General features: G+C 59.3%; 58 protein-coding genes and 1 riboswitch (1 of these 59 cut by a window edge). Of the genes, 35 read left to right on the forward strand and 23 right to left on the reverse strand.

Annotation, left to right across the window (positions count from 1 at the left end; all coding sequences use genetic code 11):
• From dnaA to BI364_RS18160, 8 genes are all read left to right on the forward strand, one after another.
• A complete protein-coding gene (dnaA, locus tag BI364_RS00005; protein ID WP_070077013.1) occupies positions 1-1,332 on the forward strand; it encodes a chromosomal replication initiator protein DnaA in 1,332 nt (443 codons plus the stop codon).
• 249 nt (positions 1,333-1,581) lie between these two features.
• Positions 1,582-2,679, forward strand: a complete 1,098-nt coding sequence (gene dnaN / locus BI364_RS00010) for a DNA polymerase III subunit beta (RefSeq protein ID WP_070077014.1) — start codon at positions 1,582-1,584, stop codon at positions 2,677-2,679.
• 17 nt (positions 2,680-2,696) lie between these two features.
• On the forward strand, positions 2,697-3,776 hold the full coding sequence (gene recF, locus BI364_RS00015; protein ID WP_070077015.1) for a DNA replication/repair protein RecF: 1,080 nt from the start codon (positions 2,697-2,699) through the stop codon (positions 3,774-3,776).
• Between the two features lie 25 nt (positions 3,777-3,801).
• Entirely contained in the window at positions 3,802-6,201 is a 2,400-nt protein-coding gene (gene gyrB, locus BI364_RS00020; RefSeq protein WP_070077016.1) for a DNA topoisomerase (ATP-hydrolyzing) subunit B, read from the forward strand.
• 37 nt (positions 6,202-6,238) lie between these two features.
• Positions 6,239-8,278, forward strand: coding sequence for a M3 family metallopeptidase (locus BI364_RS00025; RefSeq protein WP_070077017.1), 2,040 nt, complete (start codon positions 6,239-6,241; stop codon positions 8,276-8,278).
• 5 nt (positions 8,279-8,283) lie between these two features.
• On the forward strand, positions 8,284-9,090 hold the full coding sequence (gene xth / locus BI364_RS00030) for an exodeoxyribonuclease III (protein ID WP_070079769.1): 807 nt from the start codon (positions 8,284-8,286) through the stop codon (positions 9,088-9,090).
• Positions 9,087-10,553: a 4-hydroxy-3-polyprenylbenzoate decarboxylase gene (gene ubiD / locus BI364_RS00035; RefSeq protein ID WP_070077018.1), complete on the forward strand. Its 1,467-nt coding sequence runs from the start codon at positions 9,087-9,089 to the stop codon at positions 10,551-10,553. Before xth ends, ubiD begins: the two co-directional genes overlap by 4 nt.
• 92 nt (positions 10,554-10,645) lie before the next feature.
• Positions 10,646-10,792, forward strand: coding sequence for a hypothetical protein (locus BI364_RS18160; protein ID WP_197495773.1), 147 nt, complete (start codon positions 10,646-10,648; stop codon positions 10,790-10,792).
• Positions 10,793-10,869: 77 nt separating this feature from the next.
• Positions 10,870-10,955, forward strand: a riboswitch (cyclic di-GMP riboswitch).
• A gap of 456 nt (positions 10,956-11,411) precedes the next feature.
• On the opposite strand, the gene BI364_RS00040 is transcribed toward BI364_RS18160, so the two are convergent.
• Entirely contained in the window at positions 11,412-12,314 is a 903-nt protein-coding gene (locus tag BI364_RS00040) for a DMT family transporter (RefSeq protein WP_083251053.1), read from the reverse strand.
• 33 nt (positions 12,315-12,347) lie between these two features.
• On the reverse strand, positions 12,348-13,211 hold the full coding sequence (locus BI364_RS00045; protein WP_197495774.1) for an SDR family oxidoreductase: 864 nt from the start codon (positions 13,209-13,211) through the stop codon (positions 12,348-12,350).
• A gap of 65 nt (positions 13,212-13,276) precedes the next feature.
• Between BI364_RS00045 and BI364_RS00050 the strand changes: the two genes are divergently transcribed.
• Entirely contained in the window at positions 13,277-14,329 is a 1,053-nt protein-coding gene (locus tag BI364_RS00050) for a CDP-6-deoxy-delta-3,4-glucoseen reductase (RefSeq protein ID WP_070077020.1), read from the forward strand.
• A gap of 30 nt (positions 14,330-14,359) precedes the next feature.
• Here BI364_RS00050 and BI364_RS00055 read toward each other — a convergent pair whose 3' ends face one another.
• From BI364_RS00055 to hemC, 4 genes are read right to left on the reverse strand one after another with little or no spacing between them, the layout of a single operon-like run.
• Positions 14,360-15,652, reverse strand: coding sequence for a heme biosynthesis HemY N-terminal domain-containing protein (locus BI364_RS00055; protein WP_070077021.1), 1,293 nt, complete (start codon positions 15,650-15,652; stop codon positions 14,360-14,362).
• The gene (locus BI364_RS00060; RefSeq protein WP_070077022.1) at positions 15,649-16,803 is read right to left on the reverse strand and encodes a uroporphyrinogen-III C-methyltransferase; all 1,155 of its coding nucleotides are present in this window, start codon (positions 16,801-16,803) and stop codon (positions 15,649-15,651) included. Before BI364_RS00060 ends, BI364_RS00055 begins: the two co-directional genes overlap by 4 nt.
• Positions 16,800-17,606 (reverse strand): uroporphyrinogen-III synthase, encoded by an 807-nt coding sequence (locus BI364_RS00065; protein WP_070077023.1) that lies wholly within the window; start codon positions 17,604-17,606, stop codon positions 16,800-16,802. The genes BI364_RS00060 and BI364_RS00065 overlap by 4 nt, the downstream gene beginning before the upstream one ends.
• A gap of 8 nt (positions 17,607-17,614) precedes the next feature.
• On the reverse strand, positions 17,615-18,559 hold the full coding sequence (gene hemC / locus BI364_RS00070; protein ID WP_070077024.1) for a hydroxymethylbilane synthase: 945 nt from the start codon (positions 18,557-18,559) through the stop codon (positions 17,615-17,617).
• Between the two features lie 114 nt (positions 18,560-18,673).
• On the opposite strand from hemC, the gene BI364_RS00075 reads away from it, so the two are divergent.
• On the forward strand, positions 18,674-19,159 hold the full coding sequence (locus BI364_RS00075; RefSeq protein WP_197495775.1) for a thioredoxin family protein: 486 nt from the start codon (positions 18,674-18,676) through the stop codon (positions 19,157-19,159).
• Here BI364_RS00075 and BI364_RS00080 read toward each other — a convergent pair.
• Together BI364_RS00080 and BI364_RS00085 are read right to left on the reverse strand one after the other, a co-directional pair.
• Positions 19,110-19,847: a LytR/AlgR family response regulator transcription factor gene (locus BI364_RS00080; RefSeq protein WP_070077025.1), complete on the reverse strand. Its 738-nt coding sequence runs from the start codon at positions 19,845-19,847 to the stop codon at positions 19,110-19,112. The genes BI364_RS00075 and BI364_RS00080 overlap by 50 nt on opposite strands.
• Positions 19,825-20,889, reverse strand: coding sequence for a sensor histidine kinase (locus BI364_RS00085; RefSeq protein ID WP_070079772.1), 1,065 nt, complete (start codon positions 20,887-20,889; stop codon positions 19,825-19,827). Before BI364_RS00085 ends, BI364_RS00080 begins: the two co-directional genes overlap by 23 nt.
• Positions 20,890-20,978: 89 nt before the next feature.
• Between BI364_RS00085 and argH the strand changes: the two genes are divergently transcribed.
• On the forward strand, positions 20,979-22,376 hold the full coding sequence (gene argH / locus BI364_RS00090; protein ID WP_083251057.1) for an argininosuccinate lyase: 1,398 nt from the start codon (positions 20,979-20,981) through the stop codon (positions 22,374-22,376).
• 137 nt (positions 22,377-22,513) lie between these two features.
• Here argH and BI364_RS00095 read toward each other — a convergent pair whose 3' ends face one another.
• On the reverse strand, positions 22,514-23,527 hold the full coding sequence (locus BI364_RS00095; protein WP_070077026.1) for an integron integrase: 1,014 nt from the start codon (positions 23,525-23,527) through the stop codon (positions 22,514-22,516).
• A 113-nt stretch (positions 23,528-23,640) separates the two neighbouring features.
• Between BI364_RS00095 and BI364_RS00100 the strand changes: the two genes are divergently transcribed.
• The 6 genes from BI364_RS00100 to BI364_RS00115 all read left to right on the forward strand — a co-directional run bounded on the left by BI364_RS00100 (position 23,641) and on the right by BI364_RS00115 (position 27,495).
• Entirely contained in the window at positions 23,641-24,276 is a 636-nt protein-coding gene (locus tag BI364_RS00100; protein WP_070077027.1) for a hypothetical protein, read from the forward strand.
• An 82-nt stretch (positions 24,277-24,358) separates the two neighbouring features.
• Positions 24,359-24,769, forward strand: coding sequence for a hypothetical protein (locus BI364_RS00105; protein ID WP_156782568.1), 411 nt, complete (start codon positions 24,359-24,361; stop codon positions 24,767-24,769).
• 88 nt (positions 24,770-24,857) lie between these two features.
• Complete coding sequence (locus BI364_RS17720; protein ID WP_156782569.1) at positions 24,858-25,559, forward strand: hypothetical protein; 702 nt, start codon at positions 24,858-24,860, stop codon at positions 25,557-25,559.
• A gap of 115 nt (positions 25,560-25,674) precedes the next feature.
• A complete protein-coding gene (locus BI364_RS17145) occupies positions 25,675-25,986 on the forward strand; it encodes a DUF5343 domain-containing protein (protein ID WP_197495776.1) in 312 nt (103 codons plus the stop codon).
• Positions 25,987-26,280: 294 nt separating this feature from the next.
• Complete coding sequence (locus tag BI364_RS00110; protein ID WP_070077029.1) at positions 26,281-26,535, forward strand: DUF4282 domain-containing protein; 255 nt, start codon at positions 26,281-26,283, stop codon at positions 26,533-26,535.
• Positions 26,536-26,643: 108 nt separating this feature from the next.
• A complete protein-coding gene (locus BI364_RS00115; protein ID WP_070077030.1) occupies positions 26,644-27,495 on the forward strand; it encodes an REP-associated tyrosine transposase in 852 nt (283 codons plus the stop codon).
• Between the two features lie 59 nt (positions 27,496-27,554).
• Here the strand turns inward: BI364_RS00115 and BI364_RS00120 are convergent, their stop codons facing one another.
• On the reverse strand, positions 27,555-29,156 hold the full coding sequence (locus tag BI364_RS00120; RefSeq protein WP_070077031.1) for a glucan biosynthesis protein: 1,602 nt from the start codon (positions 29,154-29,156) through the stop codon (positions 27,555-27,557).
• 373 nt (positions 29,157-29,529) lie between these two features.
• Between BI364_RS00120 and BI364_RS17725 the strand changes: the two genes are divergently transcribed.
• Both BI364_RS17725 and BI364_RS00130 read left to right on the forward strand, forming a co-directional pair.
• The gene (locus BI364_RS17725; RefSeq protein ID WP_156782570.1) at positions 29,530-29,793 is read left to right on the forward strand and encodes a hypothetical protein; all 264 of its coding nucleotides are present in this window, start codon (positions 29,530-29,532) and stop codon (positions 29,791-29,793) included.
• A 46-nt stretch (positions 29,794-29,839) separates the two neighbouring features.
• Positions 29,840-30,604, forward strand: coding sequence for a DUF6969 family protein (locus BI364_RS00130; RefSeq protein WP_197495777.1), 765 nt, complete (start codon positions 29,840-29,842; stop codon positions 30,602-30,604).
• A gap of 114 nt (positions 30,605-30,718) precedes the next feature.
• On the opposite strand, the gene BI364_RS00135 is transcribed toward BI364_RS00130, so the two are convergent.
• The 4 genes from BI364_RS00135 to BI364_RS00150 are packed head-to-tail and all read right to left on the reverse strand — an operon-like array spanning position 30,719 to position 32,640.
• Complete coding sequence (locus BI364_RS00135; RefSeq protein ID WP_070077033.1) at positions 30,719-30,919, reverse strand: DUF2905 domain-containing protein; 201 nt, start codon at positions 30,917-30,919, stop codon at positions 30,719-30,721.
• Positions 30,904-31,281: a hypothetical protein gene (locus BI364_RS00140; RefSeq protein WP_070077034.1), complete on the reverse strand. Its 378-nt coding sequence runs from the start codon at positions 31,279-31,281 to the stop codon at positions 30,904-30,906. The genes BI364_RS00135 and BI364_RS00140 overlap by 16 nt, the downstream gene beginning before the upstream one ends.
• Before the next feature lie 59 nt (positions 31,282-31,340).
• Positions 31,341-31,994: an alpha/beta hydrolase gene (locus BI364_RS00145; protein ID WP_070077035.1), complete on the reverse strand. Its 654-nt coding sequence runs from the start codon at positions 31,992-31,994 to the stop codon at positions 31,341-31,343.
• Positions 31,984-32,640: a hypothetical protein gene (locus BI364_RS00150; RefSeq protein ID WP_070077036.1), complete on the reverse strand. Its 657-nt coding sequence runs from the start codon at positions 32,638-32,640 to the stop codon at positions 31,984-31,986. The genes BI364_RS00145 and BI364_RS00150 overlap by 11 nt, the downstream gene beginning before the upstream one ends.
• Positions 32,641-32,704: 64 nt before the next feature.
• Between BI364_RS00150 and lptM the strand changes: the two genes are divergently transcribed.
• Genes lptM through BI364_RS00160 form a run of 3 tightly spaced genes read left to right on the forward strand, consistent with a single transcriptional unit; the run spans position 32,705 to position 34,780 of the window.
• Positions 32,705-32,845, forward strand: coding sequence for an LPS translocon maturation chaperone LptM (gene lptM, locus BI364_RS19025; protein WP_156782571.1), 141 nt, complete (start codon positions 32,705-32,707; stop codon positions 32,843-32,845).
• 2 nt (positions 32,846-32,847) lie between these two features.
• Complete coding sequence (gene lysA / locus BI364_RS00155; protein WP_070077037.1) at positions 32,848-34,104, forward strand: diaminopimelate decarboxylase; 1,257 nt, start codon at positions 32,848-32,850, stop codon at positions 34,102-34,104.
• A 4-nt stretch (positions 34,105-34,108) separates the two neighbouring features.
• Entirely contained in the window at positions 34,109-34,780 is a 672-nt protein-coding gene (locus BI364_RS00160; protein WP_070079775.1) for a class I SAM-dependent methyltransferase, read from the forward strand.
• 60 nt (positions 34,781-34,840) lie between these two features.
• On the opposite strand, the gene BI364_RS00165 is transcribed toward BI364_RS00160, so the two are convergent.
• Positions 34,841-35,071, reverse strand: coding sequence for a sulfurtransferase TusA family protein (locus BI364_RS00165; RefSeq protein WP_070077038.1), 231 nt, complete (start codon positions 35,069-35,071; stop codon positions 34,841-34,843).
• A 256-nt stretch (positions 35,072-35,327) separates the two neighbouring features.
• Between BI364_RS00165 and dapF the strand changes: the two genes are divergently transcribed.
• From dapF to ubiB, 9 genes are all read left to right on the forward strand, one after another.
• Positions 35,328-36,164 carry a diaminopimelate epimerase gene (dapF, locus tag BI364_RS00170; protein WP_070077039.1) on the forward strand — a complete coding sequence of 279 codons (837 nt, stop codon included), beginning with the start codon at positions 35,328-35,330 and terminating at the stop codon, positions 36,162-36,164.
• Positions 36,164-36,862, forward strand: coding sequence for a DUF484 family protein (locus tag BI364_RS00175; protein ID WP_070077040.1), 699 nt, complete (start codon positions 36,164-36,166; stop codon positions 36,860-36,862). The genes dapF and BI364_RS00175 overlap by 1 nt, the downstream gene beginning before the upstream one ends.
• Positions 36,859-37,761, forward strand: coding sequence for a tyrosine recombinase XerC (locus BI364_RS00180; RefSeq protein WP_070077041.1), 903 nt, complete (start codon positions 36,859-36,861; stop codon positions 37,759-37,761). The genes BI364_RS00175 and BI364_RS00180 overlap by 4 nt, the downstream gene beginning before the upstream one ends.
• Positions 37,762-37,832: 71 nt before the next feature.
• Entirely contained in the window at positions 37,833-38,372 is a 540-nt protein-coding gene (gene hslV, locus BI364_RS00185; RefSeq protein WP_070077042.1) for an ATP-dependent protease subunit HslV, read from the forward strand.
• Between the two features lie 31 nt (positions 38,373-38,403).
• Positions 38,404-39,741, forward strand: a complete 1,338-nt coding sequence (gene hslU, locus BI364_RS00190) for an ATP-dependent protease ATPase subunit HslU (protein WP_070077043.1) — start codon at positions 38,404-38,406, stop codon at positions 39,739-39,741.
• Between the two features lie 83 nt (positions 39,742-39,824).
• Entirely contained in the window at positions 39,825-40,196 is a 372-nt protein-coding gene (locus BI364_RS00195; RefSeq protein WP_070077044.1) for a gamma-butyrobetaine hydroxylase-like domain-containing protein, read from the forward strand.
• A gap of 3 nt (positions 40,197-40,199) precedes the next feature.
• Complete coding sequence (gene ubiE / locus BI364_RS00200) at positions 40,200-40,958, forward strand: bifunctional demethylmenaquinone methyltransferase/2-methoxy-6-polyprenyl-1,4-benzoquinol methylase UbiE (protein ID WP_070077045.1); 759 nt, start codon at positions 40,200-40,202, stop codon at positions 40,956-40,958.
• 55 nt (positions 40,959-41,013) lie between these two features.
• The gene (locus BI364_RS00205) at positions 41,014-41,634 is read left to right on the forward strand and encodes a ubiquinone biosynthesis accessory factor UbiJ (RefSeq protein ID WP_070077046.1); all 621 of its coding nucleotides are present in this window, start codon (positions 41,014-41,016) and stop codon (positions 41,632-41,634) included.
• Complete coding sequence (gene ubiB / locus BI364_RS00210) at positions 41,631-43,325, forward strand: ubiquinone biosynthesis regulatory protein kinase UbiB (protein WP_070077047.1); 1,695 nt, start codon at positions 41,631-41,633, stop codon at positions 43,323-43,325. The genes BI364_RS00205 and ubiB overlap by 4 nt, the downstream gene beginning before the upstream one ends.
• 4 nt (positions 43,326-43,329) lie before the next feature.
• Here ubiB and lpdA read toward each other — a convergent pair whose 3' ends face one another.
• The 3 genes from lpdA to BI364_RS00225 are packed head-to-tail and all read right to left on the reverse strand — an operon-like array spanning position 43,330 to position 48,902.
• Entirely contained in the window at positions 43,330-44,769 is a 1,440-nt protein-coding gene (lpdA, locus tag BI364_RS00215; RefSeq protein WP_070077048.1) for a dihydrolipoyl dehydrogenase, read from the reverse strand.
• Between the two features lie 13 nt (positions 44,770-44,782).
• Positions 44,783-46,024 (reverse strand): 2-oxoglutarate dehydrogenase complex dihydrolipoyllysine-residue succinyltransferase, encoded by a 1,242-nt coding sequence (gene odhB, locus BI364_RS00220; RefSeq protein WP_070077049.1) that lies wholly within the window; start codon positions 46,022-46,024, stop codon positions 44,783-44,785.
• A gap of 37 nt (positions 46,025-46,061) precedes the next feature.
• Positions 46,062-48,902, reverse strand: coding sequence for a 2-oxoglutarate dehydrogenase E1 component (locus tag BI364_RS00225; RefSeq protein WP_070077050.1), 2,841 nt, complete (start codon positions 48,900-48,902; stop codon positions 46,062-46,064).
• Positions 48,903-49,086: 184 nt separating this feature from the next.
• Here BI364_RS00225 and BI364_RS00230 point away from each other — a divergent pair, with 184 nt between their 5' ends.
• On the forward strand, positions 49,087-49,314 hold the full coding sequence (locus tag BI364_RS00230; protein WP_070077051.1) for a sulfurtransferase TusA family protein: 228 nt from the start codon (positions 49,087-49,089) through the stop codon (positions 49,312-49,314).
• A 61-nt stretch (positions 49,315-49,375) separates the two neighbouring features.
• A complete protein-coding gene (locus tag BI364_RS00235) occupies positions 49,376-49,993 on the forward strand; it encodes a TetR/AcrR family transcriptional regulator (protein WP_207644997.1) in 618 nt (205 codons plus the stop codon).
• Between the two features lie 104 nt (positions 49,994-50,097).
• On the opposite strand, the gene BI364_RS00240 is transcribed toward BI364_RS00235, so the two are convergent.
• The 4 genes from BI364_RS00240 to rpmE all read right to left on the reverse strand — a co-directional run bounded on the left by BI364_RS00240 (position 50,098) and on the right by rpmE (position 53,521).
• Positions 50,098-51,033 (reverse strand): 5'-3' exonuclease, encoded by a 936-nt coding sequence (locus BI364_RS00240; RefSeq protein ID WP_197495778.1) that lies wholly within the window; start codon positions 51,031-51,033, stop codon positions 50,098-50,100.
• A 70-nt stretch (positions 51,034-51,103) separates the two neighbouring features.
• Positions 51,104-52,342: a malic enzyme-like NAD(P)-binding protein gene (locus BI364_RS00245; protein WP_070077053.1), complete on the reverse strand. Its 1,239-nt coding sequence runs from the start codon at positions 52,340-52,342 to the stop codon at positions 51,104-51,106.
• Positions 52,343-52,476: 134 nt separating this feature from the next.
• A complete protein-coding gene (locus BI364_RS00250) occupies positions 52,477-53,235 on the reverse strand; it encodes a thermonuclease family protein (protein WP_070077054.1) in 759 nt (252 codons plus the stop codon).
• A gap of 82 nt (positions 53,236-53,317) precedes the next feature.
• Complete coding sequence (gene rpmE / locus BI364_RS00255; RefSeq protein WP_070079777.1) at positions 53,318-53,521, reverse strand: 50S ribosomal protein L31; 204 nt, start codon at positions 53,519-53,521, stop codon at positions 53,318-53,320.
• 413 nt (positions 53,522-53,934) lie between these two features.
• Here rpmE and rimO point away from each other — a divergent pair, with 413 nt between their 5' ends.
• Both rimO and BI364_RS00265 read left to right on the forward strand, forming a co-directional pair.
• Positions 53,935-55,260, forward strand: a complete 1,326-nt coding sequence (rimO, locus tag BI364_RS00260; RefSeq protein WP_070077055.1) for a 30S ribosomal protein S12 methylthiotransferase RimO — start codon at positions 53,935-53,937, stop codon at positions 55,258-55,260.
• A 54-nt stretch (positions 55,261-55,314) separates the two neighbouring features.
• On the forward strand, positions 55,315-55,605 hold the full coding sequence (locus BI364_RS00265) for a high-potential iron-sulfur protein (protein ID WP_070079778.1): 291 nt from the start codon (positions 55,315-55,317) through the stop codon (positions 55,603-55,605).
• Positions 55,606-55,627: 22 nt separating this feature from the next.
• On the opposite strand, the gene BI364_RS00270 is transcribed toward BI364_RS00265, so the two are convergent.
• Positions 55,628-56,077 carry the 3' portion of a DsrE family protein gene (locus tag BI364_RS00270; protein WP_197495779.1) on the reverse strand. The gene runs 75 nt beyond the window's last position, so the window shows 450 of its 525 coding nt (coding positions 76-525); its start codon lies beyond the right edge, outside the window — the gene reads right to left on this strand; it ends in the stop codon at positions 55,628-55,630.

The following is a 56,077-nucleotide window of genomic DNA, read 5'->3' on the forward strand; positions in this document are numbered from 1 at the left end:
TTGGCTGGCAGTCCACTCTGGCAATCCTGTATTGCTCAGCTCCAGAACGAACTATCCGAACAGCAGATCAATACCTGGCTGCGCCCGCTCCATGCGGACGAATCGGCCCATTCACTACGCCTTTTGGCGCCCAATCGCTTTGTGCTTGATTGGGTGCGTGAACACTTTCTCAGTCGCATCAACGAAATCGTGGCGGAAATCAGCCACCGTCATGACCTCCCGGTACTCATTGAGGTAGGTAGCGCCGAGGCCAAACCCAAGGCTGCCCCCGCACGTAAATCCGGCGCTGAAATCGAACGTAGGGCTAGCGCTCGGCACAACATCAACCCGAGTTACTGCTTCGACAACTTCGTCGAAGGTAAGTCCAACCAACTTGCGCGTGCAGCGTCCTTTCAGGTCGCGGAAAATGTAGGCAGGGCCTACAACCCCCTGTTTATCTATGGTGGCGTCGGTCTAGGCAAGACGCACCTGATGTATGCCGTTGGCAACGCCATCCTGGCGCAGCGTCCAAATGCGCGCGTCATTTACCTGCACTCTGAACGCTTCGTCGGCGACATGATCAAGGCCCTCCAGCACAACGCCATCGCTGACTTCAAACGTTACTACCGATCCGTCGACGCGCTGTTAATCGATGACATCCAGTTTTTCGCTAACAAGGAACGCTCTCAAGAGGAGTTTTTCCATACTTTCAATGCATTGCTGGAAGGGCAACAGCAGATTATCTTGACCTGCGACCGCTATCCCAAGGAGGTCGACGGGCTAGAGGAGCGTCTCAAATCCCGTTTTGGCTGGGGGCTCACAGTTGCCATAGAACCCCCAGAACTGGAAACGCGTGTAGCCATCCTTCAACGCAAGGCCAGTGCGGCAGGCATGGTATTGAGCAGTGAAGTAGCCTTCTTCGTCGCCAAACGAATCCGATCCAACGTCCGTGAACTGGAAGGTGCGCTACGACGAATCATCGCCAGCGCGCAGTTCAGTGGCAGGGAAGTCACCCTGGACTTCACGAAGGAAGCCCTGCGAGACCTACTTGCCCTACAAGACAAGCTAGTAACTCTCGACAACATCCAGAAGATCGTGGCGCAGTACTACAACATACGAGTCGCAGACCTGCTTTCTACCCGCCGCAGTCGTTCGATTACACGACCACGTCAGCTTGCCATGTCACTTTCCAAGGAATTCACCAGTCACAGCCTGCCTGAAATTGGTGATGCCTTCGGCGGTAGAGACCATACAACCGTACTGCATGCCTGTAGGAAAATCAAAGAGTTAAGAGCGAGCGACGCTAGGATGGAAGAAGACTACACCAACCTTGTGCGCTTGCTAACCAGCTAAAACTTAACTTGCTGTGGATAACCTGTATACATACTCTTGATCAAATAGTAGGGCAAAATAGCGAACAGGTTATCCACAGGTAGATGACAGCCGTCGAGTTCGCTTACACATGCGATATATTGCTTTTTTATGCAGTAAATACAATAAGATAGTAAACTTATCCACAGAAAAGGTGCTACCCTATTACTACAGTCTTTTAATATTTAAACCCTAATAACTACCCGCACACCGACACTGGAAGCCTGGACCATGCGTTTCTCGATCAGCCGTTCTGAACTACTCAAACCTCTTCAGCGTGTCATCGGTGCGGTCGAGCGCCGACAAACAATGGCCATCCTCGGTAATGTCCTTTTGCAGATCGATGGCAATCGGATGCAACTGACGGCAACGGACCTTGAAATCGAGTTAGTCAGTCACTGCTATCTGATCGATGGCGACAACGGTTCTGCAACCGTGCCCGCTCGCAAGCTCTACGAAATCTGTAAAGCGTTACCGGATGATTCCGAAATTTCGTTGGAATTTGAGGATGGGCGGGCGGTACTGCGCTCCGGCGGTAGCCGATTCTCATTAGTGACCCTACCCGCGAGCGAATATCCCAATCTGGATGAATTCGTCCCTCAAGCGCAGTTCTCCTTGAGCCAGGCGCAACTAAAGGGGTTGCTGGTCCATAGTTCGTTTGCCATGGCGCAGCAGGATGTCCGCTATTACCTCAATGGCTTGCTACTTGAAGCCAATGCGAGTCAGGTTACTGCCGTCGCTACGGATGGGCACCGCTTGGCCTTGGCGAAACTGGATAATGGCGTCGGGACGGGCGAGCACGCGGTGATCGTGCCTCGCAAGGCGATCATGGAATTGGTCAGAACGCTCGATGAGCGTGATGCCGTCGTTAGTATCAATTTGGGTACGCAGACGATTCGCTTTGAATTTGATGACGTGCGCTTTACTTCAAAACTGATCGATGGCCGTTTCCCGGACTACAAGCGTGTGATACCAACGGGAGGAGAGAAGATCCTGACGGTGTCCAAAGATGTCCTGCGTCAGGCGCTTCAGCGTGTATCGATTCTTTCCAATGAGAAATACCGGGGCGTTAGGATTGGCCTGGACAAGCAGTTGCTTCGGGTCGAAGCTCATAATCCTGAACAGGAAGAAGCCCAGGTTGACTTGCAAGTTGACTACGATGGTGAACCACTGGATATCGGTTTTAACCTGACGTATCTGCTAGACGTGATTTCCACAGCAGCCGGTGAATCGTTGCAACTTTGCTTCAAGGATTCGAACAGTAGTGTGCTGATAACGGATCCGAGCGAACCGAGCGCTTTGTACGTTGTTATGCCAATGCGGCTCTAGTCGACGGCATCGTCAGTGTGCTGACGGAGATTGCGTTTTCTAACATTAGGAACCTGCAGGCTCAGCAACTTGTGCCAGGATCAGGTGTCAACCTGATTACTGGCGGTAATGCGGCTGGTAAAAGCAGCGTGCTTGAAGCGATACACCTGCTTTCCCTTGGCCGCTCGTTCCGAACTTCTCAGCTTGACCGGGTAATCCGCCAACCGCTGGACGCATGTTGGGTGCGCGGCCGGATCCGCGACGGGATCGACGGACGAGAACGCCTCATAGGCTTCCAGCGCGCGGACAAAAAGAACAAATCAAGAGTCGATGGTGCTGATGCCTCTAGCGTTGCCCAGTTGGCCAGACTTTTTCCGGTCCAAATCATCCACCCCGAATCGCATCGTTTACTGACCGGTGGTCCATCACTCCGTCGTGCATTTCTGGATTGGGGGTGTTTCTATGCGGATACCAACTTTCATCTCGCGTGGCGTCAATATCGTCGCGTATTGCTTCAGTACAACACTGCGTTGAAACGACAGTTAGACTCCAACACCCTACAGAGTCTTGAAACTGAGTTGTCGTTGCGTGGTATGGAACTGGACGAATCTCGTCGTCGCTACCTTAGCGAATTCTTGATGGCCCTACCCGTGACGGACGGCTTATGGCCAGACAAGTCGGATCGCTCGTTCAGATACGATTCGGGTTGGACAGATGGAATTTCATTGAATGAAGCACTAGCACGAAATAGGCTGCGCTCTATGCGCGCCGGGACGGCTCTCGTAGGACCGCATCGAGCCGAATTGCGTGTAGAACATCAAAACGAGGCTGCTGCTGCAGTTCTGTCCAGAGGTCAAATCAAGCGCGTTACCGTTGCATTAATGTTGGCGCAAATAGAGCTCTATGAGCGAAACGCCAGTTGTAGTTGCGTACTGATGGTTGACGATGTGGCATCGGAACTTGATTCTGAGTCGATGTTACTGGTCAGCCAGGTGGTTATGCAGCGTGGCGGCCAATGCTTTATTACTGCGCTGAGTGACCGCGATGTTGAAGCGTTTACCCGCCTTAACCACCGGATGTTCCACGTGGAACATGGGCAACTGAGCGAACTGGTATAATGGCCAGCTGCCATAGAGGTGAAATATGTCTGAGACCCAGAAGAGCTACGATTCGTCGAATATCAAGGTCCTGCGGGGGCTGGATGCCGTACGTAAACGTCCTGGTATGTACATCGGGGACACGGATGACGGGACCGGATTACATCATATGGTCTTCGAGGTCGTCGACAACGCCATTGATGAGGCGTTAGCTGGACACTGTCATTCGATCAAGGTTGCGATCAAGTCCGACGGTTCTGTTTGCGTAGAGGATGATGGTCGAGGCATCCCAGTGGATATGCACCCGGAAGAGGGTCGTCCAGCTGCGGAAGTGATTATGACGGTGCTGCATGCTGGCGGGAAGTTCGACGACAACTCCTACAAAGTCTCAGGCGGGCTTCATGGCGTTGGTGTATCCGTTGTAAACGCCCTGTCAGAATGGTTGGAGCTGACCGTCTATCGAGATGGCTTTGTTCACCACCAAACATATCGGATGGGTGAACCTGCGACGCCGCTTCGCAAGGGAGAAGAATCCACACGCACGGGAACGATAGTCCACTTCAAACCGAGCCCAACGATATTCGGAGATACCGAATACCACTACGAGATTCTTGCGAAGCGCCTACGTGAATTGTCCTTCCTGAATTCAGGGGTCAGGATTGAGCTCAGTGACGAACGTAGCGAAAAACTAGACGTGTTTCAATATGAAGGTGGCATCCAAGCCTTCGTCACGCATCTGAATCGCAACAAGGAACCGATACATCCGACTGTGTTGTACTTTAGTGCCGAACGAGAGGATATCGGCGTCGAAGTAGCCTTGCAGTGGAATAATACGTATCAGGAAACTATTTTTTGCTACACGAATAATATCCCGCAAAAGGACGGTGGCACGCATCTAGCGGGTTTTCGTGCGGCTATGACCAGGACCCTGAATCAATACCTTGAAGCTGAAGGGATTTCCAAGAAGCAAAAGGTATCGATGAGTGGTGATGACGCCCGTGAAGGACTTACGGCTGTATTGTCCGTTAAGGTGCCTGATCCTAAGTTTTCGTCGCAAACCAAGGAAAAGTTGGTTTCGTCGGAAGTAAAGGCGGTAGTCGAATCCGAGATGTCGGAACGGCTGCAAAGCTTTTTGCTTGAGTATCCTTCCGAAACCAAATCCATTGTGGCGAAAGTCGTTGACGCAGCCCGTGCCCGCGAGGCGGCTCGGCGCGCTCGGGAGATGACACGGCGTAAAGGCGCGCTCGATATCGCTGGTCTTCCGGGTAAGCTCGCAGACTGTCAGGAACGGGATCCTGCCTTGTCCGAATTGTTTTTGGTCGAGGGCGATTCAGCTGGCGGGTCCGCCAAACAGGGTAGAGACAGACGTACACAAGCAATACTGCCATTGAAGGGCAAAATTCTTAACGTAGAAAAAGCGCGTTTCGACAAGATGCTGGGTTCGGCGGAGGTTGGAACGCTGATTACGGCTTTGGGCTGTGGTATAGGCCGAGATGAATTCAATCCGGATAAGCTGAGATATCACCGCGTAATCATCATGACTGATGCTGATGTCGACGGCTCGCATATTCGAACCTTGTTGCTGACCTTTTTTTACCGGCAGATGCATGAATTGGTTGAGCGTGGGCATATCTATATCGCCCAGCCGCCGTTGTACAAAATCAAACGCGGCAAGCAAGAAAATTATGTGAAGGATGATGCGGAGATGACCGCATATCTATTACAAAATGCCTTGGATGGGGCGCAACTACATATTAATGGGGCGGCGCCGCCACTTAGCGAGGAAGCATTGGCGGAGCTTGCGAAGCGATATCAAGCTTGTCTTGCAACGGTTAGGCGCCTAGCTCGACGTTACCCACCTGAAATCACTGGCGAAATGATGTTTCATCCATTGGGCGCAGAGGCTGGAGATTTAAGCTCTCTCGGTACGTGGCTGCAAACGCTGGTTGATCGAGCAAATGCGAAGCTTGAGGCAGCCAGTCTACGAGTTATGATTGATGAGGAGCGCGCGGTGGTTTCGCTTATCCGCACTCAACATGGCTTGGATACTGAAAAAGAATTGCCGTTAGGATTTTTCCAATCGGCAGAATTTGCGTTATTGAATGGCCTGGCTGAACGTATCGATGGTTTACTCGAATCCGGCGCCTTTATTCAGCGTGGTGAACGCCGCCAGGAAGTAGCCCATTTTGCACATGTGATGCAATGGTTGACTGAAGAAGGCAAACGCGGTGTTTCAATTCAACGCTATAAAGGTTTGGGAGAGATGAACCCAGACCAGTTGTGGGAGACCACAATGAACCCCGAAACGCGGCGTTTGCTACAGGTTCGAATAGAAGATGCGGTTTCGGCCGATGAGGTATTCACAACATTGATGGGTGATCAAGTTGAGCCGCGTCGAGATTTTATCGAAGCGAATGCGCTCAAAGCGGAAAATATAGATATATAGCCTTATTAATCAATTGGTTAAGAAATAAAGGTATTATATGCACAATCCTTTGCTCGATGCGTCCGGCCTCCCTGAGTTTGCAAGCATCAAGGCAGAGCATGTGGTTCCGGCGATCACCGAGATACTTAGTCAGAACAGAGGCAAGTTGGCGCGCCGATTGGCGAGCGACGAAGCGCCGGATTGGCGTAATGTGGCTGAATTTATGGCAGAGCTCGACGAAAATATCGAACGGGTATGGTCCCCGGTCCGACATCTCAATGCTGTAGCCAATCACGATTCTTTACGCCAAGCCTACAATACTTGTCTGCCGTTGATTTCGGAATACCACACTGAACTCGGTCATAATCGCGAGCTGTGTGAATTATGGCGTTCGCTCGGAGAGCAGGCGGAGACAAACGTACTCGATGAATCGCAGCGAAAGTTGATTAGGGACACTCTGCGCGATTTTTATCTCTCTGGTGTGGATCTCGATGAGGATAGGAAGCAATCATTTTCAAATCTGCAGCAGCGATTATCGGCGCTGCAGGCGAAGTTCGAAGAAAATATACTCGATGCAACAGATGGCTGGAGCATAACGTTTGTTGATGACGGCCGCTTAGCCGGCATGCCCGCATCTGCGCTTGCGCAAGCCAAGCAGGCAGCGCTCGCGCGTGGTGAGAAGGGATATCGCCTCACCCTCGATTTTCCGTCCTACGATGCTGTGGTGAGTTATTGCGAAGATCGTGAGTTACGTAAGCAGGTATATACGGCATACGCGACACGAGCATCAGATCAAGGCCCACATGCCGGTCGGTGGGATAATTCTGGTGTTATGCGTGAGATCCTGGATGTGCGAAGACAACTCTCGCAACTGCTCGGTCTGAACTCATTTGCTGAAGAATCTCTGATGACCAAGATGGCCGAGTCGCCAGAAGAAGTGCTTGGTTTTTTGCAAGACCTTGCTGAGCGGTCACGTCCCGCAGCTCAGAGGGAACTTGATGAGCTTAGAAAATTTTCGGCACAGGAATTGTCCTTACCAAATTTAGAGTCATGGGATTTGGCATATGCATCGCAGAAACTTCGGGAAAAGCGCTATGCCTTCAGTGAAGAACAAATCAAGGCATACTTTCCCGTCGACCGAGTCCTGAAAGGATTATTTGAGCTGGTGGCTGAGCTGTTCAATGTGAATATTACCGTCAGCCAAGCACCATACGAAACTTGGCATAGCGACGTCAGATTTTATGATGTGATGGATGCTACGGGTACGTTACGTGCTCAATTTTATATAGATCTTTACGCGCGCGAGCATAAGCGCGGCGGCGCATGGATGGATGAGTGTCGGGGATATCACATAAAACCCAATGGGAGCAGTCACCCAATTGCTTATCTAACCTGCAATTCATCGCCACCTGTCGATGGTACACCTGGATTATTTACTCACGACGATGTCGTCACTTTATTCCATGAATTTGGTCATGGTTTGCACCATATGTTGACACGGGTACCCTACGCCCAGTTGGCCGGAATTCGCGGTGTTGAATGGGATGCTGTCGAATTACCCAGCCAATTTATGGAAAATTGGTGTTGGCGGGATGAGATACTTGAGCGGATATCTGGACATTACGAGACAGGTGAGTCTCTGCCGAAATCATTGCGCGATTCACTGATAGCGACGCAGTTTTTCCAGGCGGGTATGCAGATGATCAGACAGATCGAATTTTCAATGATCGATATGCATTTGCATATGGTGAGGATATCCGATGAGAGCGGGATACAGGAAATCGTGGATTCAGTTAGAAATGAAATAGCTGTGATTACACCACCAAAATTTAACCGGTTTCTGCAGGGTTTCGCACATATATTCGGTGGCGGTTATGCCGCCGGTTACTACAGCTATAAATGGGCCGAAGTGCTTTCTGCCGATGCCTTTTCAAGATTTGAAGAGGAAGGTTTATTCAATAGAGAGACAGGCGCTTCTTTTTTACGGGAAATCCTGGAAATGGGTGGTTCTAAACCCGCTATGGAATTATTCAAAAATTTCCGCGGCCGAGAACCCAGAATCGATGCATTGCTCCAACATACCGGAATTGCAGCCTGATGCCCGTGAAAATCGCGAGCTGGAACGTCAATTCCCTAAACGTAAGGCTGGAACATGTCAAGGACTGGCTTGCCAGTGAGCGACCGGATATTCTCGCAATTCAAGAAACCAAGTTGCCAGATGATCGATTCCCTGCAGACGAATTTAAACAGATTGGTTACGAAGTAGTATTTTCTGGGCAGAAAACCTATAACGGTGTTGCGCTACTCGCCCGTTCTGGCTTTGGTATTAGCAATGTACTAACCGATATACCCGATCTGAATGACCCACAGAGGCGAATACTCGCAGCCGATGTGGGAAAATTGAGAATACTTAATTTATATGTCGTAAATGGTCAGTCCGTAGGATCAGAAAAATATGCCTATAAAATGGATTGGCTAAATCGCATTGTAAAATTTATCGAGTCCGACATGGTCGGTCGAGATCATTACATTATATTGGGCGATTTCAACATCGCACCTGACGATAGAGATGTTCACGATCCTGAAGTTTGGCAGGATAAAATCCTTTGCTCGAAACCTGAGCGGGCGGCATTGGAGGCAATAAAATCTCTGGGTTTCTCAGATACGTTTAGATTATTTGAGCAATCCGAAGCATCATTTTCATGGTGGGATTACCGCGCAGCCGGTTTTCGCCGAAACATCGGTTTGCGGATAGATTTGTTACTGGCCAATACTCAGTTGGCCGAACTTTGCGTGAAATCCTGGATTGACCGCACTCCGCGAACATGGGACAGGCCATCGGACCATGCACCCATCGTGAGCGAATTTACCTTGGATATCGTACAAGCAGGCAATTTGGCTTCGCCATGAAATATAGAGATTTAAGGGATTTCATCCGGCAGTTAGAACAACGCGGAGAATTGCGCAGGGTACAGATAGAAGTCGATCCCGCCTTGGAGATGACGGAGATTTGTGACCGCACACTAAGGCTGGGAGGTCCGGCCTTGCTGTTCGAGCGGCCAAAAGGTCATGTTATTCCCGTCCTGGGCAATTTGTTCGGCACGCCGGATCGTGTGGCATTGGGGATGGGTGAGGAATCTGTCGAGGCTTTGCGCGAAGTCGGACGTTTACTGGCTTTCCTTAAGGAACCCGAGCCGCCGAAGGGGCTCAGAGAAGCCTGGAAAAGTTTACCGATATTCAAGAAGATTTTGGATATGGCCCCTAAATTGGTCACGGGTGCGGCGTGCCAGGATGTGGTTTGGGAAGGTGAGGATGTTGACCTAGCGAAGCTCCCGATACAAACCTGTTGGCCAGGTGATGCTGGACCATTGATTACATGGGGTTTGGTGACTACGCGAGGCCCATACAAGGAACGCCAGAATCTCGGCATCTACCGCCAACAGGTATTGGGCCGCAATCGTGTGATCATGCGTTGGTTATCGCATCGTGGTGGAGCCTTGGATTATCGTGATTGGCAACGCGAGCATCCAGGCGAAGGTTTTCCGGTCGCGGTGACACTTGGTGCGGATCCAGCGACAATACTGGCGGCGGTGACACCTGTTCCCGACAGCTTGTCGGAATATGCATTCGCGGGTCTGTTACGAGGCTCGAAGACCGAGTTGACCCGATGTCTGGGTTCAGACCTTAGAGTACCCGCCTCGGCTGAAATCGTACTCGAGGGCCATATCTTTCCTGGTGACGAAGCCGAAGAAGGCCCGTTCGGCGATCATACGGGTTATTACAATGAGATTGATCGCTTCCCTGTGCTGACCGTCGAGCGCATCACCCACCGCCGTGACCCGATTTACCATAGTACCTATACCGGTAGACCGCCTGATGAGCCAGCCGTATTGGGGCTGGCGTTGAACGAGGTATTCGTACCTTTACTGCAAAAACAGTTCCCCGAAATTGTCGATTTTTATCTACCGCCTGAGGGATGTTCATATCGAATGGCCGTTGTGAGTATGCGCAAGCAGTACCCAGGCCATGCAAAGCGAATCATGATGGGCGTTTGGAGTTTCCTCAGACAGTTCATGTACACAAAATTCGTGATCGTGGTGGATGAAGATATCAATACACGCAATTGGCAAGATGTGATCTGGGCGATTACGACGCGAATGGATCCTGTGCGTGACACCGTCTTGATGGAAAACACACCGATCGACTATCTCGATTTTGCCTCACCGGTATCGGGTCTAGGTTCCAAGATGGGTATGGATGCTACGAACAAGTGGCCGGGCGAGACCCAGAGAGAATGGGGCCGCCCCATCAGCATGGACGCAGAGGTCAAGTCTAGGGTGGACACTATCTGGCATGCCCTGGACCTTGATTGAGCACAGGGATGAGGGATAAACCGGCAATTGCCGGTCAAACACGCTCTTACCTACCCATAAGTATTTCAATAAAATCGACTGTAGGAGGTTATATGCGCCGTCTCGGCTTGGTGCTCACCGGTGTTTGGTTGCTGTTGACCGGATTGAGCTCGCTTGTGCACATTCGTTTCGAATATCGCGAATTACTAATGTCAGCTCTTGCAGTAGTTGCGGGTATTCTGCTGATCGTACAGCGCTAATAGGCCGTTCGTCTGCCATTTCACACCATTTATCCAGAAGCTTGCCATTGGGCTCGGTATACGCTTAACATCCATAGTTCTAATAAGGGCAAACTCGTCGAAAGGCGAGGACGCAAAGCCAGGGGTCTAAAGCTCAATGGAGCCATGACAGCCGGTTGCCACGGCGGAATCAGCACTGATTCCGAGTGAATCATGCGACTCACTGAGTGCGGCAGCGGATGACGGGCGCTTGGTCTTGAGACTCCCTACCGATAAGTAGGATGATGAGAGAGCTCGCGATGAACCGATTTGGCGGTGTACGAGTCTTGCTATTGGCTAGCTGCCTAATGGTGCCGTCGTTGGCATTGGCGAGTACGCAGCTGGATCAGCCGGAAAATAATTGTCTTACCTGGACTCTGGTTGGGACGAAGACCCGGTCAGTAAACCCTCAGTTATTGATTGATACGATCAGCAGTGCTCGCGGGACGGCTTCACCTGCCAGGGTGATGGGTTACACGCCGGCACGTCTAGGATTTTATCTGGGGCCAGCAAACGAACCACCGGTTTCAATCGTGGGCCAGGATTTCAGGCAGGATCTTGCAGGTAGAATCAAATACGGATTTTATCTCGTCAGTACGTTCTAAAATCCATCCGCACGCCGGCGGAATGGATGGCTGAATCCAACGTTGGTTAGGTAGACGCCAGCGATTACCAAGCCACCTCCGACCAGAAGCGATCCGTCGATCGACTCCCCAAGCATGAAATGCGCCAGTGCGATTGCGCTGATCGGCACAATATTGATGAAAATGCTGGCGCGTGTCGCGCCAATTTTTTTGATCCCCTGGTAATACCATACGAAGCCCAGTGCAGTGCCGGCAATGCCGAGGTAGGCTAGATTTGCCCAATCCAGAATCGAATAAGTCCACATGTTGTGAACAGTGCCAGCATAGAAGGCAGGCCAGGCGAGCAGTAGCGTGCCAGCGATCGACGAATAGGTAACCGATGCTAAGGGTGAGAGGCCCCGCATAAGCTGGCGACCGAGGAGCGAGTAGGCGACCCAGCTCAGTAGGCAAACGAGTATATCTAGCGTCCCGCGTGGTAGCGCCCCCAAAAGGAGGTCCGCGGGTCTGCCGTGCGAAATGACTAACAGCGCACCGGCGAGAGAGATTGCAATTCCAAAGAGACGGACTGGTCCGAGCGGTTCGCGCAATAGTAGCCAAGACAACAGTGCGATCACGGCAGGATTCATCGCGATTGTGGCGGCGGCCCGCCCGGCCGCGAGCGTTTCCAATGCCCTGAAGAAGAAAAGGTTGTAGGCGAAGACCCCGGTCAATCCAAGCAGAATAACGGCAAGCAACTGGCGGATCGTCAGTCGAGGTAAGCCACCCTCGCTGAACTGCGCGAAGACGAAGAGACCGAACGACGCGAATAGGAAGCGGATGAAGGCGGCCGATGCGGGCTCCACGTGTCCGGAAAGCAAGCGTCCAGAGACGAAAGTGCCGCCCCATATGATCGCCATGGCAACAAGTTTAAGGTAGGTCAAATCGGGTACTTCCGTACGTGGCGATCGGCGTAATCAACGGGTGTTGGTCGATGAAAATGTTGGGTAGCGCAGCTCGATGCCAAGTTTCTCGATTAGCAGACGATTGTCGAGGCGCCTGGACTCGGTCAGATAGACGCGTTCGGCTGGGCTTGCAGTACTTAATGCGGCACCGAGCGTGGTCGTTGGAGGGCGTGGGAGTCCCTGGGCATCGGCCACAGCTAGGATAAATTCGCTGCTGCTACTGGGATTGCCGTCGGAGACGTTGAAGAGCTCGTCATGCCCTATCCGGTTCAGCGCGGCGATACAAATCGCGCTCAGATCTTCGATGTGAATACGATTGCTCCAAGGCGCCTCCAATGGTGCGACCACAGGCCGCGTCTGGCGTATGCGTTCGATGGGCAAGCGATCCGGTCCGTAGATACCCGAGACACGCAATAACGTACGACTGCAGTGGTGCCTCATACACCATTGATGCAGTTGTTGTTCGGCATGCAGCCTGCGACGTGCGCGTGCGTTGTTCGGTTGGGGTATGGCCGTTTCGTCGACCCAACGCCCACCGCAATCGCCATATACGCCGCTGGTGCCGACATAGACTATGTGGGCAGGCGGCTTTTTCGCCAGCAAGCTGAGTACCCGCGATAGGCGTGTATCGAACTCTCCGTTGGGTGGTGGCGCGACGAGATAAAGCAGGCGGTAGGGGGTATTGGGTAAGGGGATTGCCGGCGGACTAACGTCATCGAGATCGATGGAGGTGCTGGGGATGCCAAGCGCACTTAATGCCGCTGCCCGCTCAGGGCGGCGTGTGCTTGCAAACACCTCATGTCCGGCCTGCCGATGCAAGCGTTGGGCGACGTGATGACCCAGATAGCCACATCCGATAATCAGCGTTGTCGTCACGATCTTATATCCCATGGACCAATGACCCATAATACTGCGTTCGGAATCATGCGGATGGATTGGCAATGAGTTTTACGGTGACCCTGCGCCCGAGTGGCCACAGTTTTGAGGTAGACGACGACGAACGCATCCTGGAGGCCGCATTACGGGAAGGCTTCGCGTTTCCCTATGGTTGCCGTAACGGGGCGTGTCGCAGCTGTCTCGGGCGATTGATTGAAGGTGAGGTCGACTACGGACCGAAGAAGCCGCCGGGCCTGAGCGTGCATGATATCGAATCCGGCAAAGTGCTTTGCTGTCAGGCAGTGCCGTTGAGCGACTTGGAGCTGGAGGTCCGTGATATCGGCGCGGCACGTGGCATCGTAGTCAAGACGTTGCCGGTACGCGTAGCTGCTCTGGAGCGGCTCAATCACGATGTGATGGAGATGCGTCTGCGACTGCCGAGTACGGAGCAACTGGAGTTTTTACCGGGGCAGTATATCGATATTCTGCTCAGAGACGGTAAGCGCCGCAGTTTTTCGCTGGCCAACCCGCCGCACCGCAGTGAATATCTGGAGTTGCATGTACGGCATGTGACCGGCGGTTTGTTCACAGGCCAAGTGTTCGAAAGCATGGCGGCTAAGGCACTGCTGCGTATAGAAGGCCCGCTCGGGGCATTTTTTCTGCGGGAGGATAGCGAGCGGCCGATGCTCATGGTGGCCGGCGGTACGGGCTTCGCGCCGATCCAGGGCATGATCGAACATGCCATGGAGATGGACAGTAACCGACCGATACATTTTTTCTGGGGTGCACGCGCCAAGGAAGACCTGTATCGCCACGAGCGCGTGCAGGCGTGGGCAACAGACTGGGAGCCCCTGCGTTACACGCCGGTGCTGTCGTCGCCTTCGCCTGACGACGCCTGGTCGGGGGAAACCGGCTGGGTACACGAGACCGTACTGCGCGCCTATCCGGACATGAGCGCCTACGATGTCTATTTGTGTGGCCCGCCCGCGATGATTGAAGCTGCCGAAGCCGCATTTATCGCGAGAGGCTTGCCGGAAGACCGGCTGTTTTACGACAGCTTCGAATACGGAGCCGATACGCTGGACGCGATACAGGCTGATGGCGGCGACGCGGTATGACGGTCGCGCCCACCGCGCTGCAATGTGGGGTTAAACCGTGTAGATGTCATCGACGTCGTTGACCAGGCGCTCGCTGATCTGCGGTCTGATGTAACGGTCCCGCTCAAGCCGGGGTTGATGGGTGCGTCCCAGGCTATGGGGGCCGTGTATCAGTAGGTTCAACCCGCGATGGTAGCAGTCGCTCGCCACCTCGCCCTCGCCGATTTGCACGAGTAGCTCGCCAAGTTCCAAATAGGCCTCGCCGCTGGGGTTTTCCGCGAGGCTGGCCTCGTAGTAGCTGCGGGCTTTACCCCAAAGCTGTGCTGCCCGGCTAATCCGCGCGAGGCTTAGCAAGAGCGCGGCGCTATGCGGGTTGGTACGCAGCCAGGACTCGGCCTGTTTCAGCTGCCGTGCCGGGTCCACGGGCGTCAATAAGCCGTAGCGAGCGGCGAGCGCATCGCTCCACAAGCGATTGAGGCTACGCGCCAACAGGCGTTCGGCTGATTCCGCCGCGCCCAGCGCGATCAGTTGGTCGACGTAAAGACTGATCAGCTCGGGCCGCTGCCGGCTCTTGCGCGGCAATGCCTCCCAGAAGGCACTCAATCGTTCCAGATCGACGCGTTCGGTCTGGCGCGCGAACAGCCCGCTGAGCACCTTGATTTCGAGATCCTCGACCCGCTCCGGGCTCATCGCCGTTGTGCGGCGCAACTTTGGCAGGAGTTTGGCCAAAGCCTCCCAGTCGTTGAGCTGGAGATACAGGCGGCCCAACAGCTTGGAGACGTAGGCGTGATCCGGCGCGACTTCACGTAAATGATTGAGTGTGGCCAGCGCCTGTTCCGTCTGGCCGTGTGCGAGTTGCAACTCGGCTTGGGTCAATTCGACGGCGATTTGTGCGTTGGGATTGTTTTCCAGGGCGCGCCGCAGGTACTCGTCGCGCCGATCATAGGCCTGTTGCATCTGCGCGCTTCTGGCCGCAGCAAGAAAATTGAGTAGGGGCGTCTGGCTACCGGAAACACTGCGAAGCAGTAAACGCTCGGATTCCTTCCATCGACCCTCCGCGAGTTCTATGAGTCCGCGGGTCAGGCCACGTCTGGCACGTTCAGCACGTCGCAGGTGTAGACGCGATGCGATGTCGCGAGGCGCACGCCACACGCGTGCGAGCAGACGGATCAAGCCATAGAGCAAGATAAAGCACAGAACTAGGATCACCAGTAGGTCAACGAGTGACAGTTCGACCGACCAGTGCCCCCACGCCAGTACGGCATAACCGGGATCTCGCAGCGCCCAATGTACTGCCGCGCCGGTCGCTAGCATCGCAAGCAGGGCAACGAGCAGGAGTCTCATGGCGTCTGGCCCCCTGCCTGTGCGGGCTTACGCTCAGAGAGATGTTTTTTCAGGCGTGTGAGAGCTTCTCCGATGTTCGGCATGGCTGGCGCGATATCGATGGCGTTGAGCTTGTCGAGGGTTTCCACCATCCCAGTCCTCAAAGCCGTATCACCGGAGGTGTCCTGAAGTACCTTGAGGATCGCAGCCAGCGAATGGTGATAGGCGGTATTATCGCCAGTGATGACGGCGGCCCGTGCATTTTCAAGGTACAGATAAAGCGATTGTGCGGCCTGTGCCTGCGTCGTGACGACAGCCAGGTCGCTGACCCGCTGGGGGTAGTGCCGGATGCTGACGTGCTCGGAAATGCTCCGCCAGACGGCTTCGATGAATCCACGGAACCCGCCGGATGGTTTGACCGCGGGGGCTGCACTCTCGGTTGTCGCGCCATTTTTATCGAGCAGCGTAGCGCCTAGCGGAGTCGGTAAGACGATCCGGCTCATGATCTGATTGAGTTGCAGCAGAATGCCGACCTTGTCCGGGCCATGGTAATCGCGTAGGGATTGGATCTCGGCAGCAAGCGCTTGGCGAACCGGCAGGAGGTCTGCATCGCCAAGGCGGGCCAGTCGCCGGTCCGCCAGGGTCAGGGCGTCATCGGCACCGTGGATGTCATGCAGTAGATCAAGCTGATAGCGGGCGATACGCATGAGATATGCGGCCTCCGAGAGTACCCAGCCGCGTTGGTCCCGCTGACTCAGGACCTGACTCTGTTGCAGGGTTTGACCGAGCGATTGTAGTTCGCGTGTTTGTGCTTCCTGCTGAGTGGCGAGCTGATCGGTCTGTCTGCCAAGCCCCTGCATATCCTCACGCGAAGCCTTTTCGGCCAACGCCTGGCGGAGGGTCTGCAGCTTCGTATCCTGCGATGCGATGGTTTGGCGGAACTGCATCCACGCCCAGTAGCCCGCGCCGCCGCCAGCCGCGAGGAGTAACAGGGCAAGCACGGCCAACACCAGCGCCACGCGAGCACCGTTAGCGCCACGTACCCGAGGCGCGGGTTCCGGGTGCTCCGGCTTGGAAGTCTCCGGTGATGCGGCCGACACCGATTCGTTGGCCACGGTGGTCGGCGTGGCCTCGTTGTCGGGCTTCGATTCTGGGGTTTCGGTTGTATTCATGGTGCTTCCCGGTGGCATGCCCAGTCGGTGAGGGCGTCGAACATCGCTTCGTCGCTTGGATCCTCGGCAACGACGGGCGGTAGCTGGTGGCCCAATTCCTGTGCGGTTTCGGCGATGCGGGTGCTGCCCAGGATCAGTGGCGTCTTGCGCAGCCACATCTGACCGAGTTTGCCGACCATATCGAACAGGTTGTGCAGGCCCTCCGCGCTGGTGACCAGCACCGCGTTAACCTCGCCGCGCGACCAGTGATACAGCAGCGCACCGTTATCGGTGGAGGGCTTCTCCCGACGATAGGCGTTCGCATAGACAACATCCGCCCCTCTGGCCCGCAAGGTGTCGCCGAGCATCTCACGGCCACCATCGCCGCGGAAGATAATGACGCGACGACCGTTCATGACCTGCAGTTCCGCCGCTTCCAGCAGCGCCTCGCTGTCGAAGCGGCGGCCAGGGCGTATGTCCACGGTAAGTCCGAACTGCTCCAGCGCACGCCCGGATTTCGCACCGATGGCCGCGATGCGCGTGCGTGCGGGCCACTCGCGACGGGCCTTGGTCAGGTTCATCACCTTGTGCACGGCGTTTGGGCTGATGAAGATCGCCAGATCAAAGGTATCGAGCTGATCGATCAAGCGGATCAGCGGACCGCTGTCGATCGGGTCGAGAATTTCCAGCACCGGGAAGCGGATGGCGCGGCCGCCGGCGTCTTCGATGCGAGAGCAGAGTTTGTCCGCCTGATGCGCTGGCCGCGTGACCACAACGCCAATACCTGCGAGAGGCGTTTGCGACAGAGGTGCGGTTGTGGACACGCGTGTGCCTAGTGAAAATTTTCGGCCGGGGCGATCCCGAGCGAAGCGAGGATATCGCCGGCACCCTGCGCGAGCAGCGCTTCACCGATGGCGGTACCTAGCGCCTCCGGCATGTTCGCGGGGCCATCGGCCTCGGCGCGGCAAATCCGACTGCCGTCGGGCATACCCACCAGGCCGCGCAGGTGGATGCGGTCGCCCTGGAGTTGAGCGAAGCCGGCGATCGGTACCTGACAACCGCCGTTGAGGCGGGCATTCAGGGCGCGTTCGGCACTGACGCAGCAGCGCGTTTCGGCATGATCCAGTGGCGCAATCAGAGATTGCACGCGGGCATCGTCCAGCCGCGTTTCGATACCCAGGGCGCCTTGGCCGATGGCGGGCAGCGATTCGTCGGCATTCAGCACGGATCGAATCCGTGCCCCCAAGCCCAGGCGTCGGAGGCCGGAGGCGGCGAGGATGATGGCGTCGAACTCATCAGCGTCGAGCTTGGCGAGGCGGGTATTCACGTTGCCGCGCAGCGGACTTACCGAAAAGCGCGGAAACCGAGCCTGGATCTGGGCTTGGCGCCGCAGACTCGCGCTGCCGATATGGGCGTCCGGTGGCATGTCTGCGGGGCTGTCGTAGCGGTTGGATACAAAGGCGTCGAAGGGACTGTCGCGTTCCAGAATAACCGACAGCCCGAGTCCTGGTGGGAAGCTGACGGGCACATCCTTCATGGAATGTACGGCGATATCGGCTTCATTCTCAAGCAGAGCTTGCTCCAGCTCCTTGACGAACAGCCCCTTGCCCCCAATCTTAGATAGAGGACTGTCGAGCATTTGGTCGCCGCGCGTGCTGAGGCGGACGAGGGTGATATCGAGTCCGGGATGCAGGATTTGCAGGCGTCTGCTGACCTCCTCGGCTTGCCACACGGCGAGGGGGCTTTTGCGGGTGGCTATCCTGAGGCTATTCGACATAAATTTTGATTTTGATTGCGTGGAACAGGGCTATGAGTATATAGGATTAGTCTGTGGCGTTGTGTGGCCATGGGTATGGGGGGCGAGATGGGATCAAGGGCGAGATTTTGGAGCTTGGCGGCGGGTTTGCTGGCATTTCTATCGGCTGGTGTCTATGCGGGTGGTCAGCTGCCGGAGGCGAGGGACTTGGCTGCCGTGGCAGCGGATGCGGGCACGCGCCCGATCTTGATTGAGGTCGCGCAGCGCGACTGTCCGTATTGCGCAGTCGTGCGCGAGGACTTCCTCGAACCGATGATTCTAAGCGGCGATTATCGCGATCGCGTGGTCATGCTGCAGCTGCACCGGGATTCCGGGCAGTCGCTGAAGGGTTTCGACGGCGCACAGATCGAGCCCGAGGATTTCGCTGCGCGGTATCACATCACCGTCACGCCGACCGTACTGCTGCTCGGGCCGGACGGGCGGTTGTTAACGCCACCGTTGGTGGGCCTGAGCACGCCGGATTTCTACGGGGCCTTTCTGGACGAAGCGATTGATCAGGCCGGCGCCGCGCTTAAAGACGCTGCACGGACTCCCGCACCTCGGCGGCATGCCGACGGCTAACCTCCAGCCGATCATCGATACCCTTGAAGTAGACGGTCAGCCGGCCGCGACCGTCCCGCTCGAGCCCGGCGATGTGTGCACACGCCACCAGGGCGTTGCGATGGACGCGCAGGAATCGGCGCGCGAACTCCTCCTCAAGCGCCTTGAGCGATTCTTCGATCAGCATTTCGCCACCTGGATGCCGCACGGTGACGTATTTGTGATCGGCCTGCAGGTAGTAGACCGCTTCGATAGGCACCAGCTCCAGGCGCCCACGTGAGCGGGCACACAGGTGACTGCGTCCCGCATTGATCTCCTCCGCGCCTTGCTGAGCGTTGGCGAGTTGCGGGCGCGTCAGGCGCTGCGCTCTGGCGAGGGCTTCCTGCAGGCGTTCCCGACGGACTGGCTTGAGCAGATAGTCGGAGGCTTGGGCCTCGAATGCAGACAGGGCGTGCTGGTCGTAGGCGGTGGTGAAAATCACCGCGGGGGCGTCGTGTAATTCGGCAAGGCGTCGGGCGGCGGCCATACCGTCGATACCAGGCATGCGGATGTCCATCAGGACGATATCCGGGTGGCATCGGGCGGCGGTCTGCAGGGCCTCTTCGCCATTCGAGGCCTCGCCGCAGAGGGTGTAGTCCCCGCAATCCGGCAGCAGGGCCTTCAGGCGCTCGCGCGCCAGGGGCTCGTCATCCACGATCATCACGCGCATCGGTTGCATCCATCGGCAGGCTGAGTTGTACCGAGAAACGCTCGGCGTCCTGTACGACCACGAGTCTGGCATCCCCCTGGTAGGCTAGCGCGAGTCGTTCCTTGAGATTGTTAACGGCGATGCCGTTACCGCTATGCGGCACGGCGGTTTGGCCGGGCAGCGGGTTTTCAACCCGTATAATCAGCTTCGACGACGCGCATCGGGCGCTGATGCTGATCGTGCCACCCGCCGGTCTTGGTTGAATGCCGTGATAGACGGCGTTCTCGACCAGCGGCTGCAGGCTCAACGCGGGCATCCTGGTGTTCGCCAGCCCAGGCTCGATATGCCATTCGATGTTCAGTCGGTCGCCCAGGCGCAAGGCCTCCAGGGCGAGATAGTGCTTGCTCAGCTCCAACTCCTCTTCCAGGCTGGACCAGTCCCGCTCTACCAGCACCGAGCGAAAAACCGAGGCGAGGTCCAGCACGGCGGATTCGGCGACCAGGGGGCGACTGCGAATCAGCGCCGCGATGCTGTTCATGCTGTTGAACAGGAAATGCGGGCGTATCCGTGCCTGCAATGCCGCCAGACGCGCACCGGTGCGTGCCTCGATACTGCGTTTCCAATCGTGTTGCACATACATGTAGCGTAGACCGACTGCGGTCACAATGGCGCTAATCAGCGTATTGCGCAGCAGAAATTGTAGATCGAATGACAAATCGACCTGGTCAGGATGCACGACCCAGTCGAGAAACAATGCCGTGAGCGTCGAAAGGCTCAGCGTGACCAGGATTACAATGGCATAGGCGATCATGGCCGCGACGGCGGGCGGGCGCCGGTTCAGCCAAGGACCCAAGCGACAAAGCAATGCGATAGAACCCAGGGCGATCCACTGGATGAACAGCGAGGTCAGGGCAAGCGCTCGCCAGAAGCTGATGCTGGTGCCGCTGTGCGCGAGCGTCAGGATCACCGCGAGTAGCTCGGCCATGAGGATCACGAGCAGCAGGGTACCGTCCCGGCAAAAATCCGGGAGGAACTGAGTGGATGGGTTCCCCTCTTCTCGCATGCGGTATCGCTTATAGGATTTTCCCTGGATGGTCAGCGAGTTCGCCGGCAAACGCAAGTTGCGTATACTCGCGGCCTTACAGGAGGTGGATGATGAGCGATCAGCGTGTCGACAAGCTTTGGGGTGGACGTTTCAGCGAATCCACGGACGCCTTCGTCGAAGCGTTTACCGCCTCGGTGAACTTCGACCGCCGGCTGTACCGGCACGATATCGAGGGCTCCAAGGCCCACGCACGCATGCTCGCCCACGTCGGCGTGCTCAGCGACCGCGAGTGCGACGATATCGTCGAAGGTCTGGACGCGATTCTCGACGAGATCGAGCGCGGCGGATTCGAATGGTCCGTGAGCCTCGAAGACGTACACATGAACATCGAGGCGCGCCTCACCGCGCGCATCGGCGCCGCCGGCAAGAAGCTCCACACTGGCCGCTCGCGCAACGATCAGGTCGCCACCGACATCCGCCTGTGGCTGCGTGACGAAATCGACGGCATCCTCGTCGTGATCGCGCGCGCGCGCAGCGCCCTGCTCGATCTGGCCGAGCGCGAGGCCGCGACCATCATGCCCGGCTTCACCCACCTGCAGGTGGCCATGCCCATCACCTTCGGCCACCACCTGCTCGCCTGGTATGAAATGCTCAGCCGCGACAGCGCGCGCCTGCGCGACGCCCGTCGCCGGATCAACGTCATGCCGCTCGGCGCCGCCGCGCTCGCAGGCACCACCTACCCCATCGACCGTCATTACACCGCGCAGCTACTCGGCTTCGAAGGCGTCGCGGCCAACTCGCTCGACGCCGTGTCCGACCGCGACTTCGCCATCGAAACCTGCGCCGCCGCCGCGCTGATCATGACCCACCTCTCGCGCATGTCCGAGGAAATGATTCTGTGGGCCTCCGCGCAATTCGGCTTCGTCGAGTTGCCCGACCGATTCTGCACCGGCTCTTCCATCATGCCGCAGAAGAAAAATCCCGACGTACCCGAGCTGCTGCGCGGCAAGACCGGGCGCGTCAACGGCGACCTCATCAGCCTGCTCACCCTGATGAAGGGCCAGCCGCTCGCCTACAACAAGGACAACCAGGAAGACAAGGAACCCCTGTTCGACGCCGTCGACACCGTGCGCGACAGCCTGCGCGTGTTCGCCGACATGGTGCCGGCCATCGAGCCCCGGCGCGAACGCATGCGCGCCGCCGCCATGCAGGGCTACGCCACCGCCACCGACCTCGCCGACTATCTGGTGCGCAAGGGTGTGCCCTTCCGTGACGCCCACGAAGTCGTCGGCAAGGCCGTGCGCTACGGCATCGAGCGCCACCTCGACTTGAGCGAACTGCCGTTGGACGAACTGCAGGGCTTCAGCGACCAGATCGGCCCGGATGTCTTCGACGTGCTCACTCTAGAAGGCTCCGTCGCCGCCCGTGGCCACTACGGCGGCACCGCGCCCGACGCGGTGCGGGCGCGGATCAGGGAAGCAAGGGCGGCGCTGGAGAACGAATAATCGCGTTGCAGGCATTCACGCCGATTCGGGTTTCACGGTGCCTGTAACGATTGTCGCAAAAATCGGCAAAGCGCTCACGCCAACCGCTTCATGGCATGCGACGACAGCGATTGCCGGCGCAATGCGCGCGCCTGGCCTCACACATCCAAAGGGCTGACCACGCCGCGTCCGCCCTTGTTCAGCACATGCGTGTAGCGCATCGTCGTTTCGACATGTCGATGCCCCAGCAATTCCTGCACCGTGCGAATATCGTAGCCGGATTGCAGCAAATGGGTCGCGAACGAATGGCGCAGCGTGTGCGGCGTGGCCTGCTTGACGATGCCCGCATCGCGCACCGCCTGCTTCATCGCGCGCTGTATGCCCTTCTCGTCCAGATGATGCCGACGTTCGATACCGGAACGCGGGTCGATGGAGCGTTTCACCGAAGGAAATACGTACTGCCAACCCCACTCACGTCCTGCGCCGGGATATTTCCGCGCCAGGGCGAACGGCAAATAAACCTCGCCAAAGCCCTGGGCAAGATCGTTCTCGTGCAGCGTCTTGACCTGGGCAAGATGCGCCCTCAATTCATCGGCCAGACGGGTCGGCAGCATCGTTACCCGGTCCTTGTTGCCTTTGCCTTCCCGGACCACGATTTCGCCACGCTCGAAATCCACATCCTTGACGCGCAAACGAATGCCTTCCATCAAGCGCATCCCCGTGCCGTATAACAGACGCGCGAGCAGCGAATGAATGCCTATCAAGCGCCCCAGCACCGCCTCGACCTCGCGTTTGGTCAACACGACCGGTAGCCGCTCGCCGCGTTTCGCGCTCGTCACGCCATCCAGCCAGGGCAGTTTGATGCCCAATACTTCGCGGTAAAGAAACAACAGCGCGCTTTTCGCCTGATTCTGCGTGGATGCGGAAACCCGCCCCTCGACGGCGAGGTGACTCAGGAACGCTTCAATTTCGGCTGCGCCCAATTCCCGAGGGTGGCGTTTGCCATGAAACAGAATGTAACGCCGGGCCCAGTCGACATAAACAGCCTCTGTACGGATGCTGTAATGCAGCGTCCGCAAGCGCTCGCGTACCTGGTCCAGCAGTTTCGGCTTTGAATTTGCATCCGAGGTGTGTTTGCGGGTGTTTATAGGGTGCGGTTGCTGACTTGACATGGTTGATAAGCCTTGGTAAACCGAACATAAAGTCAGTTTAGACACCTACTAGGTGTGATTCAACGCACCCTTTTAGGGTGTCTACTTTTAGTTAGGGCTCACAAGGAATCGCTATGTCTTGGGCACAAAATAGCGCCGCCAATCTTCTGCCACTCAGCATCGAGCAATCTCGACTGGCCGTTGCACTCAAAGAATGGCTCTACACCGGCGACATGTACGACCTTGAGGAACCAGTCGAAACATGTGAACTGTGTGAGCACCCTGACATTAGATATCAATTCAAAATCATCAACCGGCACAATGGAAATGAAATGCTGGTTGGCTCCGAGTGCATCAATAAGTTTGGAATCTCTGCAACTGATGAACTCGGCAACGTCTTAGATCGAGAGGGTTCTAGACGCAGGGTTAATCGTGATCGTCGCTTCCTTGTTAATGAAGCTAGGAAACGTCGCATGATTAATACTCTTGTGGCGTTATCTGCAGTTGAAGAAGAATTCGACATCAATTCATTTATCTCATACGTCCTAGATCGAGACGCTTTCACTCCAAATCAGCTGGCATTGTTGTTCTGGCGTTTTGATCAGCGTGAAATTGAATACTCGCCTCGCGATTTCAAAATTGTCATCCGAAGAGATAGGGAAAAGAATCAGTTGCGGCAAATGGAAGACTGGAAAATTCAAAAACTGTGGGCATCCATGTCCACAAGCCAACGCACATGGGTGAGAAGGAATACCAACTATGAGCCCTAACAAGCGCTTCGAGCGGGACGCTCCGCCAGCAAGCTTCGCTTGCTATCTCCGCGCCCCTCAAGCTAAACGTTAGAGTTTATTGATGTCTTTGGCACTTGCGATCATTGCACTGCTGGTTTCTATCGCCAGTCTTGGATTCGGTATTTATCAGTACCGTATACTTGATCGTGTGCGTCGCGGCGAAAAGTCCAACAATCTATTACGCATAGCGTACGAATTGCAAAAGCGTTCCGAGGAGCTGAGGCATAAAATAGGATGCACTGACGACGCACCTGAGTGCGAACAGCTTCACACAGGGGTAAACGAAGCAGCGGATGCAATATTTGCAATGGTGGCGTCCAGCAAAGGACTGTCTTGGACAGAGCTAAATGATATGGAGACGCGCTTTCTATCTCTTGAGCAAGAAGTAGGTCTCCTTTATAAACAAGTTACAGAGCTTAGCAGGTTCAACGAGGAAGTGCGCGAATATGAAAAGTCGCAGCGCAGGGAGTAAGACTCTAACCATTCAGTCAACCGGTCGCCAAAGTCGCTTCTCGGTTTCGTCACTAGTTACTTAAAGCGTTAGAGTTCAAGAAAATTATATGGATGAGAAAAAAACAGCAAACATAACTATAGAATGTCTTGCATCACAGGCTACTATCAGCAAAGTAGAATTACGTCAGAAAAGTGCTTTTGCATTACAGCATTTAATGGCAGCAGCTCGATTTTCTAGGCTATGTGGAGAAGTGCAAGAAAGGAATAAAAATAAACAGCTGGGGCCATTCTATGATGAACAAATAGCATATGTGTCAGCAACTATAATGCTTTGCGTGGCTTCGATTGAGTCAAATATAAATGAATATCTCTCAGAACCAACAATATTATTTCCAGAACTAAACTCAAACGCGCAAAATGAATTATGTTCTTTAATTGGCTCCTTATCAATAATTGATAAATATCAAAAAGTTCTATCAAGTAAAGGTATAGAAATATTCGGCCGAGGAAAACAACCACTTCAAGATATTGAAGTTATTATATCATTGAGAAATGAGCTGGTACATTTTCATCCAGAATGGCATGACGAACAAGAACGTCATGAAAAATTGGGTAATAAACTAAGAGGAAAATTTGAATTAAGCCCATTTATAACTGAACATAGTGGAGTTTTGTTTCCGCAGAGAATTATAAGTCATGGATGCACGAAATGGGCTGTTCAAAAAACTATAGAATTTTTAGATGAGTTTTGTTTTAAGCTTGGTATGGACAGCAAGCTTGATAACCTAAGAGGTTATTTACATGCATAAAAACTCTAACAAGTGGGTCAAAACCGCTCCCTGCGGTCGCTCGGACCGTGGGGACGCTGCGCACCCCACGTCCGTTTACCCAAGTCGTTAGAAGAATTAAATAAGGAGAAATTAAATGGCAGAGAACTTACCTTACAGCACCTCTGTAGGAACATTAGAGAAAATGTTAGATAAGATAAAATCTGCATCTACTCCTGAAAGATTTACACAGGACTTCGTGAGCACAAAACTTGCCATGAAGGGCGGAACAGCTAGGGCACAGATACCATTGCTCAAAAAAATGAAGTTGGTTGCTGAGGATGGCTCACCGACAGATCTCTATCGAGAATATAGAAATCCAAATAAATCTAGGGCTGCCCTAGAAGCGGAAATAGGGGTCAGGTCTCGCATTGTAACATCCGGCATCATCCGCTATGGTGCCTTCTAGGGCGCATCCTCTACGTATGCAGTTTCCCGGAGCCCTCTACCACGTCACCTCGCGCGCAGAAATAGGGGTCAGGTCTCGTATTGTAACATCTGGCATCATCCGCTATGGTGCCCTCTATGGCACGTCCCTTACGCATGGAGTTTCCCAGAACCCTCTACCACGTCACCTCGCGGGTTGATTGGCGCGAGCCGATTGTCGAAGACGACGAAAGTGTACCAGTCAGCCATGGGCACAAATAGAATGTACTGCCCGTGATGGATATCTGCCGCAGATACAGACAACAAGGAGCTTGATATGAAGGATATTTTCTTTTTTGACAAAATGCTGATACCAAGAATTATCACGGGGATTTACTGGATAACGCTCTTAGCGGTTTTGATAGGTGGGTTGGGCTCAATGTTTGAGGGGTACGGTGGCTTTACCGCTGGCAAATTCTTTGAAGGGCTTTTTTACATCGTTGCTGGTGCGATTGCGGCCAGAATTTGGTGCGAATTGCTGATCGTCCTGTTCAAGATGAACGAGGCACTTCAGGAAATCCGGCACAAATAACGATCTAAAAATATTTTTGGAAAGGGGTTTGCAATCGCGACCTCCTGTAAAACAACGGGGTCAGGTCTCGTATTGTAACATCCCTCATCATCCGCTATGGTGTCCTCTATGGCACGTCCCCTACGCATTGAGTTTTCCGGAGCGCTCTACCACGTTACCTCGCGGGGTGATCGGCGTGAGCCGATTGTCGAAGACGACGAAGACCGGTTGACGTTTTTGAGGGTGTTGGCCGAGGTTGTGGGGCAATTCAATTGGATTTGCCATGCCTATTGCTTGATGACCAACCATTATCACTTGGTCATCGAGACGCCGGATGGGAATCTTTCCAAAGGCATGCGGCAACTCAATGGCGTATACACGCAGGCGACGAACCGTCGCCACCATAAAAGCGGGCATTTGTTCCAGGGTCGCTTCAAAGGCATTCTGGTCGACAAGGATCATTACCTGCTGGAACTCGCCCGTTACGTCGTGCTCAATCCGGTTCGTGCCGGGATGGTCAAACATCCGAACGATTACCCCTGGAGTAGCTATCCGGCAATGATGGGCGAAGCAACGCCTCCCGGTTGGCTGGCCACGCAGGGGTTGCTGGCGCTATTTGCCAGCCGCCGCTCAGTCGCCCGGCGGCGCTACGCGCAGTTTGTGGCCGAAGGCATCGGGCAGGAAAGTTTGTGGACAGCGCTGCGCCAGCAAATCTATCTGGGTGACGAGACGTTCGTGCGGCGGGTGCAGAAAAAGGCCGCAAAACAGAACGATCGACTCGCTATCCCGCGCGCGCAACGTAGAGCGCCGCCGAAATCGCTGGCGACCATCGAAGCCCGGCATGCGGAGCGGAACGAAGCCATGATCGAGGCCTATGCTACGGGCGCCTACAGTTACCGCGAGATTGCGGAACATTTCGGGCTGCATCTGGCCACGGTAGGGCGCATCGTCAGATCGGCGATGCTACAAGGCGTGACCTGAGCACGCCCGTGGCGTGTGATGCGTCACCCGCATGATACGCGGGCCATTTTCACGGAGCATCATCTCGTGAAGCCGTAATTCTCCGGCCAATATTGATACAGCCACGTCTCGCTCAGTGTTTTGTCGCCGAGCTTCAGGTAGCAGCGCAGCTCTACCGGCTCGCTGCCTTCCGAATGCAGGTCGAACTGCGCACGCCACCGATTCGTTCCGAGGATTTTGAGCACGAATTGATGGCTCAGGTGGCCGCGCGAGGCGGTTATCACGGGGACGATGTCGAATCGTTGCGGCATGCCGGCGAGTGGGCCGCCTGTGAATTCGATGACGAATTTGCGGCCGTGGGGATCACGCGGGGTGTGCTGGCCGGGGATGCCGGGTTGGCCCAGGCGTGTGGCGGCGACGCGGGCGACGTCGGGGATGAAGGGTTCGTGTGCGGCCCAGTAGAGGCGGTAGTCGAGCTTCCAGGTATCGCCGACGCTGGCTGCGCGTGCGGGTTGCCAGAAGGCGACGATGTTGTCGCTGGTTTCGTCGTCGGTGGGGATTTCCACCAGCACGACGGCGCCTGCCCCCCAGGCCCCTTTGGGCTCGACCCAGACGCTGGGCCGGCGGTCGTAATAGGCGCTGTCGTCCAGGTAGTGGCGGAAGTCGCGGTCGCGCTGAAGCAGCCCGAAGCCCTTGGGGTTGTGGTCCTGGTAGCTGTTGGTCTGCACGTGCGGGGGATTGTTGAGTGGCACCCAGATGCGCTCGCCCTGCCCCGTCCACAGAGCGAGGCCGTCGCTGTCGTGAATTTCGGGGTGCCAGTCGGGAGCGGTGCGCCGGTTGGTTTCGCTGTACCAGTACATGCTGGTCAGCGGCGCGATGCCGAGCTGGGCGATGTCACTGCGCTGGAACAGCTCGGCCTCGATGTCGGTGGTGAATGCCTCTCGGCTCCGGCGCCAGGTCATGCGGTAGGCGCCGGTCAGGCTGGGGCCGTCGAGCAGCGCGTAGACCACGATGTCGTCGCTGCCGGGCGGCTCCTCTAGCCAGAAGGCGGTGAAGTTGGGGAACTCCTCCTGCCGGCCCGGCACAGTGGTGTCGATGGCGATGCCGCGCGCGGACAGGCCGTATTGATCCTCCGGCCCGGCGCTGCGGAAGTAGCTTGCGCCCATGTAAGCGAGCCAATCGCCGGGCTCCTTGCCGGTATTCATGACGCGAAAGCCGGCGAAGCCGAGGTCGCCCGGTGCTGCGGTGCGCAGACCGCTCTTGCCGTAATCGAAGAGATCGGGGCTATAGATGACGCGCCGCGCCTTGCCGTCGACGAGCGCATGGATCGCCACCGGTTTGCGGGCATAGCGTCCGAGATGGAAGAACTCGATCGGATATGGCCGACGACCGGTACGCCACAACGCATCGGCGCTGCGGTAACGGATCTGCTGATAGGTGTCGTAGTTGATGCGGTCGAGCAACGCGGGATGGCGTGTCGGTGTGGACTGATAGGGGTGTTTCGCCAGTGCGCGGGCCTGATGGCGGAGGCGGTCGAAGTCGAAGGGCTGCGCGGGTCCGAAGCGAAGGGTTTCCTCGCTCAACGGCATGGCGTTGACGATGCCCGATCTGGATGTGGCGGCGATCAGGCCTAGTGCCTGCATGGCCTGCAATAGCCGACGACGCGTCAGATCGATACCCATATTTGGTTGCTATCCCCGGTTGCCCGCAACGCGTAGCGGGATGCGAGCAAGGCAAAGCGCGTTGCGCGACGGTAGCACGCAACCGTTCCGTGATGGACCTGTCGCTCGGTGGCGACGGCACGGGCTCTGGCATGAGCGTTTTGCGGGGTTGCCATCGGGGTGTCTTGCACGGCGAATGCTGCGTAGACGCATTCAGGTTCATGGCTGCGGGCGATTTAAAGAGAACTATTGGATGGCTTGCCGAGTCACACGGATACAAAGGTTTTATGCCGGGTATGCCATGCGGCCCGGATTACGATGGCATATACGCATGTCGCCATGCGTGTTGATGGCGTCGATGCATGGCCGTCGATTCTAAGGAGGGAGTGAGATCATGAAGAAAAATCCGAAGGCCCGTAAGGTTGTCATCGCGCTCGCCAGTGGCGGGTTGATCGGTCTTGCGGCGGGGGCGTTGCCTGCCCAAGCGGCTACGCCGTGCAAGCCTTGTGCGCCCCATGCCATGAAAAAGGCCAATCCCGGTGCGATGAAAAATCCCTGCGCCGCAAAACACATGGATAAGAAAAAACCGGATGCGATGAAGCACCCTTGCGCGGCCAAGAGCATGAACGGCAAGGGTTCGTCCTCTTCGGGCATGTAGGGCGCACTGCCGGCATGGCCTGTTGTCGTACCGCGGCGTGCGTGTGATGCGGCCCGAGTCACCGCCTGATGGGCTTGCGCCCACGGATGTACTGCCATCGCTTCCCGAGCCGATCCCGCCCTCGGCCCTTGGTTTCGATGCGCGTGCGCGCGAGGTCCTGCTGGCGGCAGGGAATGAGATACGCGAGTGCTATCGAGTGCTCGAACGGGGTGGGCTGAATGTCGTCGGCGAGGTGCTTCGCGAGCAGGGGGATTTTGTCGAGCTGGAGCATTATCCGCGTGATGATGTCGAGGACATCGGGCACTACTCGCAGTATTACTATCACGCGCATCGCGGTGTCGGCGAGGCGCACGGACACTTCCATACCTTTATCCGCACGGGCCTTCTGGCAAGCCCACCGCTCCCGGAGGCGACCTTTCAGGTCTCCGAGCCGTGGCCTCGCGAGCAAGCGGCTATTGCCCATCTGATTGCCATTGCGATGGACGACTGGGGCTATCCCATCGGGCTTTTCACTACCAACCGCTGGGTAACCGGGGAAACTTGGTATGCGGCGGAAACGGTTGCCGGGTTGCTACCGGGTTTCGTGATCGATCACGCCAACCCCTCTTGGCCGACCAACCGCTGGATTACCGCGATGCTGCGTCTCTTTCACCCGCAGATTGAGGCCCTGCTGGCGCATCGCGACGCGTGCATTGGGTTGTGGCAGCGGGCCTTGCCGGAGTGCGACGTTCTGGAGGATCGCCGGCTCGAAGTCATCGGCTATCTGCCGATCAGCGTGGAGGCCTGGATGGCTCAGCTGCAGGGGTCATGATGCATCGACGCATGCGTGTGGCGCGATGCGCAAACATGTGGCGGAATATGTTTTGACGACGTACCTGCTGACTCGTCGAAGTGGCGTCCAATGGCCCGCGCATTCGCGCGTTGGCTATTTCCGAAACCACCAGATCAGCAGCGAAATCACGAGGCTGATCACAATCGAAGTGGTCAGCGGGAAGTAGAAGGCGAAGCCTTCGCGGCTGAAGAGGAAGTCACCGGGTAGCCGCCCGAGCCCAAGCCGGGGGAGGATTGGCCAGACGAGTCCCAGCGCAACCAGCGCCCACCCGATAACGATCAGCGTCCGCGCCATGTCCGCTGGGGTCTGGGTTGGCCGATCAGCACGGCCTCGGGCACGCAGAGTTTGACCGCCGTGGGCAATTCCAGGCAGATCCCAGGCACGGGGCGTACGCTGACCCAGAGGGTGTTGATCTTGAGGTTGAGGTCGGCGAAGAGCACGACGCTGCGGTAGCGCATGAGTACGCCGTCGATCTCGCGCAGGGTGCGCTGGATGATGTGTGGCGGTTGTTGCCGCAGGCGCGGGATGAGCATCATGAAGTCGCTGACCGGCCGGCCATCGGGCATGCGCGTGGGGACACGCCGCCATAGCGGCTCCGCGGGTTCGAGTCCAATGCTCGATGCGAGCGGACCCGAAGAGGGTGTGTCACGGTCCATGGGCTGAGCATAGTCCCATGCAGGGGCGCGTGTCAGCCATGACGCGGTTGTCGCCGGGTCTAGGCCGTCAGCATGGTGTGCAGGCTTTTGGAAATGTCCAAGATTTCCGCCGCGCAAATGGTGTGTTCCATGGCGTATTCCCGCCACTCTAGGGCGATGCCCTGCGCACGCAGTCGTTCGGCGGAGGTGCGGCCGATGTCTATCGGGATGACCGGGTCGGCTCGGCCGTGGGCCATGAATACCGGGGTGGCGGGTCTCGCTGCCACGGTGGCCGTCCACAGATACGTCGACAGTGCGACGATGCCGTCCACGGGCGTGTCGCCTGCCAGGCCGGCGGCAAGGGCGATGAGCCCGCCCTGGGAAAATCCTCCGAGGATGAGGCGTCCATCGGCTGGAAGCGCGCGCCGTTCGCGTTTCAGCAGGGCTTCGACCTGATCTACCGAGGTACGAATGTCGGCGTCGTTCTCGCCTTGGCCGAATGTCATCTTGTCGAAGCGATACCAGGCGCGCAGCGGAATGTCGCCCAAGAGGTCGATGCGGCGGAAAGGGGCGTGCGGAAAGACCTGTCTAACACCCTCCATCGAGGGTAGTTCGAGTGCGTCGGCAAAGGGACGCAGATCGTGCCCGTCGGCACCGAGCCCATGCAACCAGACGAGTGTATGTCGATGCTCGGTTGCGCCGGTTTCGACGTATTCCAGGGTTTCAGGTGGCATGGAGGTTCCTATGGGTGATGGGTTCCGGTGGTTGCAGGGTGTTGGCGGCTTCGGCATTGAGCGGTCGAATGGTGAGCTCTCGACGCCCTATCAGCAGACGATAGCGGGCGCCCGCGCTCATCGGCAGACACGCGTGCAGCGGTGCTTCTGCCCGTACCCAGGATAGTCCAGGAACCCGCCCGGCTATTTGCCAGATCGGGATGCGCGCACGGCTTGGCGGGCGTATCTCGGTATCGATGTCGCTGCGGATGCCCGATAGACGATACATCGGTTTAAGGCCAATTCGAGCGGCAGAGGGTCGCCAATCGATCTCATGTATCGTCAAACACAGGCGTGAACCGTTGAGATCATGCCACCAATCTGCGCGCCCCGGCCGTGCGACTCGGATGCGATAGCGACTCGGCCCACTCAGGTGCATGTCGATACGAACGACGGCGCTATCGGAGGGTGTCAGCGGTAGATAGTCGACCAAGCCGAGCGCGCTGAGCACGGCGCTTGCGCAAAGGCCGCCGGTGAGTACGGCAAGACATAATCCGCCGGCCAGGAATAGTGGCCGATTACGAAATCGGCTAGCAAGGACGAGGCCGGTCAGCGTGAGCAGCCCGGCGAGCAGGATGATGATCCCGAGGTTGAGTGCGGCGGTCATGGTCGTGGGTCTGTGCTGTTATACTCGTGCCCGTTTCGGCGTCACCACATTCAAGGCCGTCCCCATGTTGCTTCTCTGGTTGCGGCGGCTAGTGCCGCTTACCTGTGCGATCCTGTTGGCCGTGGCCGTATCCGGTTGCGGACAGAAGGGTCCATTATATCTACCTTCAAATCCGGGCACGTCGAGCCCATCCGCCGGGAGCTGAGTATGGACCACTTCGTCTATCGCGAGGATGCGCTGTGCGCGGAGGCGGCGTCTCTGGAGGACATCGCAGCGCGCTTCGGCACGCCTTGCTACGTCTACTCAAGGGCGACTTTGGAGCGTCACTGGCGCGCCTTCGACGATGCGCTTGGCGAACATCCGCACCTGATTTGTTATGCAGTGAAGGCGAATGCCAACCTCGCGGTACTTAATCTGCTGGCTCGGCTGGGTTCGGGCTTCGATATCGTTTCCGTGGGCGAGCTGGAGCGTGTAATGCGGGCGGGGGGCGATCCTGCGCGCGTGGTTTTTTCGGGTATTGGCAAGCAGGCGCACGAGATGCGCCGTGCACTGGAGGTCGGTATCCGCTGCTTCAACGTGGAATCCGAGCCTGAACTGGAACGGCTCAACGCGGTGGCCGGTGAGATGGGCCTGCGTGCGCCGGTTTCGCTGCGCGTCAATCCGGATGTGGACCCTGGCACACACCCCTATATCGCCACCGGACTCAAGGAAAGCAAGTTCGGTATCGATATCGGGGACGCCAGAGCCGTTTACCGACGTGCTGCCGCGCTGCCTCACCTCGACGTGGTTGGCGTGGACTGTCACATCGGTTCTCAGTTGACGCGTCTGGCGCCTTTTCAAGATGCGCTGGACCGCGTGTTGGCGCTGGTCGATGCGCTGCAGGAAGAGGGCCTTTCCATCCATCATTTGGATCTTGGCGGTGGGCTTGGCATTCGCTACCGCGATGAGACGCCGCCGTCACCGGCCGAATATGCCGCCGCGCTCAAGGCGCGTCTCAGCGGGCGGTCTTTGGAAATCCTACTGGAGCCCGGGCGGGCCATCGTCGGCAATGCCGGCGTATTGCTGACGCGCGTCGAATACGTCAAGTCGACCGCGCACAAACACTTTGCCATCGTTGATGCGGCCATGAACGACCTGCTCCGACCCGCGCTTTACCAGGGTTGGCACGAGATCGTGCCGGTGCGTGCCGGTGGTAGCGGTGAAGCACGGCTGTACGACGTGGTCGGCCCGGTCTGTGAGACCGGCGACTTTCTCGGCAAGGAACGGACATTGAGCATCGTGCCGGGCGATCTGCTGGCAGTGCGCAGCGCCGGTGCCTACGGTTTCTCGATGAGCTCCAATTACAATGCCCGCCCACGTCCGCCGGAGGTAATGGTCGATGGCGAGCAGGTGTACGAGGTGCGTGCGCGCGAGTCGATCGAACATTTGATGGCGGGTGAGACTTGCTTGCCCGGTGGAATCTGAACCGATGGAGCGCATACCCGAACCCGAGCTAATGCTGGACGAGGCCCAGGCGCGGGCTTACGCAGAGGCCGATTTCGAGGCGCCGCATGCGCGCGTGGTCGAGCTGTTCCGTGAGTCGTTCCCGGACTGGTCGGGGCGCGGCGCGGTACTGGACCTGGGCTGCGGGCCGGGCGACATCAGCCTGCGTTTCGCCGTTGCCTATCCGTACTGCCAGGTGGATGGCGTGGATGGCTCGGAGGCGATGATGGCGGCCGGTCGTGGGCGTATCCAGGCCTCGGGCCTGGATACGCGGGTTCGGCTGCACAAGGCCCTGCTGCCGACGGATGCGGCGCCGCGTCCGCTCTACGATGCGGTGATATCCAACAGCTTGCTGCATCACTTGCACGAACCGCAGGTGCTGTGGTCGGCGGTCAATCGCTACGCGGCGGACGGTGCGCCGGTGTTCATCATCGACCTGCTCAGGCCGGATAGCCTCACCGAGGCGCGGATGCTGTGCGATCGTTATGCGGATGGCGAACCAGAGGTGTTGCGGCAGGATTTCTTCCATTCACTCTGCGCGGCCTTCACGCTGGAAGAGCTGCATGCGCAGTTGCGGTCGGCAGGATTGGACTATCTGGAAGCGAGTGCGGTGAGTGATCGGCACTGCATGATTCGGGGACGCCTGCGCCGGAGTTGACCGGATTTGGCGTGCGGAGGCGGACGTGCTGCCCGCCTCCGCAACTACGGCCTGTGGGGCTTAGGCCTTGCGCAGAATGAAGGTGAACTCGCCACCCGCCTCGCTGTGCTCGACCAGCTCGTTACCGGTCTGCTTGCAGAACGCTTCGAAATCCTTGACCGCACCTGGATCGGTGGCGATCACTTTCAGGGTTTCGCCGGAACTCAGCTCGTTGATGGCCTTCTTGGTGCGCAAAATCGGCAGCGGGCAGTTCAGGCCGCGGGCATCCAGTTCCTTGTTAGCAGTCGTCATCTAAATCACTCCTTACTTCGAGGTTGTGGCGGTCAGGCGCCGTCCGGCGCCCAAACTCTCTGTCGAACTCAGCATAGCCGTCACGACGGCGAGTGGGGCGGGTGATACTATGGCCTAACCGAGCTGCCGACCCGATCCCATACCCGTGCGGGCTGGTGCTCCGAGCGCGCGAAGTGGCCGCAGGGGAACCGCGGCAGTATGGCTGACCTTTATTAGCGTTTCAAGAATTAGGTCGGCGGACAAGAGGGTGGGCGGCATGGAATACAAGGGTTTGCGATTTGCCAAGATGCACGGCCTCGGTAACGACTTCGTCGTGATCGACGCCATTAACCAGCGCTTCGAACCCACGCCGGAAAACGTGCGTAGGCTGGCCGATCGGCACCGGGGCATCGGTTGCGATCAACTCCTGCTGGTCGAGCCGGCTGAGGGCGAGGAAGCGGATTTTCGTTACCGGATATTCAATGCCGATGGCGGCGAGGTAGGCCAGTGCGGCAATGGTGCGCGCTGTTTTGCCCGCTTCGTGGTCGATCATGGTCTGGCCGCCGGGCCGGAGATTCGGGTCGAGACCCTGGGCGGTCCGATGCGCCTGCGGCTCGAACCCGATGGTCAGGTGTGCGTCGATATGGGCGTGCCGAGGTTCGATCCCGCGGACGTTCCGTTCGACGCACCCGAGCGTGCGCGACGCTATCCGCTGGAGGTTGGAGGCGAGCACCATGAAATCGCTGCGGTATCGATGGGCAACCCGCATGCGATTTTGCGCGTTGATGACCTCGACGCCGCGCCGGTCGCGAGGCTCGGACCGCTGATCGAGGCGCATCCGCGCTTCCCGCAACGGGTCAACGTTGGTTTCATGCAGATCATCACCCCCCGGCATATCCGCCTGCGCGTCTTCGAGCGGGGCGTGGGCGAAACCCAGGCCTGCGGCAGCGGTGCCTGCGCCGCGGTCGCAGTCGGACGCGACAACGGCTGGCTTGAGGAATGCGTGGCGGTTGACCTGACCGGCGGTGGGCTTATGATTAGGTGGGAGGGCGAGGGTAAATCTCTGAGAATGACCGGCCCCGCCTCCACCGTTTACGAAGGGCGTGTGGCCTAATGACCCGACAGACGACCAGCGAGCCGTATCAGGAACCCCTGACGGAAGTGGATGTGGCGGCGTATCTGCGCGCGCATCCCGATTTTTTCGTGCGCAACCTTTCACTGCTGGAGATTTTGCGCGTACCCCATCCGACTCATGGGGCGGTGTCGCTGGTCGAGCGGCAGACCTCCGTGTTGCGCGAGCGTAACCGGCAGCTTGAACACAAGCTCAAGGAGCTGATCCAGCTTGCCCGCGAGAACGAGCAGCTCGGCGCCAACCTGCATCGGCTCGGGCTGGGCCTGTTGCAGGCAGACAGCCTGGACAGCGTGTTGGCGTTGACCCGCGAGCAGCTCTGCGACGAATTCAAGGCGGACGAGGTCATGGTGCGCCTGATCGGTCCGGATGCATCGGGGGCGCCCTACTTTTGCACGCCCGATGATCCGGGTCTGGCGCACTTTGCCGGATTGTTCGAACACCGCCGCCCGGTTTGTGGTCGGGCGGACCCACAGCAACTCGACTGGTTGTTTGGGGCCGAGGTGGCGGAGGGCTTGGGCTCGGCCGTGTTGATCCCGCTATTCGATACCGAGCCCTTGGGCGTGTTGGCTCTCGGCAGCCGGGATGCCGTTCGTTTTCATCCGAGCATGGGCACCCTGTTTCTGGGGTATCTGGGCGAGTTGGTTGGCGCCGCCGTGAGCAATCGGCTCGGACGCACATGACTGACCCCGCGGTCGAGGCCTATCTCGACTCGTTATCCGGGCAGCGCCATTACTCGCCGCAAAGCGTTGCGGCCTATCGTCGCGATCTCGCCTTGTATCTGGCGTTTCTCAGTGCGCGATCGCGCACGGTGATCGAGGCGGCCAGCCACGACGTGCGCGATTTCATTGCCGGCGAGCATCGCCGGGGGCGTAGCGCCCCCACGTTGCGTCGACGGTTGTCTGCGATCCGCGGGCTATACCACTTCCTGATCGGCGAGGGACAAGTCCACCAGCATCCCGCGCTGGAGCTGCGTGCGCCCAAGGGCGAGCGGCGCCTGCCGGAGGTGCTTGCGCCCGAGCAGCTCGACCGCCTGCTTGCGGGTTCCGGCGAGGATGCGCTGGCGCGGCGCGACCGTGCACTGTTCGAGCTGATGTATTCCTCCGGGCTGCGTCTGGCCGAGACGGTCGCCTTGGACCTCGTCGATCTGGATCTTGCCGCGGGCATGGTGCGGGTCACCGGCAAGGGTCGCAAGACACGGGATGTGCCGGTCGGACGTCGGGCACGCGATGCGCTGGGTCTGTGGTTGCGCGCTCGCGTAACCCTGGTGTCGCCGGGCGTGACGGCGGTATTCGTTGGTCGCGGCGGAGGCCGCTTGGGCGCGCGTTCCGTGCAGTTGCGGCTGGGGCGGCTGGCACGTGTGAACGGCCTGGAGATCCCGATCCATCCACACCTGCTGCGCCATGCCTTCGCGAGCCACATGCTGGAATCCTCGGGCGACCTGCGCGCGGTTCAGGAATTGCTCGGCCACGCGAATATCGCCACCACCCAAATCTATACCCATCTCGATTTCCAGCATTTGGCGTCGGTCTACGATCAGGCGCACCCGCGCGCGCGGCGTCGCGGCAAGGCATCGGAGTAGCTCGGCCAGAGGCCACGTGGCCATGGGTAACGGTGTTAGAATGCCCGGCCTGTGCTGGTGGAGGTCGGTGAATGGAGCAATACCGCGGTACGACGATTCTGTCGGTTCGGCGCGACGGTCAGGTCACCATGGGCGGCGACGGCCAAGTGACGCTGGGCAATACGATCATGAAGGGCAATGCGCGCAAGGTGCGACGGCTTTATCATGATCGGATTCTTGCAGGCTTTGCCGGCGGTACCGCCGATGCCTTTACCCTGTTCGAGCGCTTCGAGTCGCAGCTGGAACGCCACGGCGGCAACATGACGCGCGCAGCGGTGGAGTTGGCCAAGGATTGGCGCAGCGATCGGGCGCTCAGGCGTCTGGAGGCGCTGCTTGCGGTTGCCGATGGCGAAGTCTCGCTGATTATCTCCGGCAATGGTGACGTGATCGAACCCGAGGGTGGGTTGATCGCCATCGGCTCCGGCGGTGCCTTCGCACAGGCGGCGGCCCGCGCCCTACTCGATGGCAGTGGGCACGACGCCCGCGAAATCACCGAACGCGCCTTGAATATCGCTGCAGATATCTGCATTTATACCAATCGCAATTTGACCATCGAAACGCTGGGCGAGTGATGACCCGCCCGACGATGCCCAGGACCGCACCATGATTCCCATGACCCCGCGCGAGATTGTCGAGGAACTCGACAAACACATTATCGGTCAGGCCAATGCCAAGCGCGCCGTGGCCATCGCCCTGCGTAACCGCTGGCGCCGTCAGCAACTCCCTGAGAGCCTGCGCCAGGAAGTGACGCCCAAGAATATCTTGATGATCGGTCCGACCGGTGTGGGCAAGACCGAGATCGCTCGTCGCCTGGCCAGATTGGCCAACGCGCCCTTCATCAAGATCGAGGCAACCAAGTTCACCGAAGTGGGCTATGTGGGGCGTGATGTCGAGTCGATCGTGCGCGATCTGGTCGACGCGGCGATCAAGCTGGCGCGCGAATCGGAAAAGACCAAGGTGCGCCATCGTGCAGAGGAGGCCGCCGAGGAACGTATCCTGGACGCGCTGCTGCCCCGCGCGCATGGCGACTTTCTCTCCGAGCCGGCAGTGTCCTCACCGGGCGAGGGGGCGACCCGCCAGAAGTTCCGGCAGCGGCTGCGCGATGGTGAGCTGGACGACCGTGAAATCGAGATCGAGGTGTCCGCTATGGGCGCCGGAGTCGAGATCATGACCCCGCCCGGGATGGAGGAAATGGCCAGCCAGTTGCAGGGGCTGTTCCAGAATCTCTCCGGCGGGCGTAGCCAGCGCCGCAAGCTGCACATCAGCGAGGCCCGCAAGTTGTTGGTCGAGGAAGAGGCGCAACGCCTGATCAACGACGAGGAGCTCAAGCTGCAGGCGGTCCGCGAGGTCGAGCAGAACGGCATCGTCTTTCTCGACGAGCTGGACAAGATCGCGCGCCGCGGCGAACACGGTGGTAGCGACGTCTCCCGCGAGGGTGTGCAACGAGATTTGCTGCCGCTGGTTGAGGGCTGCACGGTGAGCACCAAGTACGGCAGTGTGCGCACCGATCACATCCTGTTCATCGCCTCGGGCGCATTCCATCTGTCCAAACCCTCGGATCTGATTCCAGAGTTGCAGGGGCGCCTGCCGATTCGCGTCGAACTCGAGGCTCTGACCGCCGACGACTTCGTGCGTATCCTCACCGAACCGGACGCATCGCTGGTGGAGCAGTACATCGCGCTCCTCGGAACCGAGGGTTTGAGCATCGAATTCACGCCCGAGGCGGTGCGCCGGATCGGTGCGATCGCCTTTGAGGTCAATGAGCGCACCGAGAACATTGGCGCGCGCCGGCTGCATACCGTGATGGAGCGCCTGCTGGAGGATTTGTCCTACGAGGCGCCTGATCGTCAGGGCGAGCATCTGGTGATCGACGCCAAGGACGTTGACGCCGCGCTGGGCGAACTGGCCGTGGACGAGGATCTGAGCCGTTACATTCTCTAGGAATGTCGCGCCATACAAGGCCGCAATACCGCTGCGCCAGATGAGCGTTCGCGGCCGACCGACCAAGAGGCATAGCCGGACCGATGAGTAGCGAGCGACCGACCGAAATCCGCCTGCACCAGCAATCGCGCGTGCTTGAGCTGGCCTATGAGAATGGCGAACGGTTTCGCCTGCCCTGCGAATATCTGCGGGTATTTTCGCCCTCGGCCGAGGTGCGGGGGCACGGGCCTGGGCAAGAGGTACTACAGACCGGTAAGGAAGACGTCAACATCGTTGGCATCGAGCCGGTCGGCAACTACGCGGTGAAGCTGGTCTTCTCGGATGGGCACGATACGGGGATCTACGACTGGCACTATCTTTACCGCATGGGCGAGAATCAAGCGGCCAGTTGGCAGGATTACCTCGATCGGCTGGCCGAGGCGGGCCATCAGCGCCGCGCGGGCGCGGAGGAATAGCGTATGAACGAAGGCGACGGCAAGGACACGACTCATTTCGGCTACCAGCAGGTGCCGGTGGGTGAGAAGGCGCGGCGCGTGGCCGAGGTCTTTCACTCGGTGGCGGAACGCTACGATGTGATGAACGACCTCATGTCGCTGGGCGTGCACCGTCTGTGGAAGCGCTATACGGTGAACCTCGCCGCAGTGCGCCGGGGCGAGCGCGTGCTCGATCTGGCTGGCGGCACGGGCGACCTGGCTGAGCGCTTCGCTCGGCTGGTCGGGCCTGAGGGCGAAGTTGTGCTGGCCGATATCAACGCCTCCATGCTACGCCACGGGCGCGAGCGCCTGGTCGATGCCGGCGTGGTCGGCAACCTGCGTTTCGCGCAGGTCAATGCCGAAGCGCTGCCCTTTCCCGATAATTACTTCAATCTCATCACCATTGCATTCGGCCTACGCAATGTCACCGACAAGGCGGCCGCACTGCGTTCCATGTACCGCGTGCTCAAACCGGGTGGGCGCCTGCTGGTGCTGGAGTTCTCCAAGCCGGTCTTGCCGGGCCTGGGCAAGGTCTACGACGCCTACTCGTTCACCGCCCTGCCGCTGATGGGCCGTCTGGTCACGGGCGATGCAGCCAGCTACCGCTATCTGGCCGAATCGATCCGTATGCACCCCGACCAACAGGGTCTACGCGAGCTGATGACGTCCGCCGGTTTCGAGCGTACCGAGTATTACAACCTGACCGGCGGCATCGTCGCTGTGCACCGGGGTTACAAGTTTTGATGGCACAAGCGTATCGCCGCACTTCTCCGATCAGGACACAGAGAGGCTTTCGGTCGTGAGGCTCGCCACCAGTCTGGCAGCCGGCCTGGAAAAAGCGCTGAATCTCTACCTGGAAGCTGACCCCGAGATCGCAGCTGGGCTCGATCGTATCGCCGGTCGGCACGTGGTCTTCGAGTTGGTGGGTACGGGTTTGCAGCTGACCCTCGTGCCCGAGCAAGGCGGCAAGGTTGGCGTGTATGCCATGCTGGGCGACCCCCCGGATGCGGTCATCCGCGCGACACCACTGGCCTTGCTGCGCACGGTGCTTTCGGAGCAGGCCGCGGCGGCCAGCGGCGACCTGGTCATCGAGGGCGACGCGGAAATCGCACACCGCCTCTGGTCGGTATTGCGCGGCGTCGAGCTGGATTGGGAGGAATGGTTGAGCGGGCCGATGGGCGACGCGCTTGCGCATATCGTGGCCGAACGCTTGCGTGGCCTGGGTAGCTGGGGACGCCGAACCCGCGACCACCTTGCCGGCGACCTGGGCGAGTACATGACGGAAGAGGCGCGGGTCACCCCCGCGCGGGCCGAGTTGGACGACTTCATGGATGCCGTCGATCAGCTACGCGAGGGATTGGACCGGCTCGAAGCACGACTGGCCCGACTGGAATCGCGCAGCACAGACGAGGGCGCATGAGCCGGCGCTCCAATGCCGGCGCGCTCGGGTTGCCGCAGCAAGTACTGCGGCTGATCCATATCAACTTCGTACTGGTGCGGCATGGCCTCGAAGAGGTGGTGTTTGCGATCCATCTATTCCGGCCGTTGCGTTTTATTCTGTATCTCATGCCCTGGCACTGGCTGCGTCGGCGTGACCTTAGCCGTGGCGTTCGCATCCGTCGCGCGCTGGAGGATCTGGGGCCGATCTTCATCAAATTCGGTCAGATGTTGTCGACGCGGCGCGACCTGCTGCCGGACGACATTGCCCTGGAACTGGCGCGCTTGCAGGACCACGTGCCGCCGTTCCCCGGCGCGCAGGCACGCCAGTTGATCGAGCAGGCGTATGGGCGGCCGATCTCCGAGATTTTTCGCACGTTCGAAGACGAGCCGATGGCCTCGGCCTCGATCGCGCAGGTACATGGCGCGACCCTGCACGACGGCCGCGAGGTGGTGGTCAAGGTGGTGCGCCCGGAAATCGACCGCGTGATCCGGCGCGATCTATCCCTGCTGCACGCCGTGGCCGATCTGGCCCAGCGTTACTGGCCGGAGGCGCGCAGACTGCGTCCACGCGAAGTCGTGGATGAGTACGAAAAGACCGTATTGGATGAACTCGATCTGTTCCGCGAGGCAGCTAACGGTAGCCAATTGCGGCGCAACTTTGAGGGCTCCGATCAGCTCTATATCCCCGAAATCTATTGGGATTATGTGCGCCGTCGCGTGATTGTGATGGAGCGCATCCACGGTATCCCGATCTCGGATGTGGACCGGCTGCGTGCCGCAGGGGTGGACTTCAAGGTACTGGCCGAGCGCGGTGTCGAGATCTTCTTCACCCAGGTCTTTCGGCACAATTTCTTCCATGCCGACATGCACCCCGGCAATATCTTCGTCAATGCTGACAATCCGCTGTCTGCGCAATATTTGGCGGTCGACTTCGGCATCGTGGGCAGTCTCGACACCGAGGATCAGCGTTATCTGGCGGAGAATTTCTACGCCTTTTTCAATCGCGATTACCGCCGGGTGGCCGAACTGCACGTCGAATCCGGCTGGGTGCCGGCGACCACGCGTATCAACGAGTTCGAATCGGCCATTCGTACCGTTTGTGAGCCGATTTTCGAGCGTCCGCTCAAGGAGATTTCATTCGGGCAGGTACTGCTGCGTCTTTTTCAGACCGCGCGGCGCTACGACATGGAGGTACAGCCGCAACTGGTACTGCTGCAGAAGACCCTGCTCAATATTGAGGGTTTGGGCCGTCAGCTATATCCCGACCTCGATCTGTGGAAGACGGCAAAACCCTTCATCGAGCGCTGGATGAGCGAGCAGATCGGTCTACGCGCCTTCGTCAAGGAAGCCAAGCTACGACTGCCGCGCGTGCTGGAACAACTGCCGGAGATGCCGCAATTGCTGCATCAGTTCCTGGAGCGAGGTGCGACCGGGCGCCTGCAGGTACAGGCGCAGGTCGAGGAACTGGCCGCATTGCGCGAGGCCGTGCGTGACGGCAACCGCCAGGGGGTGTTGCGTACGGGGGGCGGCGCACTGCTGATCGCTTCGGCGGTGATCTATGCGCTCCAGCCGGTGGGGCTGGAGCGCTGGCTCGATGTGCCGGCGATGAGCTGGGTGCTCGCAGGTCTGGGCGTGGCCGCGCTGTTCGCGGCCTGGCTGCGCTGCCGCTAAGGCGTCAACGCTTGGGCTTGGCCAGATGCAGGGCGCGCCCTGCCATGTCCAGCGCCGCTTCATGCACCGCTTCGGATAGTGATGGATGCGCGAACAATGTGCGCGCCAGATCCTCGGCCGATCCTTCCAGCGACAGCGTAATCATCGCCTGCGCGATCAGCTCGGAGGCATCCGGCGTGAACAGGTGTGCGGCCAGCAGGCGGTCGGTTTCGGCATGCGCGAGTAGTTTGACCTCGCCGACGGCGTCGCCCTGGGCAAGCGCGCGACCATTGGCGGCCATCGGAAAGCGACCGCAGCGGTAGGGAACGCCGGTCTGTTTGAGCTGCTCTTCGCTGGGGCCGACCCAGGCGAACTCGGGCTGGGTGTAGATCACCGATGGAATGTGGTCGTAGACGATAGTGGTTTGCCCTCCGGCAATACGCTCGACCACCATGACGCCTTCCTCCGAGCCTTTGTGGGCCAGCATCGGACCACGCACGGCATCGCCGATGGCCCAGACACCCGGTAAATTGGTCCGGCAGTGGGCATCGACGCCGATGAAGCGCCGTTCGTCCAGTTGCAGCCCGCTGTCGTCGCTGTAGAGATCGCTGGTGTTGGGCCGTCGGCCGACGGCCACGATCAGGCGGTCGAAGCGTTCCTGCTGTTCGCCGTCGGCGTCTAGATACTGCACCTTGACGCCGTGCCCGCTGACACGAGCCTCCTTGACCCGTGCGCCCAGGCGAATCCTCAGACCCTGAGCGGTGTAGGACTTGAGCGCCATGCGCGCGATGCCGGCGTCGGCGATCGGCAGGAAGGTGTTCTGCGCCTCCAACAGGAGTACCTCAGCGCCGAAGCGGCGCCAGACGCTGCCGAGTTCCAGCCCGATCACGCCGGCACCGACGATGGCGAGTCGCTTGGGTACTTCGGTGAAATTGAGCGCGCCGTCCGAGTCGACGATGTATTCGCCGTCGACGGGGGCGGTCTCGATGGTCGACGGATGCGAGCCAGGTGCGAGGATGATGTGCTCGGCGCTCAATTCCTTGGGGTTCCTGCGCCCGTGTGGCGTGTAGCCGACCCGGCGTGGACCGAGTAGCAGGCCGTGCCCCTTGAGCCACTCCACGCCCTGTGCGGAGAATAGCGTGGCGATACCCTGCGTCAGGCGTTTGACCACCGCCTGCTTACGCGCCTGCGCCTGCGCCAGATCCAGGGTGATGCCGTTGACGAGGATGCCGTGCCCGGCGAAATCGTCGCGCAGGCGGGCGTAGTGGTGCGAGGTTTCAAGCAGTGCCTTGGACGGTATACAGCCGGCGTTGAGACAGGTACCCCCGAGGCTGGGGCCGCGATCGGGGTCGCGCCAGCGGTCTATGCACGCGGTCCGCAGGCCGAGCTGCGTCGCGCGCAATGCGGCCACGTAACCGGCAGGGCCGCCGCCGATAACGATAAGGTCGTAATCGTATTCGCTCATGACATTCCCCGATTCACAGGCCAAGCAACAAGCGGGCCGGGTCCTCAAGCGCGGCCTTGATTGCGGCGAGAAATTGAACGGCCTCGCGACCGTCGATCATACGGTGGTCGTATGACAGCGCGAGGTACATCATCGGCCGCGCGACGATCTGGCCATCCATTACGATGGCGCGTTCCTGGATCTTGTGCATACCGAGGATTGCGCTCTGTGGTGGATTGAGGATTGGCGTCGACAGCAATGAGCCGAACACGCCGCCGTTGGTGATGGTGAACGTGCCGCCGGTAATTTCGTCGAGTCCGAGGGCGTTGTCGCGGGCGCGGGCGCCGAATTCGGCGATGCGTCGCTCAATGTCGGCGGCAGAAAGCTGATCGGCGTCCCGTAGGACGGGGACGACCAGTCCGCGTGGCGAGGAGACTGCGATACCGATGTCGTAAAAGCCATGGTAGACCACGTCATTGCCATCAATGGAGGCGTTCACGGCGGGGTAACGTTGCAGGGCGGCCACGGTGGCGATGACGAAGAAGGACATGAAGCCAAGGCGCGTTTCGTGGGTCTTTTCGAAGGCCTCGCGGTAACGCTGGCGCAAGTCCATTACCGGCTTCATGTCCACCTCGTTGAAGGTAGTGAGCATGGCGGTGTTGCGCTGGGCGGCGAGCAGACGTTCGGCGATGCGCGCGCGTAAGCGCGTCATGGGCACGCGTCGTTCCATACGTTCGCCGTCGACGGAGGCCGTCTCGGGAGTTTCGTCGCGCGCGGTCGGCGGCGCTGCGGGTGTTGCATGCATTGTTGGGGCTGGCGCGTTCGCTGCGGACGTTTGCCCGGCCGTCGCAAGGTGGGCGAGTACATCCTCTTTGAGTATGCGGCCATTGCGACCGCTACCCGCGATCTGTTGGGGCTTCAGATTGTGCTCGGCCAAGAGCTGCCGAGCGGCCGGGCCGGCTGGGGCGTTGTCCACGGAGGCGACCGCCGCCGTTTCTTCCGGGGGCCGCGCAGGGGTAGAGACGGCAGCGGTTGTGGCATCGCTCCGGAGCCGTGCTATCACCTGTCCTGCGATCACCGTGGCCCCGGCCGGCACCAGGATTTCTTCGAGCACGCCGCTGTTCGGGGCGGGCAATTCGAGTACGACCTTGTCAGTTTCCAGATCGGCCAGGTTGTCGTCTGCGTTGACGGTTTCGCCCGGCTGTTTGTGCCAGGCGGCCAGCGTAGCGTCCGCAATAGACTCCGGGAGCGGCGGGATTTTGACCTCTATGCTCATCCTGTGTTGACTCCTTGGGCCAGCGTCGAGCCGGTTCTCAGGGGTTGAATACGGCTTCCAGCAGCTCATGCTGCTGGCGTGTATGAAGCTCGAACTGTCCGACTGCGGGTGCGGCCGATGCAGGGCGCGCCACGCATTCCATCAGGGGACGCTTCATGCCGATGGTTTGGTTCAGCGTCCAGGACAGCGAAGGCCATGCACCCTGGTTGCGGGGTTCATCCTGGCACCAGACGAAGCGTTTTGCCTGTGGGTAATGGCGGAGTACGCGTTTGACCTCGGCCTCTGGGAAGGGGTAGAGCTGTTCGATGCGGATCAACGCGATATCTTCGCGGGCCTCGGTACGGCGGCGCTGTAACAAGTCGTAGTAGATCTTGCCGGTGCAAAAAACGACGGTTTCGACGCCACGGCCGGGCAGCTCGTCGATTTCTCCGATGACCTCCTGAAAACGGCCTTCGGCAAGTTCGTCGAGGCTGCTGACGGCGAGTTTGTGGCGCAACAAGCTCTTGGGAGACATCACGATGAGCGGTTTGCGCAGTGCGCGGAGCATCTGGCGTCGCAGTAAATGGAACATTTGCGCAGGTGTGGTTGGCATGCACACCTGCATATTGTCGTTGGCGCAAAGCTGGAGGAATCGTTCCAGGCGGGCGGAAGAGTGTTCTGCGCCCTGCCCCTCGTAACCATGTGGCAGCAGCAGAACGAGACCGGTGAGACGTGCCCATTTTTCTTCGCCGGCGCTGATGAACTGGTCGATGACGACTTGCGCGCCGTTGGCGAAATCGCCGAATTGGGCCTCCCAGATGACCAGGGCGTCCGGCGATGCAGTGGCGTAGCCGTACTCGAAGGCAAGCACCGCCTCCTCGGAGAGTAGCGAGTCGATGACCAGGAAATCGCCCTGGCCGGGACGTACGTGGCGCAGCGGCACATGCACGCCGCGCTTGAGCTGGTTGTGCAGTACGGCGTGGCGATGGAAGAAGGTGCCGCGTGCCGCGTCTTGTCCGCATAAGCGCACGCGGTAGTCGGCGTCGACCAAGGTTGCATAGGCCAGCGTCTCGGCGAAGCCCCAGTCGATGGCCAGAGCACCAGCCGCCATCTTGCGTCGGTCGTCCATGATCTTGGCGACGCGGGGATGTAGCGCGAAGCCTTCGGGCAGCTGTTGCAGGGCTTCGGTCAGCGCTTGCAGATGGTCCAACGGGACGTTGGTGGGCGCATCCTCGTTTGGGTCGGCTTCAAGGTAACGACGCCAATCCACGGCGTAGGGATATTCGAGCGCCTGACTGTCGATGCGGTTGGGCACCACGACCGGGCCGGCTTCCAGTTGACCGCGATAGTCGCTTGTCAGCGTGCGGGCTTGCGCCTCGTCGAGCAGGCCCAAACCGATCAGTCGCTCGGCATAGCGAGCGCGCGTCGTGGGTAACGCGTGGATCCGCTGATACATCATCGGCTGGGTGACGTCCGGCGCATCGGCTTCGTTGTGCCCGTGCCGACGGTAACACACCAGGTCGATGACCACGTCCTTGTGAAAGTGCAGACGGTAGTCGAGCGCCAGTTCGGTCACGAAGGCAATCGCCTCGGGGTCGTCGCCATTGACGTGCAGAATCGGCGCATTGACCATCTTGGCGACGTCGGTGCAGTAGTAGCTCGAGCGTGCGTCGGCGTGGGTGCTGGTGGTGAAGCCGATCTGGTTGTTCACGACGATATGCACGGTGCCCTTGGTCGAGAAACCGCGCGTTTGCGACATGTTCAACGTTTCCATGACGACACCCTGGCCGGCGAAGGCCGCATCACCGTGGATAATGACCGGCAATACCTGCCGCCCCTCGGCGTCGCCGCGGCGGTCCTGACGTGCGCGTACCGAACCCTCGACGACCGGGCCGACGATTTCCAGGTGCGAGGGATTGAAGGCCAGCGCGAGATGCACCGGGCCGCCCGAGGTGATGCGGTCGGTTGAAAAGCCGAGGTGATACTTGACGTCGCCGGCCAGCGCGCGTCCGTGATGTTTGCCCTCGAACTCTTGGAATAGTTCGCTCGGCGCCTTGCCCATGATGTTGATGAGTACGTTGAGGCGCCCGCGATGAGCCATGCCGAGGACGATCTCGCGCACCCCGTTGCCGCCGGCGCGCTCGATCAGGATATCGAGCAAGGGTATCAGCCCTTCGCCGCCCTCCAGTGAAAATCGCTTCTGCCCCACGTAGCGGCTGTGCAGGTGTTGCTCCAGGGCTTCGGCGGCGGTGAGCCGTTGCAGCAGGTAGAGGCGCTGTTCCGCTGCTGGTTCGGGTCTACCGTAGGCGCCTTCCAGGCGTTGCTGCAGCCAGCGCTTTTCGGCGGTGGCGCTGATGTGCATGTATTCGGCGCCGATGGCGCCGCAGTAGGTCGTTTCCAACCGTGCGAGGATCTCGCGCAGTGGTGCGCGCTCGACACCTACCAGCGAGCCGGCTTGGAAGGGCGTGTCGAGATCGGCTTCGCCGAGCTGATAGTGGCTCAGCTTCAATTCGTCTGTGCGTGGACCCAAGCCCAGTGCCAGAGGGTCGAGAGCGGCAGCGCGATGGCCAAGGAAGCGATAGGCATTGATCAGCTGGAGCACCCGCAGTTGCTTGGCGACGCTGGATGGACCGGGTCGTGTATGCGCCCATCCCGGCCGTCGATCGCCATGCGTGAACTGCGCGCGAATGGGGGCATGCGCGATATCGGTTTGATGTCCGTTGACGCGAGGTAGTGCATCGAAATACTGCCGCCAGGCGGGCGGAATGGTGTCGGGGGACTTCAGATAGGTTTCGAACAGCGCTTCGAGGTAATCGGCGTTGCTGCCGTAAAGCAGGGAGCTGGCCCACTCGTCCTGCATCGAGGGCGAATCGGGCGGGGGGTCTTGTGCGTCATCCATAAAGGCGGCTTGTCGTCTGGGGATCGGCGTAACTCGTCACATTACTTTCAATACTAACCCACGCGAGCCCAGTTGGCTGGTACTTGATTGACGGCCGCATGATGTGCGTCTATGTTAGTAAACGAACACTAACTTATGTGTTCGGGGCGATTTTAACGCCAAACATCATTCGAGGTGAACCGTTATGAACTTCGACAGGGAACTGGATGCCAGCGGCCTGAACTGCCCATTGCCGATCCTGCGCACCAAAAAGGCGATCAACGAGCTGTCCAGCGGACAGGTCATGAAGGTGATGGCCACCGATCCGGGGGCGGTCAAGGATTTCGAGGCCTTTTGCAAGCAAACGGGCAACGCATTGCTGGAGCATGCGCAGGAATCGGATCGTTTCGTGTTCTTCATTCGCAAGCAGTAGGCTGCGTGTCATCGGCGGAAACGCTGGGCGGGCTTGTATACTCGGCGGCCGAGTCACAGGAATGACCGCTATGCACAAGCGCCTGCGCGGGCCGGAACGTCGTGCCTCGATTTTGCACGAGGCGGCGGGATTGTTCGCCGATAAGGGTTTCCACGGTATTTCAATCGACGACATCGCCAGCGCGGTCGGGGTCAGCCCGGCCGCGCTATATCGCTATTTCCCTTCCAAGGAAGCGCTTTACGAGGCGGTTCTCGATGCACTCGCCTGCACTCGGGAGGATTACATCGATACCGTGTTGGCGGGTGAATCCGACTTTGCCGCGGTGTTGCGCAGCCTTGTCCGTGTGTTCGCGCGCGGTATGGCCGAGCAACCGGATCTGCTCAAAATGGAGCTACACAGCCTGTTGGATGGGCACTCGGCGGCCGAGGTCTTTTTCGAGCATCGCTGGAAGACCCTTACCGATTACATCGAGTTTTCCTTGACCGAACTACAGCGCGAGGAACGCGTGGGTCCGCTGGATGCCCGGCTCAGCGCGCTGATGTTCCAAGGCATGGTGCGCGAGGTGCTGATCGTCAAATGTCTGCCGGCACACGACCGCTTTGCCGAGCAGCCGCTGGAAGCGTTGGTTGACGGCCTCGTCGACCTGTTTCTACGCGCAGTGGGTTACGCGGATCAATAGGCGTACTCGGAGTCTCGCGTGCGGGCGCGGGGCGGGTACCGGCCTGTAACCTCGGGCTGAAATCCGCGATTCCGGTCGCCCGCCAAAGCCGTTACAAGAAGCCCCTAGACTCGCGATGAAATGTAGCTCGCAGTGGATGGCCAGTTGGCCAACAAGGCGTGCCAGCGCGTGCGCTGCGCCTGGCTGAAATCGAGGCTATCGAAGCAGGCCTCCAGCGCGGTGAAGTCGACCGGGCGTGGTTCGGCCGGGCGTTCGACGTCGAGTGGGACGCGACAGTCGATGCCGGTGAGCTGTCGGGCGAAACGCACCGTCTCCTGATGTTCGTCCACCAGGCGCATGAGGCGGCTGGCACCCCGCAGTTTGAGCGTGCCGATACGGGGAATGTCGGCAAGCAGGGCCTCTAGTCCGTCGAAGGGTTTCAACAGGCGTGCGGCTGTGGCCATGCCGACGCCGGGAATGCCCGGAATGTTGTCCACCTTGTCTCCGGCGAGGGCGAGCTGGTCGGCGATCAGTCCCGGCCGTACGCCGAATGTCCGTTCTACTCCGCGAGGCCCGAGACGTCGGCCACGCGCGTAGTCCCACCAGACGTCCCCTTCATGCACCAACTGCGCAAGGTCCTTGTCGCCGGTGAGCATGGCCACGTGCAAGCCGCGTCTGCGTTCCTCACCCGCCAAGGTACCGATGAGGTCGTCGGCCTCATAGCCTGGACGAGCCAGTGCGCTCAAGCCGAGTGCGCCGACGAAGCGGCGGCAGTGCTCGAACTGGTGCTTGAGGTCGGGGGGTGTCGGCGGGCGATTGGCTTTGTATTCCGGAAACAGCGTCCGCCGCTGCGAGCCCGCCTGGGTTTCGTCGAAGGCGAAGGCGATGCGTTCTGGACGATGCGTGTCGAGCAGCTCGTAGATGAATTCGGCAAAACCATGCACCGCGTTCGCGGGCCTGCCCTCGGCATCGCATAGCGCTTCCGGCCAGGTGAACCAGGCACGGAAGATATAGATGCTACTGTCGACGAGCAGGGTATAGCCGGGTTCCAGTGGCGTCACGGCAGGCACCTGTGGACTCGGCGTGCCGCGCCTTGCGGCGGTGCACGCCGGCGCCAGTGTGGCATCGGCTTCAGGGTCGAATGACCTGCGTGATGCGCGCCACGCCGGAGTCGATTGCGGCCTGGCTGATCGCGGCCGGTACGACATCGATCAAGCGCGGGTCGAAGGGCTTGGGAATGAAATAGTCCCGGCCGAAGCTCAGCGAGGCTAGGTCGTAGGCCTTGAGTACGGCAGCGGGCACGGGTTCATGCGCGAGCGCCGCGAGTGCATGTACGGCGGCGGTGAGCATGGCGTCGTTGATGGTGCGGGCGCGGACGTCCAGAGCGCCACGGAAGATGTAAGGGAAGCCCAGGACGTTGTTGATCTGGTTCGGGTAGTCGGTACGGCCGGTGGCCATGATGACATCCTGGCGGGTTTGCTGCGCGAGCTCCGGAGCGATTTCAGGGTCGGGATTGGCGAGGGCGAATACCACCGGATTTTCGGCCATCGAGGCCAACATCTCGGCGGTCAATAAGTTGGGGCCAGAGACGCCGACGAAGACGTCTGCATCGACGCAGGCATCGGCGAGGGTCCGTCGATCCGTGTTTGCCGCGAAGGCGCGCTGATATTCGTTGACGCTTTCGTCGCCGGCGCGGATTACGCCCTGACGATCCACCATCAGAATATGTTCGCGACGGGCGCCGAGCGTGACCAACAGACGCATCGCGGCGAGCCCGGCGGCGCCAGCACCCAGGCACACGATGCGCGCGTCTTCCAAGTGCTTGCCGGCGAGCTTCACGGCGTTGATCAGTCCCGCCGAGATGATCACGGCGGTACCGTGTTGATCGTCGTGGAAGACCGGTATGTCCAGGCGTTCACGCAGGGTTTTTTCGATGCGGAAGCAATGCGGTGCGGCGATGTCTTCGAGATTGATGCCGCCGAAGCCACCCGCGATGAGGGCGACGGTATCGATGAAGGCATCGGGGTCGTGCGTGTCCACTTCGATGTCGAAGGCGTCGATGCCGGCGAAGGCCTTGAACAGCACGACCTTGCCCTCCATGACGGGTTTGCCCGCAAGTGCGCCGACATCACCCAAGCCGAGTACGGCGGTGCCATTGGTGATCACGGCGACGAGATTACCCTTGGCCGTATAGCGGTAGGCGGCCTCGGGGTCTTGGTGAATCGCGCGCACGGGTTCCGCAACACCAGGGGTATATGCCAGTGCGAGGTCGCGCTGCGTCTCGGTGGGCTTGGTGATCTCGATGGCGATCTTGCCGGGTTTCGGCTGGGCGTGATAATCCAGCGCGGCTTGCTTCAGGTCGGTCGACATGGGTCTGCTTTGGCTCGCGGTTCGTGGTGTGTGCGGGGTGGTGAGTGGGCCTAGTGCCGTCGGAGCGGGTTTCTAGGTCCATGAATGATAGGGGATGCTCGGAAGGGGCGCCAATCTTCGACGAGACGGGGCATTCAGTCGGATTGAAGCATGCGCGACGCGCCTTCGACGTGTCGGCGTGCGGCTTGATCCCAGCCTAGCGCTAGAGGGTGGCGAATCGAGATGCGTCGTTCGCCCTTGCTCGCGTGGACCCATCCGCGGGCGCTGATCTGGGTGCCTTCGAGTCGGCGGAGATCAATCTCGCGGAAGTAAGCTAGGTCGCGCCGGTCGATACGCAGGGCGACGTGCCCTTCCAAGTTTATCCAGACCGCACGGCGAGCGAAGCCGACGTGTACGACGCGTCCATGCACGATGTGAAAGCCGTGCGCGCGCTTGGGTAGTGCGGTGCTGGCGACCGGTTGATAGCGGGCTAATGCCCAGAGGCCCGCGCGCTGCGCACGCGCTTGGGCCTCGGCCCGTTGGTAGCACGCGGCCTCCGCGAGGTTGGGCGGTACGACCAAGGCGGTGGCGAGACCGTACCGGAGCAACGCCGCAGACACGCTGGTTCCGTCGGGGAGATAGGCGTGCGCCAGCGTGCGGCCATAATGATCCCTGCGCTCCACGTCGAAGCGTAGGCGAAGCGTCCAGCCGCTGCGGGCGAGCAGGCCTTCAAGGCGGCGCCGCGCATCGTCGGCCAGCGGATCGGCGGGCCGCTGTCGATGGGCCAATTCGGGCGTATCGAGGCCGATCAGGCGAACGTGTACGCCGGAGTTCAGCAGGACCGTGTCGCCGTCGAAGACGCGGGAAACGTGGGCGACGGTATCGGCATGTTGCGCGCCGCAGTCGGCGCGCAACGGAGGCGCTGCGCTGGCGAGGCAACAAAAAAGGGCGCCCGCGAGGAGCGCCCTTTGTATTCGTGTCCTGCCCTGCACCGGCTTACATGCCGTAGCGGCGGCGGAACTTGTCGACCTGACCGGCGGTATCGAGAATCTTCTGCTTGCCGGTGTAAAAAGGATGGCACTGCGAGCAGACTTCGACCTGAAGCTCGGTCTTGCCGTAGGTGGAGCGGGTCACGAAGCTGCTGCCGCAGCTGCAGGTGACCTTGGTGTCATGGTAATTGGGATGGATGTTCGCTTTCATCGCGGCGGCCTCGGTCAAGCTCTCAGTGCACCTTAAAGGGACGCGAATTCTACAGGCTTGCCAGCCTCAGGGCAATGGGTCGAAAATCCGAGTCAGACGCTAGGTCATGCGTAGAAAATCCCGTACATGTTTCGCCAACCCCCCGTCCCTGCGGGATTTATTGAGTTGTCCACAGAAGCTGTGGATAAGTCTGTGGACGAAACGGTGACAAAGCGCCCAAATGCCCGCCACTGTTACGATTCCGTTAACTTGTCGAAGAATTGAGCACAATAGATAACATGTTGATTTCAAATGATATTAAATAATTCAAGTGCTTATGGTCATGGTTATGTGACGGGCCGTAAAGAGGCGTTGCGCGATGGCAGCGGTGTGTGTATAAGGTGACAGCCGAATGGGAAGCAGACCCTATCCGCATGCCTAACACCCCCTCAACAGCCCCTACCGTGGGTTTCGTCAGCCTAGGCTGCCCGAAGGCCCTGGTCGACTCCGAGCGCATCCTCACCCAATTGCGGGCAGAGGGTTACGCCATTTCGCCGAGCTATGAAGCGGCCGATCTGGTGGTGGTCAACACCTGTGGCTTCATCGATGCAGCCGTCGCCGAATCATTGGAAGCCATCGGCGAGGCGTTGGATGAGAATGGGCGGGTCATCGTGACCGGTTGCTTGGGAGGGGACGAAGCCAAGGTGCGTGCGGTGCATCCTTCGGTGTTGGCAGTGACCGGGCCGCATGCCTACGAGGCGGTGATGTCCGAGGTGCATCGGTATCTGCCGGCGCCACACGATCCCTACAGCAGCTTGGTGCCGCCGCAGGGCGTCAAGCTCACGCCGCGCCACTATGCCTACCTGAAGATTTCGGAGGGCTGCAATCACCGCTGCAGCTTCTGCATCATCCCTAGCCTGCGCGGTGATCTGGTCAGTCGCCCAATCGGCGAGGTCATGGTCGAGGCCGAGAACCTGGTCAACGCGGGGGTACGGGAGCTGCTGGTGATCTCGCAGGATACCTCGGCCTACGGCGTTGATGTGCGTTACCGCACCGGATTCTGGCGCGGGCGACCGCTCAAGTCGCATGTGCAGACCCTGGCCGAGGCTTTGGGCGAGTTGGGCGTTTGGGTCAGGTTGCACTATATCTATCCCTACCCGCATGTCGACGCGCTGATACCGCTGATGGCCGATGGACGCTTGCTCCCCTATCTCGACATGCCCCTGCAACACGGCAGCCCGCGCATTCTCAAGGCCATGCGCCGGCCTGCTGCGAGCGAGCGCATGCTTGAGCGCATCCACAGCTGGCGTGAACAATGCGCTGAGCTGACCCTGCGCAGCACCTTCATCGTGGGATTTCCCGGTGAGACGGACGCCGAATTCGAGGCCTTGCTGGATTTCATCGAAGAGGCGCAGTTGGATCGCGTAGGAGCCTTCGCCTATTCGCCCGTCGATGGCGCAGCCGCGAATGCCTTGCCCGATGCGGTGCCTGAGGCGCTCAAGCAGGAGCGTCTGGAGCGCTTCATGGCGCGGCAGGCGCAGATCAGCGCAGCCCGTCTGCGAGCGCGTATTGGACGTGAGATCGATGTATTGGTGGATGAGGTGGATGCGGAAGGCATCGTGGCGCGCAGCACGGCGGACGCACCGGAAATCGACGGATGCGTATACGTCGAATCGCAAGCCGGCGTGGCGCCAGGCGACCGCCTGAGGGTCGAAGTGACCGACGCCGACGAACACGATCTATGGGGTCGCGTGCGTTAAGCCGTGGCGATATCCGGCGCCGCGCAGGCGACGCTTACACGTGAGGTAGCCGGCATGAGACGTAAATCCGTTGATTTCAACCCGAGTCGCCGACACATATTGCGTGGCGCCGGTACGCTGGTGGTGGCGGTGATTTCGGCCGGGCTGCTCAGCCCGCCGGCGCGTGCAGCCAAGGTTTCCAAGGCCGCCATGCTCTATCAGACCCATCCACGCGACGGTGCGGCATGCGCCAATTGCGTGCACTTCGAGCCGGGCTCTTCGCCGTCGGCGATGGGTGCCTGCACCGTGGTCGAGGGTAGCATCAGCCCCCGTGGCTACTGCATGGCCTACACGCCTCGGGCGTAAGCCATGCAGTAGGTGTTATCGGTCAGTATACGGGTACGAGCGAATAGCCCTTGGCTTGATAGGCGATCACGGAGATGAAGCCGTTGCCGACCGGTTTGACCGCCGGGATGAGGTCTTTGGGGGAGACGTCCATGCCCTTCATGGCGATACCGCAGGCCTCGACCGGCACGCCCTCATGCGCTAATCCGTCGATCTCGTGCTGGACCTGCGATACGGCACGTTCCTGCATGTAGCCGATGCCGCGGCGGTCCTTGGTGAGGAAGGCGACGGCCGGACCGACGAAGACCACGATCAAATGTGGCTTGACGCCTTGTTCGCTGAGGCCTTTGCGGGTCATACCCACGACCTTGAGGACGTGAGCGACGCGGTTGGGGTCATTGATGTCGATCAGAAACAGTCCCTTGGCTTCGTGCAGACCGGCGAGGGCGGCATGGTCGTTGAGTTTTGAGCCTGGGCCCTGTTCGGCGGCCTG

The sequence above is a fragment of the Acidihalobacter yilgarnensis genome (genome assembly GCF_001753245.1).
Lineage (GTDB): Bacteria > Pseudomonadota > Gammaproteobacteria > DSM-5130 > Acidihalobacteraceae > Acidihalobacter > Acidihalobacter yilgarnensis.

What these genes read in the sequence shown, in the direction of transcription:
- ubiB (WP_070077047.1), top strand. Translation starts at nt 41,631, where the DNA reads ATGAGCCGGCGCTCCAATGCCGGCGCGCTCGGGTTGCCGCAGCAAGTA.
- gyrB (WP_070077016.1), top strand. Translation starts at nt 3,802, where the DNA reads ATGTCTGAGACCCAGAAGAGCTACGATTCGTCGAATATCAAGGTCCTG.
- BI364_RS00110 (WP_070077029.1), top strand. Translation starts at nt 26,281, where the DNA reads ATGAAGGATATTTTCTTTTTTGACAAAATGCTGATACCAAGAATTATC.
- BI364_RS00050 (WP_070077020.1), top strand. Translation starts at nt 13,277, where the DNA reads ATGAGTTTTACGGTGACCCTGCGCCCGAGTGGCCACAGTTTTGAGGTA.
- lysA (WP_070077037.1), top strand. Translation starts at nt 32,848, where the DNA reads ATGGACCACTTCGTCTATCGCGAGGATGCGCTGTGCGCGGAGGCGGCG.
- lptM (WP_156782571.1), top strand. Translation starts at nt 32,705, where the DNA reads ATGTTGCTTCTCTGGTTGCGGCGGCTAGTGCCGCTTACCTGTGCGATC.
- BI364_RS00230 (WP_070077051.1), top strand. Translation starts at nt 49,087, where the DNA reads ATGAACTTCGACAGGGAACTGGATGCCAGCGGCCTGAACTGCCCATTG.
- BI364_RS00120 (WP_070077031.1), bottom strand. Translation starts at nt 29,156, where the DNA reads ATGGGTATCGATCTGACGCGTCGTCGGCTATTGCAGGCCATGCAGGCA.
- BI364_RS00135 (WP_070077033.1), bottom strand. Translation starts at nt 30,919, where the DNA reads ATGGCGCGGACGCTGATCGTTATCGGGTGGGCGCTGGTTGCGCTGGGA.
- BI364_RS00180 (WP_070077041.1), top strand. Translation starts at nt 36,859, where the DNA reads ATGACTGACCCCGCGGTCGAGGCCTATCTCGACTCGTTATCCGGGCAG.
- BI364_RS00085 (WP_070079772.1), bottom strand. Translation starts at nt 20,889, where the DNA reads ATGCGAGAAGAGGGGAACCCATCCACTCAGTTCCTCCCGGATTTTTGC.
- BI364_RS00130 (WP_197495777.1), top strand. Translation starts at nt 29,840, where the DNA reads ATGCGGCCCGAGTCACCGCCTGATGGGCTTGCGCCCACGGATGTACTG.
- dnaN (WP_070077014.1), top strand. Translation starts at nt 1,582, where the DNA reads ATGCGTTTCTCGATCAGCCGTTCTGAACTACTCAAACCTCTTCAGCGT.
- dapF (WP_070077039.1), top strand. Translation starts at nt 35,328, where the DNA reads ATGGAATACAAGGGTTTGCGATTTGCCAAGATGCACGGCCTCGGTAAC.
- BI364_RS00025 (WP_070077017.1), top strand. Translation starts at nt 6,239, where the DNA reads ATGCACAATCCTTTGCTCGATGCGTCCGGCCTCCCTGAGTTTGCAAGC.
- BI364_RS18160 (WP_197495773.1), top strand. Translation starts at nt 10,646, where the DNA reads ATGCGCCGTCTCGGCTTGGTGCTCACCGGTGTTTGGTTGCTGTTGACC.
- ubiE (WP_070077045.1), top strand. Translation starts at nt 40,200, where the DNA reads ATGAACGAAGGCGACGGCAAGGACACGACTCATTTCGGCTACCAGCAG.
- BI364_RS00105 (WP_156782568.1), top strand. Translation starts at nt 24,359, where the DNA reads ATGTCTTTGGCACTTGCGATCATTGCACTGCTGGTTTCTATCGCCAGT.
- BI364_RS00140 (WP_070077034.1), bottom strand. Translation starts at nt 31,281, where the DNA reads ATGGACCGTGACACACCCTCTTCGGGTCCGCTCGCATCGAGCATTGGA.
- BI364_RS00100 (WP_070077027.1), top strand. Translation starts at nt 23,641, where the DNA reads ATGTCTTGGGCACAAAATAGCGCCGCCAATCTTCTGCCACTCAGCATC.
- BI364_RS00055 (WP_070077021.1), bottom strand. Translation starts at nt 15,652, where the DNA reads ATGAGACTCCTGCTCGTTGCCCTGCTTGCGATGCTAGCGACCGGCGCG.
- ubiD (WP_070077018.1), top strand. Translation starts at nt 9,087, where the DNA reads ATGAAATATAGAGATTTAAGGGATTTCATCCGGCAGTTAGAACAACGC.
- BI364_RS17725 (WP_156782570.1), top strand. Translation starts at nt 29,530, where the DNA reads ATGAAGAAAAATCCGAAGGCCCGTAAGGTTGTCATCGCGCTCGCCAGT.
- BI364_RS00080 (WP_070077025.1), bottom strand. Translation starts at nt 19,847, where the DNA reads ATGCGCGTGATGATCGTGGATGACGAGCCCCTGGCGCGCGAGCGCCTG.
- BI364_RS00165 (WP_070077038.1), bottom strand. Translation starts at nt 35,071, where the DNA reads ATGACGACTGCTAACAAGGAACTGGATGCCCGCGGCCTGAACTGCCCG.
- BI364_RS00160 (WP_070079775.1), top strand. Translation starts at nt 34,109, where the DNA reads ATGGAGCGCATACCCGAACCCGAGCTAATGCTGGACGAGGCCCAGGCG.
- BI364_RS00245 (WP_070077053.1), bottom strand. Translation starts at nt 52,342, where the DNA reads ATGTCGACCGACCTGAAGCAAGCCGCGCTGGATTATCACGCCCAGCCG.
- BI364_RS00095 (WP_070077026.1), bottom strand. Translation starts at nt 23,527, where the DNA reads ATGTCAAGTCAGCAACCGCACCCTATAAACACCCGCAAACACACCTCG.
- BI364_RS00175 (WP_070077040.1), top strand. Translation starts at nt 36,164, where the DNA reads ATGACCCGACAGACGACCAGCGAGCCGTATCAGGAACCCCTGACGGAA.
- argH (WP_083251057.1), top strand. Translation starts at nt 20,979, where the DNA reads ATGATGAGCGATCAGCGTGTCGACAAGCTTTGGGGTGGACGTTTCAGC.
- lpdA (WP_070077048.1), bottom strand. Translation starts at nt 44,769, where the DNA reads ATGAGCGAATACGATTACGACCTTATCGTTATCGGCGGCGGCCCTGCC.
- rimO (WP_070077055.1), top strand. Translation starts at nt 53,935, where the DNA reads ATGCCTAACACCCCCTCAACAGCCCCTACCGTGGGTTTCGTCAGCCTA.
- hemC (WP_070077024.1), bottom strand. Translation starts at nt 18,559, where the DNA reads ATGTCGAATAGCCTCAGGATAGCCACCCGCAAAAGCCCCCTCGCCGTG.
- BI364_RS00265 (WP_070079778.1), top strand. Translation starts at nt 55,315, where the DNA reads ATGAGACGTAAATCCGTTGATTTCAACCCGAGTCGCCGACACATATTG.
- BI364_RS00060 (WP_070077022.1), bottom strand. Translation starts at nt 16,803, where the DNA reads ATGAATACAACCGAAACCCCAGAATCGAAGCCCGACAACGAGGCCACG.
- hslU (WP_070077043.1), top strand. Translation starts at nt 38,404, where the DNA reads ATGATTCCCATGACCCCGCGCGAGATTGTCGAGGAACTCGACAAACAC.
- rpmE (WP_070079777.1), bottom strand. Translation starts at nt 53,521, where the DNA reads ATGAAAGCGAACATCCATCCCAATTACCATGACACCAAGGTCACCTGC.
- BI364_RS00235 (WP_207644997.1), top strand. Translation starts at nt 49,376, where the DNA reads ATGACCGCTATGCACAAGCGCCTGCGCGGGCCGGAACGTCGTGCCTCG.
- BI364_RS00145 (WP_070077035.1), bottom strand. Translation starts at nt 31,994, where the DNA reads ATGCCACCTGAAACCCTGGAATACGTCGAAACCGGCGCAACCGAGCAT.
- BI364_RS17145 (WP_197495776.1), top strand. Translation starts at nt 25,675, where the DNA reads ATGGCAGAGAACTTACCTTACAGCACCTCTGTAGGAACATTAGAGAAA.
- BI364_RS00195 (WP_070077044.1), top strand. Translation starts at nt 39,825, where the DNA reads ATGAGTAGCGAGCGACCGACCGAAATCCGCCTGCACCAGCAATCGCGC.
- BI364_RS00150 (WP_070077036.1), bottom strand. Translation starts at nt 32,640, where the DNA reads ATGACCGCCGCACTCAACCTCGGGATCATCATCCTGCTCGCCGGGCTG.
- BI364_RS00225 (WP_070077050.1), bottom strand. Translation starts at nt 48,902, where the DNA reads ATGGATGACGCACAAGACCCCCCGCCCGATTCGCCCTCGATGCAGGAC.
- BI364_RS17720 (WP_156782569.1), top strand. Translation starts at nt 24,858, where the DNA reads ATGGATGAGAAAAAAACAGCAAACATAACTATAGAATGTCTTGCATCA.
- hslV (WP_070077042.1), top strand. Translation starts at nt 37,833, where the DNA reads ATGGAGCAATACCGCGGTACGACGATTCTGTCGGTTCGGCGCGACGGT.
- BI364_RS00115 (WP_070077030.1), top strand. Translation starts at nt 26,644, where the DNA reads ATGGCACGTCCCCTACGCATTGAGTTTTCCGGAGCGCTCTACCACGTT.
- odhB (WP_070077049.1), bottom strand. Translation starts at nt 46,024, where the DNA reads ATGAGCATAGAGGTCAAAATCCCGCCGCTCCCGGAGTCTATTGCGGAC.